Source organism: Desulfothermus okinawensis JCM 13304 (genome assembly GCF_054654515.1).
On the sequence record NZ_BAAIEW010000002.1, the window covers coordinates 1 to 57,671 of the forward strand.

General features: G+C 32.1%; 52 protein-coding genes (1 of these 52 running past the window's edge). 36 read left to right on the forward strand and 16 right to left on the reverse strand.

Annotated elements, in window-relative coordinates:
• The 3 genes from ACYQ0O_RS01030 to ACYQ0O_RS01040 form a co-directional block, all read right to left on the reverse strand.
• Nucleotides 1-1,579, reverse strand: a 1,579-nt coding sequence (locus ACYQ0O_RS01030) for an AAA family ATPase (protein ID WP_459889814.1), incomplete at its 3' end; no start/stop codon positions are given.
• Nucleotides 1,579-3,984, reverse strand: a complete 2,406-nt coding sequence (locus tag ACYQ0O_RS01035; protein WP_459889816.1) for a tetratricopeptide repeat protein — start codon at nucleotides 3,982-3,984, stop codon at nucleotides 1,579-1,581. The genes ACYQ0O_RS01035 and ACYQ0O_RS01030, both read right to left, overlap by 1 nt.
• A 26-nt stretch (nucleotides 3,985-4,010) precedes the next feature.
• Nucleotides 4,011-5,159: a PilZ domain-containing protein gene (locus ACYQ0O_RS01040; RefSeq protein ID WP_459889818.1), complete on the reverse strand. Its 1,149-nt coding sequence runs from the start codon at nucleotides 5,157-5,159 to the stop codon at nucleotides 4,011-4,013.
• 316 nt (nucleotides 5,160-5,475) lie between these two features.
• Between ACYQ0O_RS01040 and ACYQ0O_RS01045 the strand changes: the two genes are divergently transcribed.
• The 32 genes from ACYQ0O_RS01045 to ACYQ0O_RS01200 all read left to right on the forward strand — a co-directional run bounded on the left by ACYQ0O_RS01045 (nucleotide 5,476) and on the right by ACYQ0O_RS01200 (nucleotide 38,830).
• On the forward strand, nucleotides 5,476-6,927 hold the full coding sequence (locus ACYQ0O_RS01045) for a GumC family protein (protein ID WP_459889820.1): 1,452 nt from the start codon (nucleotides 5,476-5,478) through the stop codon (nucleotides 6,925-6,927).
• Between the two features lie 14 nt (nucleotides 6,928-6,941).
• Nucleotides 6,942-7,742, forward strand: a complete 801-nt coding sequence (locus ACYQ0O_RS01050; RefSeq protein WP_459889822.1) for a polysaccharide biosynthesis tyrosine autokinase — start codon at nucleotides 6,942-6,944, stop codon at nucleotides 7,740-7,742.
• Nucleotides 7,743-7,763: 21 nt separating this feature from the next.
• The gene (locus ACYQ0O_RS01055; RefSeq protein WP_459889824.1) at nucleotides 7,764-9,173 is read left to right on the forward strand and encodes a TIGR03013 family XrtA/PEP-CTERM system glycosyltransferase; all 1,410 of its coding nucleotides are present in this window, start codon (nucleotides 7,764-7,766) and stop codon (nucleotides 9,171-9,173) included.
• A 25-nt stretch (nucleotides 9,174-9,198) separates the two neighbouring features.
• Nucleotides 9,199-9,777, forward strand: a complete 579-nt coding sequence (locus ACYQ0O_RS01060; RefSeq protein ID WP_459889826.1) for a polysaccharide biosynthesis/export family protein — start codon at nucleotides 9,199-9,201, stop codon at nucleotides 9,775-9,777.
• Nucleotides 9,778-9,786: 9 nt separating this feature from the next.
• The gene (locus ACYQ0O_RS01065) at nucleotides 9,787-11,097 is read left to right on the forward strand and encodes an outer membrane beta-barrel protein (RefSeq protein ID WP_459889828.1); all 1,311 of its coding nucleotides are present in this window, start codon (nucleotides 9,787-9,789) and stop codon (nucleotides 11,095-11,097) included.
• Nucleotides 11,098-11,099: 2 nt separating this feature from the next.
• Entirely contained in the window at nucleotides 11,100-11,738 is a 639-nt protein-coding gene (locus ACYQ0O_RS01070; RefSeq protein WP_459889830.1) for an exosortase C-terminal domain/associated protein EpsI, read from the forward strand.
• 12 nt (nucleotides 11,739-11,750) lie between these two features.
• Complete coding sequence (gene xrtA, locus ACYQ0O_RS01075) at nucleotides 11,751-12,587, forward strand: exosortase A (RefSeq protein WP_459889832.1); 837 nt, start codon at nucleotides 11,751-11,753, stop codon at nucleotides 12,585-12,587.
• Between the two features lie 6 nt (nucleotides 12,588-12,593).
• Complete coding sequence (locus ACYQ0O_RS01080; RefSeq protein ID WP_459889834.1) at nucleotides 12,594-13,466, forward strand: XrtA system polysaccharide deacetylase; 873 nt, start codon at nucleotides 12,594-12,596, stop codon at nucleotides 13,464-13,466.
• Between the two features lie 10 nt (nucleotides 13,467-13,476).
• Complete coding sequence (locus tag ACYQ0O_RS01085; protein WP_459889836.1) at nucleotides 13,477-13,881, forward strand: PilZ domain-containing protein; 405 nt, start codon at nucleotides 13,477-13,479, stop codon at nucleotides 13,879-13,881.
• Nucleotides 13,882-15,108 carry a TIGR03087 family PEP-CTERM/XrtA system glycosyltransferase gene (locus tag ACYQ0O_RS01090; RefSeq protein WP_459889838.1) on the forward strand — a complete coding sequence of 409 codons (1,227 nt, stop codon included), beginning with the start codon at nucleotides 13,882-13,884 and terminating at the stop codon, nucleotides 15,106-15,108.
• Between the two features lie 88 nt (nucleotides 15,109-15,196).
• Nucleotides 15,197-15,319 carry a BrnT family toxin gene (locus tag ACYQ0O_RS01095; protein ID WP_459890082.1) on the forward strand — a complete coding sequence of 41 codons (123 nt, stop codon included), beginning with the start codon at nucleotides 15,197-15,199 and terminating at the stop codon, nucleotides 15,317-15,319.
• Nucleotides 15,319-15,615, forward strand: a complete 297-nt coding sequence (locus ACYQ0O_RS01100) for a BrnA antitoxin family protein (protein ID WP_459889840.1) — start codon at nucleotides 15,319-15,321, stop codon at nucleotides 15,613-15,615. Before ACYQ0O_RS01095 ends, ACYQ0O_RS01100 begins: the two co-directional genes overlap by 1 nt.
• Before the next feature lie 69 nt (nucleotides 15,616-15,684).
• A complete protein-coding gene (locus tag ACYQ0O_RS01105) occupies nucleotides 15,685-16,749 on the forward strand; it encodes a FemAB family XrtA/PEP-CTERM system-associated protein (RefSeq protein ID WP_459889842.1) in 1,065 nt (354 codons plus the stop codon).
• Between the two features lie 190 nt (nucleotides 16,750-16,939).
• Nucleotides 16,940-17,860 (forward strand): PEP-CTERM sorting domain-containing protein, encoded by a 921-nt coding sequence (locus ACYQ0O_RS01110; RefSeq protein ID WP_459889844.1) that lies wholly within the window; start codon nucleotides 16,940-16,942, stop codon nucleotides 17,858-17,860.
• Nucleotides 17,861-17,998: 138 nt separating this feature from the next.
• Nucleotides 17,999-18,955, forward strand: a complete 957-nt coding sequence (locus ACYQ0O_RS01115; RefSeq protein WP_459889846.1) for a glycosyltransferase family 2 protein — start codon at nucleotides 17,999-18,001, stop codon at nucleotides 18,953-18,955.
• A gap of 128 nt (nucleotides 18,956-19,083) precedes the next feature.
• The gene (locus tag ACYQ0O_RS01120; protein ID WP_459889848.1) at nucleotides 19,084-19,917 is read left to right on the forward strand and encodes an ABC transporter permease; all 834 of its coding nucleotides are present in this window, start codon (nucleotides 19,084-19,086) and stop codon (nucleotides 19,915-19,917) included.
• Between the two features lie 30 nt (nucleotides 19,918-19,947).
• Complete coding sequence (locus tag ACYQ0O_RS01125; protein ID WP_459889850.1) at nucleotides 19,948-21,207, forward strand: ABC transporter ATP-binding protein; 1,260 nt, start codon at nucleotides 19,948-19,950, stop codon at nucleotides 21,205-21,207.
• Between the two features lie 122 nt (nucleotides 21,208-21,329).
• Entirely contained in the window at nucleotides 21,330-22,316 is a 987-nt protein-coding gene (locus ACYQ0O_RS01130) for a sulfotransferase domain-containing protein (RefSeq protein WP_459889852.1), read from the forward strand.
• A 466-nt stretch (nucleotides 22,317-22,782) separates the two neighbouring features.
• A complete protein-coding gene (locus tag ACYQ0O_RS01135) occupies nucleotides 22,783-23,700 on the forward strand; it encodes a glycosyltransferase family 2 protein (RefSeq protein ID WP_459889854.1) in 918 nt (305 codons plus the stop codon).
• 241 nt (nucleotides 23,701-23,941) lie between these two features.
• Entirely contained in the window at nucleotides 23,942-24,205 is a 264-nt protein-coding gene (locus ACYQ0O_RS01140; protein ID WP_075069432.1) for a hypothetical protein, read from the forward strand.
• Nucleotides 24,202-25,140: a glycosyltransferase gene (locus ACYQ0O_RS01145; RefSeq protein ID WP_459889856.1), complete on the forward strand. Its 939-nt coding sequence runs from the start codon at nucleotides 24,202-24,204 to the stop codon at nucleotides 25,138-25,140. Before ACYQ0O_RS01140 ends, ACYQ0O_RS01145 begins: the two co-directional genes overlap by 4 nt.
• A 633-nt stretch (nucleotides 25,141-25,773) precedes the next feature.
• On the forward strand, nucleotides 25,774-26,817 hold the full coding sequence (locus ACYQ0O_RS01150; RefSeq protein ID WP_459889858.1) for a glycosyltransferase: 1,044 nt from the start codon (nucleotides 25,774-25,776) through the stop codon (nucleotides 26,815-26,817).
• A gap of 430 nt (nucleotides 26,818-27,247) precedes the next feature.
• Nucleotides 27,248-28,357, forward strand: a complete 1,110-nt coding sequence (locus ACYQ0O_RS01155; protein WP_459889860.1) for a glycosyltransferase family 4 protein — start codon at nucleotides 27,248-27,250, stop codon at nucleotides 28,355-28,357.
• A complete protein-coding gene (locus ACYQ0O_RS01160) occupies nucleotides 28,338-29,465 on the forward strand; it encodes a glycosyltransferase family 4 protein (protein ID WP_459889862.1) in 1,128 nt (375 codons plus the stop codon). The genes ACYQ0O_RS01155 and ACYQ0O_RS01160 overlap by 20 nt, the downstream gene beginning before the upstream one ends.
• Before the next feature lie 70 nt (nucleotides 29,466-29,535).
• A complete protein-coding gene (locus ACYQ0O_RS01165; protein ID WP_459889864.1) occupies nucleotides 29,536-30,732 on the forward strand; it encodes a hypothetical protein in 1,197 nt (398 codons plus the stop codon).
• 149 nt (nucleotides 30,733-30,881) lie between these two features.
• Nucleotides 30,882-32,069 carry an O-antigen ligase family protein gene (locus tag ACYQ0O_RS01170; RefSeq protein WP_459889866.1) on the forward strand — a complete coding sequence of 396 codons (1,188 nt, stop codon included), beginning with the start codon at nucleotides 30,882-30,884 and terminating at the stop codon, nucleotides 32,067-32,069.
• A gap of 75 nt (nucleotides 32,070-32,144) precedes the next feature.
• Nucleotides 32,145-33,314, forward strand: a complete 1,170-nt coding sequence (locus ACYQ0O_RS01175; protein ID WP_459889868.1) for a glycosyltransferase family 4 protein — start codon at nucleotides 32,145-32,147, stop codon at nucleotides 33,312-33,314.
• A gap of 88 nt (nucleotides 33,315-33,402) precedes the next feature.
• The gene (locus tag ACYQ0O_RS01180) at nucleotides 33,403-34,680 is read left to right on the forward strand and encodes a putative glycoside hydrolase (RefSeq protein WP_459889870.1); all 1,278 of its coding nucleotides are present in this window, start codon (nucleotides 33,403-33,405) and stop codon (nucleotides 34,678-34,680) included.
• A 22-nt stretch (nucleotides 34,681-34,702) separates the two neighbouring features.
• Nucleotides 34,703-36,202, forward strand: coding sequence for an SGNH/GDSL hydrolase family protein (locus ACYQ0O_RS01185; RefSeq protein ID WP_459889872.1), 1,500 nt, complete (start codon nucleotides 34,703-34,705; stop codon nucleotides 36,200-36,202).
• Between the two features lie 11 nt (nucleotides 36,203-36,213).
• On the forward strand, nucleotides 36,214-37,197 hold the full coding sequence (locus ACYQ0O_RS01190) for a lysylphosphatidylglycerol synthase transmembrane domain-containing protein (protein WP_459889874.1): 984 nt from the start codon (nucleotides 36,214-36,216) through the stop codon (nucleotides 37,195-37,197).
• A complete protein-coding gene (locus ACYQ0O_RS01195) occupies nucleotides 37,190-37,867 on the forward strand; it encodes an HAD family hydrolase (protein ID WP_459889876.1) in 678 nt (225 codons plus the stop codon). Before ACYQ0O_RS01190 ends, ACYQ0O_RS01195 begins: the two co-directional genes overlap by 8 nt.
• 12 nt (nucleotides 37,868-37,879) lie before the next feature.
• Nucleotides 37,880-38,830 (forward strand): UbiA prenyltransferase family protein, encoded by a 951-nt coding sequence (locus ACYQ0O_RS01200; RefSeq protein ID WP_459889878.1) that lies wholly within the window; start codon nucleotides 37,880-37,882, stop codon nucleotides 38,828-38,830.
• Between the two features lie 97 nt (nucleotides 38,831-38,927).
• Here the strand turns inward: ACYQ0O_RS01200 and ACYQ0O_RS01205 are convergent, their stop codons facing one another.
• Complete coding sequence (locus ACYQ0O_RS01205; RefSeq protein ID WP_459889880.1) at nucleotides 38,928-39,470, reverse strand: hypothetical protein; 543 nt, start codon at nucleotides 39,468-39,470, stop codon at nucleotides 38,928-38,930.
• 1,146 nt (nucleotides 39,471-40,616) lie between these two features.
• Here ACYQ0O_RS01205 and ACYQ0O_RS01210 point away from each other — a divergent pair.
• Complete coding sequence (locus ACYQ0O_RS01210; RefSeq protein ID WP_459889882.1) at nucleotides 40,617-41,834, forward strand: IS256 family transposase; 1,218 nt, start codon at nucleotides 40,617-40,619, stop codon at nucleotides 41,832-41,834.
• A gap of 79 nt (nucleotides 41,835-41,913) precedes the next feature.
• Here ACYQ0O_RS01210 and ACYQ0O_RS01215 read toward each other — a convergent pair whose 3' ends face one another.
• The 5 genes from ACYQ0O_RS01215 to ACYQ0O_RS01235 are packed head-to-tail and all read right to left on the reverse strand — an operon-like array spanning nucleotide 41,914 to nucleotide 49,930.
• On the reverse strand, nucleotides 41,914-43,200 hold the full coding sequence (locus tag ACYQ0O_RS01215; protein ID WP_459889884.1) for a VanZ family protein: 1,287 nt from the start codon (nucleotides 43,198-43,200) through the stop codon (nucleotides 41,914-41,916).
• A gap of 26 nt (nucleotides 43,201-43,226) precedes the next feature.
• Nucleotides 43,227-44,345: a glycosyltransferase gene (locus ACYQ0O_RS01220; protein WP_459889887.1), complete on the reverse strand. Its 1,119-nt coding sequence runs from the start codon at nucleotides 44,343-44,345 to the stop codon at nucleotides 43,227-43,229.
• Nucleotides 44,342-46,228, reverse strand: coding sequence for an asparagine synthase (glutamine-hydrolyzing) (asnB, locus tag ACYQ0O_RS01225; protein ID WP_459889889.1), 1,887 nt, complete (start codon nucleotides 46,226-46,228; stop codon nucleotides 44,342-44,344). The genes ACYQ0O_RS01220 and asnB overlap by 4 nt, the downstream gene beginning before the upstream one ends.
• Nucleotides 46,229-46,250: 22 nt before the next feature.
• A complete protein-coding gene (locus ACYQ0O_RS01230) occupies nucleotides 46,251-47,375 on the reverse strand; it encodes a glycosyltransferase (RefSeq protein ID WP_459889891.1) in 1,125 nt (374 codons plus the stop codon).
• Nucleotides 47,345-49,930, reverse strand: a complete 2,586-nt coding sequence (locus tag ACYQ0O_RS01235) for an exo-rhamnogalacturonan lyase family protein (protein ID WP_459889893.1) — start codon at nucleotides 49,928-49,930, stop codon at nucleotides 47,345-47,347. Before ACYQ0O_RS01235 ends, ACYQ0O_RS01230 begins: the two co-directional genes overlap by 31 nt.
• A gap of 294 nt (nucleotides 49,931-50,224) precedes the next feature.
• On the opposite strand from ACYQ0O_RS01235, the gene ACYQ0O_RS01240 reads away from it, so the two are divergent.
• From ACYQ0O_RS01240 to ACYQ0O_RS01250, 3 genes are all read left to right on the forward strand, one after another.
• Nucleotides 50,225-50,629: an acyltransferase gene (locus ACYQ0O_RS01240; RefSeq protein ID WP_459889895.1), complete on the forward strand. Its 405-nt coding sequence runs from the start codon at nucleotides 50,225-50,227 to the stop codon at nucleotides 50,627-50,629.
• 86 nt (nucleotides 50,630-50,715) lie between these two features.
• Complete coding sequence (locus ACYQ0O_RS01245) at nucleotides 50,716-51,093, forward strand: response regulator (protein ID WP_459889897.1); 378 nt, start codon at nucleotides 50,716-50,718, stop codon at nucleotides 51,091-51,093.
• Nucleotides 51,094-51,109: 16 nt separating this feature from the next.
• The gene (locus tag ACYQ0O_RS01250) at nucleotides 51,110-52,138 is read left to right on the forward strand and encodes a sigma-54 interaction domain-containing protein (protein ID WP_459889899.1); all 1,029 of its coding nucleotides are present in this window, start codon (nucleotides 51,110-51,112) and stop codon (nucleotides 52,136-52,138) included.
• A 6-nt stretch (nucleotides 52,139-52,144) separates the two neighbouring features.
• Here ACYQ0O_RS01250 and ACYQ0O_RS01255 read toward each other — a convergent pair whose 3' ends face one another.
• From ACYQ0O_RS01255 to ACYQ0O_RS01285, 7 genes are all read right to left on the reverse strand, one after another.
• The gene (locus tag ACYQ0O_RS01255) at nucleotides 52,145-53,392 is read right to left on the reverse strand and encodes a TIGR03790 family protein (RefSeq protein WP_459889901.1); all 1,248 of its coding nucleotides are present in this window, start codon (nucleotides 53,390-53,392) and stop codon (nucleotides 52,145-52,147) included.
• 39 nt (nucleotides 53,393-53,431) lie between these two features.
• The gene (locus ACYQ0O_RS01260) at nucleotides 53,432-54,100 is read right to left on the reverse strand and encodes a nucleotidyl transferase AbiEii/AbiGii toxin family protein (protein ID WP_459889903.1); all 669 of its coding nucleotides are present in this window, start codon (nucleotides 54,098-54,100) and stop codon (nucleotides 53,432-53,434) included.
• Nucleotides 54,085-54,414 (reverse strand): hypothetical protein, encoded by a 330-nt coding sequence (locus ACYQ0O_RS01265; protein WP_459889905.1) that lies wholly within the window; start codon nucleotides 54,412-54,414, stop codon nucleotides 54,085-54,087. The genes ACYQ0O_RS01260 and ACYQ0O_RS01265 overlap by 16 nt, the downstream gene beginning before the upstream one ends.
• 86 nt (nucleotides 54,415-54,500) lie before the next feature.
• On the reverse strand, nucleotides 54,501-55,580 hold the full coding sequence (locus tag ACYQ0O_RS01270) for an ATP-binding protein (protein WP_459889907.1): 1,080 nt from the start codon (nucleotides 55,578-55,580) through the stop codon (nucleotides 54,501-54,503).
• 123 nt (nucleotides 55,581-55,703) lie between these two features.
• Complete coding sequence (locus tag ACYQ0O_RS01275; RefSeq protein WP_459889909.1) at nucleotides 55,704-56,303, reverse strand: MarC family protein; 600 nt, start codon at nucleotides 56,301-56,303, stop codon at nucleotides 55,704-55,706.
• A gap of 11 nt (nucleotides 56,304-56,314) precedes the next feature.
• On the reverse strand, nucleotides 56,315-57,019 hold the full coding sequence (locus ACYQ0O_RS01280) for an ABC transporter ATP-binding protein (RefSeq protein WP_459889911.1): 705 nt from the start codon (nucleotides 57,017-57,019) through the stop codon (nucleotides 56,315-56,317).
• A 7-nt stretch (nucleotides 57,020-57,026) separates the two neighbouring features.
• Nucleotides 57,027-57,671, reverse strand: the 3' portion of a protein-coding gene (locus tag ACYQ0O_RS01285) for an ABC transporter ATP-binding protein (RefSeq protein ID WP_459889913.1). The gene runs 120 nt beyond the window's last position; the window shows 645 of its 765 coding nt (coding positions 121-765); the start codon falls outside the window, past its right edge; the stop codon is at nucleotides 57,027-57,029.

The window sequence follows — 57,671 nt, forward strand, 5'->3', positions numbered from 1 at the left end:
TATTATTATTTTTCATAATTTCAGAGAGCATAATTGCATTTTCCCCTACCCTTTTGTACCAATTTGAATATAACATATGTCTTGCAGCTAGATTATAATCCCCATTTTCCAAGGCTGATAACATGTTTTTAAAACTGAATAATCCTTTAATAGAGGTCTGTTTTGCCATTTCTACCAATACGATTTGTCTAACATTGCTCAATCTTTTGAAAAATGGCAGTTTTTCCTGAAGAATTAAGTAGACAATTTTGCCTGAAGTATCCAGTTTTTCTATTAATGTATTTTTTAAAAAATTTGTTTTTTTTGGCTCATTTCCATTATTATTTATCAAAGAAAGTTTTTCCTTTTTAGTTGCTAGGTCTTGTTGGACTTTTTCTGTTTTATTGGATATTAAGCTTTTTCTATTTGTTACGGTTTTATTATTTGGCGCTGATCCTTTATTGTTTTTAGTGGAGGGCATTATGTCGCTTTTCTCCTGTGGTGGAACTTTTAGACCTTGATTTGTGTTATTTAGCAAAGTATTTCCTATAATTACTTTTTGTTTAGTGTTTGATAAAGGAAATACCTTATCTTGTATTGGAAATTTTGATTTATTTGGTTTTTTATATGTATTTTTTACTAAAGGTAGATATGGTTTTATTTCATTTAAACGAGTACCAAAATAAAATGATACCAAGAATATAATACAAAATATAAGAGTGTAAGAAAGTTTACTAAATTTAGACTTCCTTTCATCACTATATAATTCCTTGCCAACTTCCTTGATAATTCTTGGTCCAATTTTCTTTTTGTCTTGTCCAAAAGCAGTGATTAACGCATTATCACATATTATATTTATTTTTCTTGGTATTCCATTTGAATATTTATATATTTTTCTTATTGCAGATTTAGTAAAAATATTTTTTCCAACATATCCAGCCTTTTTTAATCTAAAATCAATATATTTTCCAACTTCTTTTTTGTTTAATTCCTTTAATTTAACCCTTAGTTCTATCCTTTGCTTAAGTTGTCTTAAGGATTTAAGGGAAAGTTTTTTGTCCAATTCTGGTTGCCCAATTAAAAAAATTTGTATTAGTTTATTTTTTTCTGTTTCAAGATTGGATATTAATCTTAGTTTTTCAAGGGTAATTACTGGCAGATTTTGAGCTTCATCTAAAATAAGGACTACATTTATTCCCCTTCTATATTGTTCAATTAGATAATTGTATAATAGTTCCACTGATTCAACTTCAAAGCTCTCGTCATCTGGTGAATTTCGTTCAATTTCCAATAAATTCTGTTTGTTAAATCCAAGTTCTAAGAGAATGAGTTTTAGGAGATTTTTAAAACTCAGTTTGGTGTTGAATATCAATATGATCTTTAGTTTGTGTTGATCTTTAAAGTGGTTTAAAAAGGTCCTTACCACAGTGGTCTTTCCAAGCCCCACTTCCCCTGTGATAGCAACAAAACCCTTTCTATTTCTAATTGCATATATAAGTGCTGCGTAGGCCTCCTTGTGGGTTGGACCAAAATAGAAAAAATAGGGATCTGGAGAGATATGGAAGGGTTCTCTTTTTAACCCAAAAAATTCAAGATACATTATTTTTTACTAGACTTTAATGTCTTTTCTATTTCTTCCAAAAGCTTTTTGCACTGTTTTTTTTCTGGAAATTGAATATCTTGTTTAAGAACTAAACTAAGTAAATTTTTGGCCTTCTCCAATTCTCCATTTTTGAAGTAGGCATATGCCAAATGATATGTGACACTAGGTATTCTGGGTAATTTTTTGTGGGCATCTTCTAACTGGGCAATTGCACTGAGAACAGCGTGTTTTTTCACATATATCCATCCCAATGTGTCAGAAACATACGGATCATCTGGCATCTTTTCCTTGGCCACTTGTGCAAGTGACAAGGCCTTATCTAGATTTCCACCTTCTTCTGCCATAATCCATGCAAGATTGTTGGCAGCAGGAGCAAAATCTGGTTTGATTTCAAGACACTTTTTGTAGTATTTTTTAGAATTTGTTAAGTCACCTTTTCTATTATAAAGTACACCTAACATCATTAATACATTTATATTCTGTGGTTCCTTTCTTTCTATTTTGTGATAATAAGAAATAGCACTATCAATGTCCTTATCTATTAGAGCTATATTTGCCAATTGCACATAGGGCGACAAAACATTTGGATTTTCATTAATGGCCTTTTCAAAGGATTGTTTTGCATTTTGGTAATCCTTTTGGGCCATGTATATTTTCCCCAATGTATAAAAGATATATGATCTTAATCTTTTATTTTTTTGATTGTTTAGAAGATTTTTACAAAAATCTACAGCCTTTTTATTTTTTTTCTTTATTAAGTAGATAAGAGATATATTTGATATGGCTTCTGTTGCATATGGGTTTAGTTCCAACACCTTTCTATATTCAGATAAGGACTTATCTAATTTTTTTTCTCTAAGATAGGTATTGGCTAAATACAAGTATCCAATGTAATTTTTGGGACTCAACTCTTTTAAGTTTGTGAAATTTTTTTCAGCTTCTTTAAGGTTTTTTTCTAATAGGGCTATTCGACCCAAGTTTATATATATTCTTAAGTCTAAGGGGTTCATTTGTTTTGCCTTAGCTAAATAAACTTTGGCTTGGTCATAGTTTTTTTCTTGTATTAAAATCTCTGACATAAGTAGATTGGCCTTTAAGTGCCTTGGATTTATTTCCAAGGCCTTTGTAACATCATCCCTTGCCAAATTTATTTTGCCTTGTCCCAATTCTAAAAGGGCCTTTGTAAAAAAGGCTTCGTCAAAATTAGGATTATCTTTTGTAAGTTGTACTAAAATTTCTTGAGCTTCATTTGTCTTGCCTTTTAATAACAAGATTTTTGCTTTGATAAGTCTGGCAAGTGGATCATTTTTGTTTTTTTCTAGGAGCTTTTTATATAACTCCTCTGCATTCTTTATATCCTTAATTTCATAATAATATTGAGCCAATATTCTCATGGAAGTGGGGTCATTGGGAAACTTTTCAATTGTTTGTTTTAGTATTTGCTCTGCTTTTTTCCCTTTATTAACAGCTAAGTAAAATAGCGCTAGATTGATATAAGATTTTGGGTTGTCCCCACACTTTCTTACTGCCTCAGTTAAAATGTTCTCTCCTTTTTTTAGATCTTTGTAATTAAATATATATAAAAAAGATAACATCTTATAATAAGATGGCTTTTTGGGATCTTTTGCTATTGCCTTTTTAATTTGATTTTCAGCTTCTTTTACCTTGTTAAGTCTTAAATAGAAATTCGCCAAGACTATATTTATTTCCGGGTTTTTGGGGAATTTTTTTTCTGCCTGTAGCAATAATTGCTCAGCTTCTTGGAATTTTTTTGATTTCACATAAAAAGAAAACAATGGATAAAAATTTTTAAGGGTTGACTTTTTACTTTGCGTGGCTTTAAGAAGATATTTTTCTGCTTTACTGATATTTTTATCTTTTAATAGGTATAGATTTCCCAGAAGAATCAATACCCCAGGATCATCAGGGTAGCTTTTATATAGTGATTTTAGGATTTTTTCAGCACGATCATATTCTTTTAAATCCAAATAGCATAAGGCATATAGACGACCTGCCTTTAAATTGTTGGGCTCTTCTTTATATACTTTTTCTAAAAAAGATTTTGCATCAGAATATCTCTTGGCGCCTACGAGGAGTTCTCCCATTCTAAGGTTAGCATTAACATGATTTGGATCAATCCTTAATGCCTGCATGTAATTACTTGCAGCTGCCTTTATTTCCCCTTTTTTTAATGACACTTCACCTAAGTAGTAGTAAGCGTCACTATTTTTGGAATTGATTTTTATTGCATTTAGTAGTTGAATCCTGGCCTTATCCAATTCATTTTTCTCTAAAAACGTCTTTGCCTGTTTTAAGTAGTTTTGAAAATCTTTCTCTTTATTAGAACAAGCATAAAAAGCTAAAAAGGACAATATAAGCACTATTATTATTTTTTTCGTCATACACCATACCCCTCTATTGTTTATTTTTATGATTCTATAATGATAGGATCAACTGAAAAATTTAATTCAAATAGGTTATTACCTGGTTCACTTACTATCCTTATAGATGGATTGTATTCTTCTAGGATAAGAATTATAAAGGCAAGATAATTAAGAAAACTATTTTGAAAGTTTTTATTTATCAGTCTAGTTTTTTCAATATATATATCTTCATTAAACATCTTTGACCCATTACTGGTAAATTTTATAACTATATTTCTTTTATCTTCTTTATAATCTGTAGACACATTAATCTTATTAGCATTACAGAAAAATACATAATTGGTATGAAAAGTAAAAATCATACCTATGGATTTTTCTATTAGGTATTTATTTCCTATGAAGGCGGGAATATTTTTGGAGATGTTTGATGTACATTCTACCTCTTTTATGGAATATATGTTTCGGTAAAAATTATTTATGGATGACACAACAATTTTATTGATTTCTACCAAATTTATATTGTAATCTGGAATTTCCTTCACCTCTTTATCGAGTATTTTTATGAAAGTCCTAACCTTATTTAACTCACTGTTCAGGTTGTTAAAGTGTTGATAAAAAAATAGAGACGCCTCTTTTGGGATGCCATTTTTTGTATCATTACTAATTTTTAAAATCCTCTGTACCGCAAGATCCACCAAGTTGATTTCAGTATTTATGGTTTGAAATAAATTTACAATCTTCGTTTTCAGAAAACGGCACATATATCCCATATGAATTTGACCAATGGAATTTTTTATTAGGTCTAAATAGATATTGGAGAAGGGTTGCTTGACAGTATAGTCCAGTTTATAGGGCACCTTGCATACGTCTTTTAGTGAGGAAAAGATTTCTTTAAATTGAATGCTAAAGTTTAATTCTTCATTAAAATAAAGTCCTATTTTGTATGGTAGTGAGCCGTTTCGACACCACTTGACAACACCTGAAACTTCATGGCTAGTACCATTATTTTTTATTTGAACTAATACATTTTCTTGGTTTTTTAAAGGTTCATCGAAAAAAATTAAAGCCCCATGGAGACTTAAATTTTTTATTAGACATTTTTTTACGTTTCTTTCTTTAACCTTTTGAAGTAGACCTTCTAATTCCAAGGGGATTCTGGGTTCTCTTCTTTTTTCAGATTGATTTATCACCATATTTTCTCTTTTTGGGTGTACATTAACTTAAACTTAAATTTACCGTTATGAAAATTAAGTAACTTCTTAATCATTATGATAGAATAAAAAAAAACTTGCAAGATTTATGCTAACATTTTTTTTCTTTTTTTTTGTGGTAGTTGGTTGTTTTCCATTTTAAGGAATTAATCTAGTGAAAATTTATTCACATCTAGTGAAATTAATTTCAGTTGATAAATAGAAAAAAAATGGTTAACATTTCTGAACTATTAACTTGGCATTAAACTAGCATAAATGGCCACTTAGCTATAAGTTAATAAGGAGGACCTAGAACTAAATGATAAAGATTCAAAAAATTGATCTTCAACCTTATTTTGATATTGTAGTAAGGAGAAAATGGTGGATTGTTATTCCACTGCTCATTTCCATTCTTGGAGGTATTGTTTATATAGCAGTAACCCCAAAAACATACAAATCAACCACACTGATTTTGGTGGAGGCACAGAGGATTCCCAGTAGTTATGTAAAATCAACCATAACAGAAAGTTTGCAAAGTAGGCTCAATACCATATCTCAGCAGGTTTACAGTAGGACGAATTTAGAGAGGATAATTAAGCAGTTTAGGCTCAATGAGCCACGAGAAAAGGGGCGTTTTGAAAAAATTAAAGATAATATTCTTAAAAAATTGGGATTAGGGGCTGAAGAAAATAAAGGTATTGCTGCTGATAACTTGCAATTTATTAATTTTGTAAGAAAAAAAATACAAGTATCATTAAAAGGGGGTAGGAAGGCCTTTGAGATTTCATTTGAGTGGTATGATCCCAAAGTGGCTGCAGACGTTGCAAATGCCCTTGCTTCTCAGTTCATAGACGAAAATTTAAAGATAAGAGAACAAATGGCAATGGGTACAACCAAATTTTTAGAAACAGAGGTAAATCGTTTAAAAGGGCAACTAGAGAAAAAGGAAAAGGAGCTAGAAGAATTTAAAAAGGAACACCTTGGTATGTTACCAAGTGAATTAAATTCTAATATTTCCATATTAAACCAATTAAAGGATGAATATAACAATCTAATGGAGGCTATAAATTTAGCTAAGCAAAAAGAAATTGCCCTTAGGGAACAGATTGCTGAACAAGAGTCCACTAGAAGAGAGTCTATGTCTAAGGACGAAAAAATTTATTCCATAAATGAACTTGAACTTAAGTTAAAAGAATTAAAATCCATTTATACCGACAAACATCCAGATGTAGTTGCCTTAGAAAAAAGGATAGAGAGATTAAAAAAAATAAGGGATAAAGAAAAATATAGGGAAAAACAGGTCAAGGGACCAATTTACTATCAGCTAAAACAAATTAGAAATAACATAAGAAACTATGAAAAACGACTAGGAGAACTAAAAAAACAAATTGCTATTTATAAAAAACGGATTGAAATGACCACTAAAATAGGCCTTCAACTTGAAAAAATACAAAAAGAATATGGAGTTATTAGTAAGAGATATCAGAATCTTTTGTCAAAAAAATTGAGTGCAGAAATGGCCGAGGAATTGGAAAAACGTCAAAAAGGTGAACAATTTCGTATATTGGATTTAGCAGTTCCCTCTAGGGTTCCATATTCTCCAGATGTTAAAAGAGTGGCCATGTTTTCTATTTTATTTGGTCTATGCTTGGGTGGAGGCCTTGCTTTTTTGAGAGAGAGTTTAGACCCAGCGTTTTATACCCCTGAGGAAATAGAATCTTATTTAGGGGTAAAGGTAATAGTGTGTTTACCCACTCACGAATTTAAATAAAGAGAGACTAATATATGAGTAGACTGTTCGATGCCCTTGAAAAGGCGGAAAAGGAAAGGGTTGCTGGAAATAAGGTAAGGGAAGTTAAATTAAGTAAATCTAGTGGAGATATGCTTTCCTTTTCAAAAGAACTGGTAGTTCTTTCAGAGCCAACTTCTGTTATAACTGAAGAGTTCAGGTTTCTGAGGTCAAGGATTATTAGACCAGTTAAAGGGGATCCGCCCAAGACAATTTTAATAACAAGTTGTCTTCAAGGAGAAGGAAAGACTTTTGTTGTTGCTAATCTTGCTGCCACCATAGCAAAGGGTTTAGATGAGTATGTGTTGTTGGTGGATGCGGATTTGAGAAGACCTAGAGTTCATCAAATATTTGGATATGATAATGTACGCAAGGGACTATCTACCCATTTGTTGACAGGAGAGCCTTTGGAAAATTTGCTTATTAAGACTGAGATAAAAAAACTCACCATACTCCCTTCAGGGGAGGATTGTCAAAATCCCTCAGAACTTTTATCCTCAAAAAAGATGGAAGGTCTAATCAAAGAATTGAGAGATAGATACCCAGATAGATATGTTATTTTTGATTCATCTCCCATTGAACTCACACCTGAGACATTTGTGCTGGGGAATAACGTAGATGCAATTTACTTGATAGTAAAAAGGGCCAGTACTCCAAGAGATGTTGTAAAAAATACCATTGATAAGTTTGAAAAAGAGAAATTTAAAGGTATAATTTTAAATGGATATGAAAAGAGGAAAAGATATTACAAAGGATATTATAGGGGGTATGGTTCATATAGTAGTAATGGATATTAACCACAAAAGATATTAATAACTATGCTAAAATTTTTTAATAAATACTATCCAATAAGAAATTTAGTTTTTTTTATAATAGAAAGTTTATTAGTTTTCTTTAGTATATATATCGTCATATTATTATATTACAATTATAATTTACCTTTTGATCCAAACAGATTGAATATATGGATTAGGGTTTCTATAGTAACCTTTGTACTGCAGGTAGTTCTTTATTATTGTTCTCTTTATGAGTTTAAATATGGTTTAAAACTCCTTGATCTATTTTTGAGGATAGTTCAGGCTATAGGGATTACGTGTATTATTTTATCTGCAATATATTTTTTGTATCCACCTGTTATACTGGAACAAGGGATATTTTTTGGCGGCATTGTATTATTTTTGTTTTTTTTGGTTTCATGGAGGATTTTGTATATATATTTATGTCAAAAGGGAATATGGAATGAAGACATAATACTCTTAATGGATGGTGAACTAGGATTACATATTATAAGCGAAATAAGAAATAATTTAGATTCTGGATACAATATTAAATATATATTTTTACCCACTAATATCCAGTTTAATAAGGATATTTTATATGATATTTCTTTTTCAGAAGAACAAGTTTGTGAAGATATAGATATGTTATGTAGTTTATCGTTGGAAGATAACATAAAAAAAATAATTTTTGCTCTGGAAGAAAGGAGGGGTGTATCTCCTATAAATGTCCTTTTAGAGTGCAAAACTAAAGGAATTGCAATAATAGATGGTGTCACATTTTTTGAGAATCTTTGTGGAAAGGTTTTAGTGACAAAAGTGGTACCCAGTTGGTTAATATTTTCAGAAGGCTTCTCTAAATTCAAGCCCAGGTTAATGACCAAGAGACTACTCGATATAATTTGGTCAATGTCAGGCATTATTGTTTTATCTCCTCTCTTTATTCTCATAGGTCTTTTAGTCAAAATTACCTCAAAGGGGCCAATACTATTTACACAGATAAGGGTTGGTCAGTGGGAAAAACCCTATAAAATATATAAGTTTAGGACAATGAGACAGGATGCTGAAAAAGATGGGGCAAAATGGGCTCAACAAGACGATCCTAGGGTAACACCTATTGGAAAATTTTTGAGACGGTTTAGACTCGATGAGATTCCTCAATTTTGGAATGTCTTAAAAGGGGATATGAGTTTTGTTGGTCCAAGACCAGAGAGGCCTGAGTTTGTTAAGAAACTCAAAAAAAAGATACCATACTATGGAGAAAGACATTCGCTTAAGCCTGGTATAACAGGATGGGCACAGGTAAACTATCCTTATGGTGCATCAGAAGAGGATGCCCTAAAAAAGCTCGAGTATGATCTATTTTATGTTAAAAATATGACTATTTTGTTTGATATATATATAATTTTAAAAACAATAAAAACTGTTTTTACAGGCCAAGGTGCCAGATAAACAAAACAATGGAGGGGGTAATATGATGAGTACAAAGAGATTTTGTATTTACTTTTTTCTATTTATTTTTTTGTGTCCACTTATAGCGCATTCTGAAGATTCTACAAAATTCGCCTCTAAGGATTATTATTATAAAATTGGAAAAGGAGATGTCTTAGAGATCAATGTATGGAAGGAAAAAGACTTAACAAGGGTGGTGAAAGTTAGAACAGATGGAAGGATATCTTTGCCCTTGCTTGATGATATTAAGGCCGAAGGATTAACACCTATTGAACTTAAACACAAAATAGAAAAAAAATTGTCAAATTTCATTACAACTCCCTTTGTAACTGTTATAGTAAATGAGGAGAACAATAAATTTTATATGGTTGGAGAAGTAAGTAAGGTTGGAGAGTATGATTTAACAAAAGATTTAACTATATTGCAGGCTATAGCCATTGCAGGTGGGTTTACTGAATGGGCTAATAAAGACAATATAATCTTACTCAGGTATAAAAATGGAAAGGAACTAAGATATAAGATAAGTTATAAGGACATCATTTCAGGAAAACACCCAGAACAAAATTATTTTATTCAGAGAAATGATACAATAATAGTTAAATAGGAGTTAACTATGATCGTTAGACATAGAATATTTTGTCTTTGTTCTATTATATCATTGATTATATTTTTCTCTGGAATTGTGTCTGCTCAGGTAAATGTGGATCTTTTATACCAATTAAGCCTGAGGACAGAATATGACAGTAATTTAGACTTGACCCCAAATGATGAGGATTCAGATTGGGCATATATAATTAATCCTTCTGTATCCTTAGATGTATCTACAAAATTTACAAAAACAATGCTATCTTATTCTGCCTCTATTTTTAATTATGTTGAAAGAACGGAAGATAACTATATCTCTCATGATTTAAGCTTAAATTATTCAAATCATATCACTAAAAGACTAAAGTTTAATATGTATAATAAATTCAATGTAACTCAAGATTTGTATACAATAAATACTACAGGTGAAAGTAATGTATATAGTCCATCTGGCTATACATTGAGACGCGAGAGAAGATATCACTCAAATTACTCAGGGGGACTTAGGTTCAATTATCAATTTGGACGGCGAGATTTTTGTTATGTGGGGTATAATCATTATAGAAATTGGGAACAGGGTAAAGAGATTGAAGAAGCCACCCGATACAATCCTGTTGCAGGTATAGGTTTTGAAGTATGGGAGCATACAATTTTAAGTTTCGATGCCTCTTATATTAAAGGAGATTTTTATGGGGGCTCTGATGATTTTGATGAATTGATTGGAAGTGTAACACTCACCAAAGAGATAACTAAACATTTTTCTGTAAATGTAGCCTATTCCCACACATATATGGATTATTCTGGAGATACTGAAGACTATCAGGTGTATTCCCCTTCCATAGGTATATTTTATGCTATTTCCAAGGACTCGAGTTTAGGGCTTAGTGCAGGATATTATATGGAGGACAAGGAAAAGGGTGATGATGAAAAGGGTATCAATTTAGATGTTGATTTTAATAAAAAGTGGACAATAAAAAAGGGCAGTATTACCTTTTCCTATTCTAGCGGATATGAAGAGACCTATTTTGGGGGAGAAAACTTAGGTTTTACCATTTATCACGGTGGAAAATTATCTTTTTTATATGATTTTACAAGGCACCTGTCCAATTCCGCCTATGTAGATTATCGCTACAATAAGTACACAGATCAGGATCCAGAGAGAAAAGATAATGTGATATCCTTTAATGACAATTTGAATTATAAAGTGACAAAATGGATGGATGTTTCAGTCTCTTATACATATCGTCTCATGGATTCAAATATAGATGATAATGATTACAAAGACCACAGGGTAATGATTTCAATTGTTTTACACGATTCAAAAAAATTGATTAAGTAGAGATGGAAAAGAGTTTTTTGTATAGAATAGGGATACTGTGCCTGGCCTTTATATTTAGCTATGTAGTGATTAATTTTTTTAGCCATGTAAAGGCTGTTCCTTTAAAAATGCGCCTTAATAAATCTTTTCCCAGAAAGATCGATAATTGGGAAACTATTGAAGATGAGCCAATGGATCCCAAGGTTGCGAAGATACTTATGGTAGATGATTATGTATGGAGAAAGTATAGAGATAAGGAAGGCAATATCCTCGATGTTTATGTGAGTTATTTCTCTTATGTTGACAGGATAAAGACCTACCATTCTCCTTTAAATTGCATGCCTGGTTCTGGTTGGGATATATATAAAGTGGAGTCTGTACCCATAGCATTGTCCAAACATAAAAGGGTCCATGTAAATAGCCTTTTTTTAAAAAAAGGTTCAAGGGATATATATGCCCTATATTGGTATCAGTGTCGAGGAAGGATTATAGATTCTGAGGTGAAGGAGCGTATTTATAGGGTTATTGATTCAGTTTTTAAGAGAAAAACCAATGGTGCATTTGTCAGAATCATATCTTTGAGTAATGGGATAACTCAGGATAAATTAAACATATTTTGTGCAGACGTAATTAAAATCCTAGAAAAAATATTGCCTTCATAGTCAGGACACAATATGAAGTTAACATCCAGTAAAATTTTGTCACCAAAAACCATTGGACTCACCTTTTTTGTTTGCATATTTTTTTTATTGTTTTATCCCTTGATTTTTAAATTAATAGATAGTTGGGAGGTAGATCCCAATTATTCCCATGGGTTTTTTATTCCCTTTATATCTCTTTATTTTATTTACACAAAAAGGAAAGTCCTTAAATATCTGGACATAACACCTTCAAATACAGGTCTTTGGGTAGTTGTGTTTGGACTCCTTCTCTTTATATTGTCATGGTTATCTTCCCTGGATTTTGCCCAGGGTATTTCCATGTTGGTAGTTTTGTGGGGAAGTATTTTATTTTTATATGGAAAACAAGTAGCAAGATTGCTTACATTTCCCATTTGTTACCTAGTATTTATGATTCCCCTTCCAGCCATTGTGTGGAATAGGCTGTCTGTTCCATTGTCTTTGGTTGCATCTTCTATCTCTGCAAAATTAATGGAATTAATGGGTCTAGTTGTGTACAGGGAAGGTAATATTATTACCCTTCCAAATATAACCCTGCAAGTTGTAGAAGCGTGCTCAGGGCTTAGGTCCTTAGTTACTATGATGGCACTTGGCGCTGCATTGGCGTATCTGTCAAATTTCGATTTAAAGAGAAAGATTATTTTGTTTTTTTGTGCTATTCCCATTGCAATTATTGGCAATGTTATTAGACTAACTGCAACAGGAGTGCTTTCTGAGGATTTTGGCGCTCAAATGGCTAGGGGTTTTATACATGAATTTTCTGGTTGGGTAGTGTTTATAGCAGGTTTTTTACTCCTACTTTTAATACAACGCTTATTAGAAAAAAGATAGATTGAGATGGAAAATAAATTCATTGCAATTACCGTTGATGTTGAGGATTGGTTTCAGGTGGAGAATTTAAGGAGAGCATGTCCAATAAGTAGTTGGGATAATATGAAACTTAGGGTTGAGAAAAATGTAGATAAACTGTTGGGGTTGTTTGATGAACTTGGAATTAGGGCTACATTTTTTGTACTTGGGTGGGTTGCAGAGAGACTTCCTAATCTAATTAAGAAGATCTATGATAATGGACATGAAATAGCTAGCCATGGTTTTTGGCATAATCTTTGTTCAGAAGTAAGATTTTTCCAATTAAGGGAAGAATTATTAAGGTCAAAGGAATTATTGCAAGACATAACAGGGGTAAGGGTATTAGGGTTTAGGGCTCCAAACTTTAGTATATGCAAAGATCTTTTGGCTTTACTAAAGGAACTAGGATATGTATATGACTCAAGCTACAACTCCTTTAGATTAAATTCCAGATACGGGGAATTGGGAAAAGATTTAATTCAAAGGGAGGTAGATGGGATTTTTCAACTCCATACTGGAATATTTGAGATACCCATATCAAATTTTGATTTTAAAAATATAGTACTTCCTGCAGGAGGTGGGGCATATTTCAGGATTTATCCTTTGTTTGTATTTAAATTTTTAGTTAAAAATATATTAAAACAAAAAGGATGGTATGTGTTTTATATGCATCCATGGGAGATTGACCCTGGTCAACCAAGGTTAAGTCAACTTAGTTTAAATCATAAATTTAGGCATTATGTTAATTTAAATAGGACATTTAATGGTTTGAAAAAAATGTGTTCTTATTTTAAGTCCAAAAAGGATGTAAAATTTGTTTCATGTTCAAAATTATTAAATAAAAAGGTTTATAATCCATAGGAGCTTAAAAATGAATTCACTATCAAATAAAGAAGTTATCAAAAGAGCCAGAGAAAGACGGAAATATCCAAGATTGCAGCCTAAAAGGAAGGTTTTTTCATCTCTAAAATATAATGGTGAATATATTGTTGGAAACGTAATAGACATAAGCAGAGGTGGACTCAGTTTTAAATATTTATTTAACATGCACCAAATCTTTCTAAATGGCAATTCAGATACATATGAAGTAGAAATATTCAGCCCTGATAAAGATATTTTTATACAAGGGGTGAAGTGCAAGGTTGTTTATACAAGAATTTTACCCAATGGACCTGTTAGTTTTTTAAAGATAGTCAAATGTGGTCTTAAATTTAAGAGTTCTGATTATGAAATTGTCAAAAATATAGACGAGTTAATATCAAAGACCATAAATTAAATGAAGATTTTGTACCTTGCCCATAGAATCCCGTATCCTCCAAATAAAGGAGACAAGATCAGGACATTTAATCAAATAAAGTATCTATCTAAAGAGAATGAATTATATATTGCTACTCTATGCGACACCAAAAATGATTTAATATACAAAAATTCAATAACAAAGTATTGTAGATCCTGTTTTTTAGAATTTATTCCTCCTCAAAAAAAGGTAGTTTCATTGCTTAAATCAATAAAAAATAGAAAACCAATCTCAGTTAATTATTTTTATTCTAAAAAATTGCAACACCAAATCAACTCCCTTCTAAATAGAGAAAAATTTGACGTGGTTTTTTGTTTTTGTTCTGTAATGGCTGAATATATATTTAGGGTCAAAGATTATTTAAAGAATAATCCATTACTTGTTATGGACTACTGTGATTTGGATTCCCATAAGTGGTATCAATATTCAAAAAACTCTATTTTCCCAAAAAATTTAATATATAGATATGAAAGTAAGAGCTTGCTTGAGTATGAAAAAAGAATAAATAAAAAATTCCACATATCAATCTTTATTTCAAAGGTAGAAAAAGATTTATTTTTAGCAAGGTTTAATAAAGCAAAAAATATTCATGTAATTCCAAATGGGGTTGATTATAATTTTTTTGTTCCAAATAAAAATAGGATAGACTTACTGCCTCAGGATATAAAAGATTTTATAAAAAATAAAAAGATAATTATCTTTGTTGGAGCAATGGATTATAAGCCAAATATTGATGCAGTCTTATGGTTTATAAATTCTGTCTATAATGAAGTAAAAAAACAAAATAGAGATCTATGTTTTTTGGTAGTTGGTAGAAATCCCAGTGATGAGATAATAAAATTTCACAAAAAAAATGACATATTTGTAACCGGTTTTGTTGACGATGTGAGGCCATATTATGATATTGCCCATATTGTGGTTGTCCCAATAATGATAGCAAGGGGAATACAAAACAAGGTGCTTGAGGCCATGGCCATGGAGAAAAGTGTTGTTTTGACCAATGAGGCCAATGAGGGCATATGGGCAAAGGATAAGGTTCAGGTATTGGTTGCAAATAATAAAAGTGAATTTTTTAAGTCAATTTCTTACCTCTTATCTAATCCTAGTGATATATTGGGCAAAAGGGCCAGGTCTTATGTTATAGATAATTTTTCCTGGGATTCACATCTAAATAAATTAACTGAGCTATTTAAATTTCAAAAATGAAATATTTTTTTTAATTTATTCTATACTATCAGGTATCTAACAGTTAGTGTGATGTAAAACATTCAAGTAGCGAAAACAGATATTATGCATTAGGGGTCACAGCTTAGGGCGAAAACTTTTTGTGGTGTTTACAGTTAGGAACAAAAAAATAAGGATAATTTCAGCGAGAGATATGAGCAGAAAAGAAAGAAAAATTTTTGAGGAGTTATAATGAAAAAACAACTTCCTAAATTCAAGAACGAAGATGAAGAAAGGGAATTTTGGTCAATGAATGACTCTACTGACTATATAGACTGGGATAATGCAGAAGAATTGGTACTTCCGAATTTGAAACCTTCCTTAAAGACCATATCATTGCGTTTGCCCGAATACCTATTAGATGAACTGAAATTTTTAGCAAATAAGAAGGATGTCCCTTACCAATCTTTACTCAAGATGTTTTTATCAGAAAGGGTTCAATTTGAATTAAAAAAAATGAGCTATGTTAGAGAAAATATTGAGGACTAGAGAAATTGTTATAAAGTAAGTCAGTAGGTAGTATAGAATATTTTGTGTTTTAATCAAAAAGGCTTTTTCATGGAAATAAAAATAACTCAAGCAACAGATGAATATAGAGATAAGTGGGATAGGTTTGTCGTAAATCATCCCCATTCAAATGTGTATCAATTATACAACTGGAAAAAGGTGATAGAGGATACCTATTCCCATAAAGGATGTTATTTGATTGCAATATCTAATAATTTTGAAATATTGGGTATCTTGCCAATTGTGAAAATAAATGCATATGGTTTGATAAAAAAGTTCACATCAATTCCTTTTTTTGATTTAGGTGGGGTATTGGCAAAGGATAGAGAAATTGAAAAGGCATTAATTGAGCATGTGCTCAAGTTAGCTAATAAAGAAAAAATAAAGAGCGTAACCCTTCGCCAAGATGGTTTACTTGATTCATTTGAGTTAGTAGAAAGCAAAGCTTATCCTCATACCTTTGTAAAAAAGGACAAGGTAAGGCTCGTCCTTGAGCTTGGGAAGACCTCTGATGATTTATTTAAGTCATTTAAGTCAAAGCTGCGCAGTCAAATAAGAAGGCCTATAAAAGAAGGATTAAAGGCTAAAGTTGGGGGATTAGAGCTAGTTGATGATTTTTACAAGGTCTTTTCATGGAATATGAGGTATTTGGGTTCCCCAGTCCATTCAAAAGAGATTATAAAAAATAGTGTGAAATATTTTGCATCACAGTGTAAAATATTTGCAGTTTATAAAGATGAAATACCTGTTGCCAGCAGTTTGATCTTAGGTTTTAAGGATACAGTGTACAACCCCTGGGCTTCTTCCTTAAGGGAATATAGTCGCCTAAGCCCCAATATGCTCCTTTACTGGGAAATGTTAAGATATGCATGTGATAATGGGTTTAAATATTTTGACTTTGGAAGATCTACTGTTGGCGAAGGGACATATAGGTTTAAAAAACAGTGGGGGGCAGAAGATAAAGGGTTATTTTGGTATACTTGGTCAAAAAGGGTGGTGAAACAAGGAATCAGTGAGTCTGAGATGAGAAATCTGCTTATTAAAGTATGGAGAAATATACCATTAACTATAACTGAGATATTGGGGCCATACTTGAGAAGGCATATAGAATTATAGTTTATCAATTATCTTGTCTAGATATTTTGAAGATCTTAACTTTTTAGGTATATTATTTGCATTTATTTTTATCTAGATGATAAAAGGAGTTAGTAATAATGATAAAAAAGATTGATAATTTTAAAAGAGATCCACCTTTTTTATGACTAAGTTACAATTAAAAAAATATTAAATTAACAGGGAGGAATGTATGATAAAGAAGAAAATATTAAATGTTTTTTTATTAATGGCGGTAGGGTGGTTTTTTTTAGGAGGAAGTGCTCAAGCTCTCTATCTTGAGCCGATGGCCTACAATAGTCTTTTTTTTAGGGGAGTAGAAGTTTTTGATAAGGTGAATAGTACCACTCCCAATGACGAGGTTGCTCCAGGAGATCTTTTTTGGGGTGTTATGACAGTAAATGATATACTTTATTCAAAAACAGACCCAACAGCTCAAACAGGGAGTAGTTTACCTTATAGTGAAATAAGTGCCTACTTTGTGCTTGAAGTGGACCAAGTTAAAGAGAATGATCCAAATGATGCTACTGATGATGTGATCATTTTTGGAGCACCTACTTACGATCCAAATCAAATTCTTGATGTGAGTACAGGTGAAGTGATTAGAGTATATGAAGATCCAACCCCAGATTTCGACAATACAAATGTTTCTACAGGAGTGGCATCAGCTACCAATGGAACTGTTTTGTGGTCATTGGGATTTAATCCAAGTACGGATGGTGATAGTACAGGGGGATATTGGTATTCTTTAGCACCTATACAAATACCCAGCACCAACTCTAAAGTAGGCTCCACTTATGGTGGACTTAATTTTATAAAAAATGCAGCCCTTAATACTCCTGGTGGAGAAATGTTTAAAGCTATAGATGATCCTAATGAAACTAATCCTGATGGAACTCCACGAGATGTTCTTGTAGAGTTCTTCCTAAATAGTGAAATCTCTAAAATAAATTCTCTTGGAGCGGTAGACTCTTCTGGTACTAATAGGCTTTGGGAATTCGCTATTAACGACCCAGCTGTGCTCTATCCTCTACCAGAGCCAGCCACTATGTTGCTTTTAGGTTCAGGGTTAATAGGAATAGTTGGTGTTGGTAGGAGAAAAATGAGAAAGTAAAGTATAACTAACTTGAAGATTGAGTTTATTTGGTTTAAAAAGAGGGGCATAAAAACCCCTCTTTTTTATTGTGATTCTAGATTTATGTTTAATGGAAATTAACAGAGTATAAAAAGTTGTTATAAAAAAGACAGACATATGAGTAATTGCGAATGTAATAGTAATATTAAGGTGATAATCTCCTTCATCATCCCCCACAAAGGTCGAGAGGGGCTGCTTGAAAAAACTTTGGAAAGCATTCAATTTCAAGAGTTTGATTTGACAAAAATAGAAGTTATAATAGTGACGCAAAATAAAAAATTATATTCAAATATAAGCAAATACCCATTTAAAATTCATATTCTCTATGAGTCAGAGGATAAAACTATTTCATATCTGAGAAATAAGGGGGCGTCTGTTGCCAAGGGCATATATTTTGCTTTTTTAGATGCCGATGTTTTTTTGTCCTCCAATTGGATCAAGGTAATGTTGGAAGAGATTGAAGCAAAAAATTTGAAAATGGTCTGCGCCCCTCAGGTTGCAAGTGATAATCCTACAGATATTGAAAAAATTCGGGTTGCTTTAAATAGTGTAAAGGCGGATAGATTTATTGATTTTACAGGTGGCTGGAATTTATTTCTAAGAAGAGAAGATTTTTTTAGGTGTGGAGGCTTTCCTGAGGATATAATTACATGTGAAGATTATTATTTTTGTGATAGGGTAAATAAATTGGGAAAGATGTACTGTACATCAAAGGCTTTCTTTATTCATTTAGGTGAAGATAAAAATTATAAGGAACTTTTTAAAAAAGAAATATGGCGGGCAAAGGGGAATATAAGGTCAATTAAGGGAAGAAAAATAACATTGAAAGAGATTCCAAGTATAATAACTCCTATGTGGATATTAATTGGGTTTTTGTTGTGTATTATTGGATTGTTTATGAAAAAAGGCTTCTTAGCTATGGGTTGTTTTTCCCTTTCTATATTGCCTATAGCTATATATTCTATAAGATTGGCCAGAATATCAAAGGATATTGCATTTGTGACTATATTAAAATTTTACTTTGTGTATTTTTTGGCCAGGTCTTTGGGGACTGTGAAAGGGATATTAAGTTGACCCTTAGCTTAGAGTAAGATATAATAATTTTAGTTGGTTAAAAAAATAATAGAGTTCTGTAGTTCCGGGCGTCTTAGGTGTAGTTGTAACAAATTAACTTTACTGAATCTTTTGGGAGTCATCACTTTATGAAAAAGCAAATGAAAGATGAAATAATCATAGAACCAAAGCGTGGTCTCGGTCTAATAGATTTAAAGGAGATGTTGAGATATAGGGACCTTTTTTATTTTATGACATGGAGAAATATACGCACTAGATATGCTCAGTCAAGCATTGGAATTGGATGGGCTATTATTCAACCTTTTTTTTCAATGGTAGTTTATACGATAATTTTTGGTAGATTGGCTAAAATAGATTCAAATGGAGTACCTTATGCAATATTTAGCTTTACAGCTCTAGTTCCATGGACCTATTTTGCTAGTTCTTTAACTGAGGGCACCAATAGTTTAGTAGCTAATGCCAATATGTTAAAAAAGGTATACTTTCCTAGAATTATTTTGCCTATATCTTATATAGTTGCAAGGTTATTAGATTTTATAATAGCTTTTTTCTTTTTATTGCTTTTAATGTTTTGGTATAAAATATTTCCTACAACAAATATAATTTTTCTTCCAATATTGATGATTAACTTGATATTGACAGCAATGGGATTTAGTTTATGGTTTACTGCCCTTGCAATACAATACAGAGATGTAAACTACTCAATTTATTTTATTGTGCAATTATTTATGTATGCAACACCTGTGGTTTATCCTACCACTGCGATCCCTGACTCATTAAGAAATTATTACGCAATAAATCCCATGGTAGGGGTAATAGAAGGTTTTAGATCAGCACTTTTAGGTACAATACCAATGCCATGGACCTGGATTGCGATTGGAACGGTATCGGCTTTTACTTTAGCTTTTACTGGTATTTTATATTTTAGTTCAAGACAAAAAATATTTGCAGATGTAGCTTAACTACCAAAAAATAGTGGGAAGTGAATTTTTATGTCAGACACAGTAATTAAGGTTGAAAATGTAAGCAAAGCTTATCGCATTGGTTTGAAAGATGAGAGGCCAGACACTCTTGTACAAACCATATTTTCCTGGTTTAAAGCACCTATAAAAAATTTTATGTCGCTCAGGAAGCTAACTAAATTTCATAATAGTGACAAATCTAAAGATATAATTTGGGCACTTAAGGATGTATCATTTGAGGTCAAACAGGGTGAGGTGGTTGGTATAATAGGTAGAAATGGTGCTGGGAAAAGTACCCTTTTGAAAATACTTTCAAGGATTACTGAACCAACATCGGGTCGGGTAATAATAAGGGGAAGGGTAGGGAGCTTGTTAGAAGTTGGCACTGGTTTTCACCCTGAACTAACTGGTCGTGAAAATATCTATATGAATGGCACAATTCTTGGTATGACCAAAAAAGAAATAGATAAAAAATTTGACGAAATAGTAGAATTTTCTGGTGTGGAAAAATTTTTGGATACACCTGTAAAACGGTATTCCTCTGGAATGATGGTGCGCTTGGCATTTGCAGTTGCAGCCCATTTAGATCCTGAAATTTTGATAGTGGATGAGGTTCTTGCTGTTGGGGATGCTGAGTTTCAGAAAAAATGTTTGGGGAAGATGGAGTCAGTGGCAAAGGGTGGCAGAACGGTTTTGTTCGTGAGTCATAATATGGCTGCGGTAGCTAATTTATGCAATAAAGGAATAGTATTAAATAAAGGAAAGGTTGTATTTCTTGGAACTGTTCATAGAGCTTTAGACTTTTATTCTAATTCTCTTGCAAAAGAGACTCCATTGGGCGTTGCAAGAAGACCCGATTATTCTTTAAATTATTTTATTGAATCTGTTAAAATTGTTGATGATAAATTTCACATTAAATCGACTTTTAAATATTGCGAGCCATTAGGTATAATTGCTACCCTGAATGGGGTAGATTTTAAGTTCTGTTTTAGCTTTTTAATTAAAAATCAATTTGGACAATGCATTTACCATTTAAGATCACAAGATTATGGACATTTTTTTTTACCAACTAGTCAAAAAAGTACTATTTGTTTGTTTGTGCCTTACCTAGGCCTTACAGAAGGCACTTTTTTTATAACTGCATGGCTCGGCGATGCTAATGATCGCGAAATTGAGGCGTGGCGTAATTGTGTAACTTTTCATGTAGTAAAGGAAAGTCCTTATAGTGGGAACTTACGCTCCAATGTTATCCCTCAGGCCAATTGGATTTTAAAAAACTCTTTAATCTAGTAATCAAGAATCAAAGGCTGCTTTATTGGGAGCATGGATGAAGTAATCCCTAAGATTATAATCGATTGTTTTTACTATGAAGACAGTCCAAAAGTTTTAATGACTGGAGAGGGATTTTATTGATGATAATGCTAAGTCTTAAAAATATAAGAGATGATGTTGAAAATTTAAAAATTAGAACCGTAGTTAAACTAAATTATTATCTAAAAAATTATAATGATATTATATGGCTAATTGGTGATGGGAGAAGTGGCACTACATGGGTATGTAATCTGATTAACTTTAGCAAGAAATATAGAGTGATGTTTGAACCATTTCATCCCAAATTTGTTAGTAGAGCAAATTTTTTAATCCCTCATCAATATGTTTGTCCAGGCAAATTAGATGATAATTTAATACGATTTGCAAGAGATGTTTTTAGTGGAAATTTTTTTCATAGAAGAGTAGATTCTGAAAATACAAAAATATTATACGAAGGAATCCTTATAAAGGATATATTTGCAAATTTATTTAGCTATGCTTTAATGTGTCATTTCCCGGAGGTCAAACCAATTCTTCTGATTAGGAATCCTTTTGCTGTAGCGCTTTCTAAGTTTAAAAAAAAGAATTGGTTCTGGTTCAATGAACCACGCGATTTATTGAAACAAACAGATTTGTACATTGATCATCTTTCAAAATTTGAAGATCTCATTTTAGAAATTAGTGAAAAACGGAATTTTTTGTTAAATCAAATATTAATTTGGTGTATAATTAATTATATTCCTTTAAGACAATTTAAATTAGGCACTATTTATGTGTGTTTTTATGAAAATATTTATTCGGATCCCATAAAAGAAATAAAAAAAATATTCAAATTTATAAAAAAATCACATATCATTATAAATGAAATTAAATTAAATGAAGCTATTAACCGACCAAGTAGAGTTGCAGGTGAAGATAGCTGTTTTTTTACTGGTAAGTCACCTATTTCATCATGGAAAGATGAAATTCCAACTGAGATAATAGAGAAGGGTTTGTATATATTGCAGCATTTCGGATTTGAAAAATTATACAAAGAAAATTTTTATCCGGATGAAAATATGTTAATAAAAATTCAAGCTAGTGTGTAAGAAAATAAAAAAACAGTTATGAAAAGCATGGGAATCTAACCGGGCGAGTTTTGGCATTCAATAATTCGTATGGGGGAATGGGTTATTTTTTAGATGCATGGGGGCATTTCTAAGCAAATATCCATTTTTTTGATAAGGAAAAAGATGCCCTTGAGGCATCCCTCTCCTAAAAATAATTTTATATTTTAGAAAGGAACAGCTATGAACATTACCATTGCCATTTGCACCTGGAATAGGGCGAAGCTGCTGCACCAGACTCTTCAGCAAATGATTAAGCTCAAACAACCCCCAAGCATATCCTGGGAACTCCTGGTAGTTAAAATAATTATAACTCCACAGATAATACCGAGGAAGTAGTCAGGGAATTTGAAGGACGATTACCCGTTAGACACATTTTTGAACCCAAACAAGAACTCTCTCATGTACGCAATCGAACTATTAGGGAAGCTAAAGGGAACTTCATCTTATGGAAAACGAGGTGGTTACTAAAAAGGTTATGGGAAAAGGACCGTTAATAAGTCTAATAATTTGCACCCGAAATAGAGGCACGGCGTTAAACCATTGTCTAAATGCACTGTCAGAGATGGAGGTGCCGTGTGAGTGGGAACTTGTCTTAGTAAATAATGGTTCCACAGATAATACTGCTGATATTATAAAAAAATTTATCCACAGTTCTCCTCTTATAAATGTCAGATTTGTATATGAATCAATACCTGGATTGGCACGTGCACGAAATAGTGGAATACGTTATAGCAGCGGTGAAATAATTGTATTTACAGATGATGATTGCTATCCAGAACCTGATTATCTCTTGCACGTGGCACAAGTGTTTAACTCACCAGAAATATCATATTTCGGCGGCAGAGTAGTTCTATATGATCCCAAAGATTATATGATAACTGTACAATACAAAAATGAAGTACAATTAATAAGGCCAAATACATTTATACCTGCTGGTTTAATTCATGGAGCTAATATGGGCTTTAGAAAAAAAATTTTTAAAAGAATTGGTGGATTTAATGAACTTTTGGGAGCAGGAACGCTCCTTCCTTCAGAAGATGTTGAATTTATTGCACGCGCCTCAGCATCAGGTTTTACCGGGGGCTATTTCCCAGGTCCTGTAGTTAAACACCACCATGGTCGAAGGAGCAAAGAACAAATACAGTCTTTGGTGCGAAGTTATCATTTAGGGCGAGGAGCTTACTATGCTTCTATGCTTTTAAACAAGAAATCAAGGTATCTGTATTTAAAACATTGGTGGTGGTCAATATCTAAATTAGATTGGGAGCGCAATATTTATGAGTTAAAGGGAGCTCTTATTTATTTTAGATTATATACGATTAATCGTTTAAAGCATAAAGAAATCATACCTGCATTTAAATAAACCAAGCTAATGATGATTAAAAGGCTAAACAGTATCTATATGCCAGTTTCTAGTGAGTTGCAGCAGAATAATAAAGTGAAACTTCAATAAAATAAAGAGAATTAAATAAGGTAAGATTATTGATATGACTGGTTATATTATATATTAAATTAATATACATAATTATCTTCAAGTTTTTTTGGGGGAATGGATATAGACAATACTATCCCTCACTAGACCACTAATTGCTGTTACAAAGCATGTGATCTACAAGGTAATGACTGTCTTTGAAGAGACAACTGCACTGTATGAACAAAAGGGAGTCATAGTTAAATCAGGTGCTATTGTGAATAAAATCTTTATTGAATATGCTTCAATACCATGGAAAAGGAGAGAAGAGTCCAAAAAGAGGAATATTACATGGGATCACTTACCAAAGTTTTATTTTACTGACAAAGAAAAGGATACCCTTAATACAGCCTCTCTTAAAAACAACTTATTATATTTTAAGAAGGAACAGCTATGAACATCACCATCGCCATCTGCACATGGAATAGGGCAAAGCTGCTGCGCCAGACTCTTGAGCAAATGACTAAGCTCAGACACCCAGAGAGCATATCTTGGGAGCTCCTGGTAGTTAACAATAACTCCACAGATAATACCGAGGAAGTAGTCAATGAATTTGGAGGACGATTACCAGTCAGACATATTTTTGAACCCAAACAAGGGCTATCTCATGCACGCAATCGAGCTATTAGTGAAGCCAAAGGGGACTATATTATATGGACCGACGACGATGTGTTAGTAGATGAATACTGGCTTATTGAATATGTTAAAGGCTTTAATAAATATCCTGATGCTGCTTTTTTTGGAGGTCCAATTGGGCCTTGGTTTGAGACCCGACCCCCAAAATGGATTCAACAAAATTTTTCTATCTTTGAAACGGCTTATGCCTGTCGCAATATCAGCTTTAAGGAATTGGTCATCGATAATGCGAAAATAACCCCTTTTGGTGCTAATATGGCTGTCAAACAATTCATTTATCAGAAAATAAAATATGACCCTGAATTAGGGAGAAAGGGTCATAGCTTGATAGGAGGAGAAGAAACAACTTTTTTCCGTTTCCTATTAAAAGATGGGTGGTATGGAATTTGGATACCCACCGCTAGAGTTAAACATTTTATAACCAAGGAAAGGCTTTCAAGAAAATATATTCGCGAATACTACGAAGCTCAGGGTCGGTTTTTGGCAATTACCGAATGTTATTCAGAAAAAAATGTAGCCTTGTTCTTTGGAATGCCAAGATGGAGAATTAGGCGTCTCATTACTCTTTACTTAAAGACTATAAGTTGCATTTTCTTTTCAAGAAATGAATATATAAAAAAATGGCAATGCTATCAGACAGAAAAAGGGCTCTTAAAAGAATATTTTAGAAATTGGTTGAAGAAGCTAATCTTTTAATTATTTTTCACTATTCTAGCTGATGGTTAACACCTCCATTGCAAAATATGGAAAAGTGCATCAAAGAGTTTGCATTGACATACTAAAAGGAGAAGACACTTAATAATCCTAGTGCTAGAAAAATTTTTATATTTTTTTGTCCTACTCTATCAGATTTAATTATTGGTCTGTACAATTATATCAAAATCCCATGTGGGGATGGTACAGGCATTGAATGGGTCAAAACTGCTTTGCAGCGTTTGATGTATATTGAATCATGATTATTAGTATTAATATGGAAAAGTGAAAAAAGTGTTTAGTTTTTATAACATATTGGAATAATCAAATCGAGGTTATCAAGAAGTTTTTGTAGTAGAAGAAGTTGAAGAAATATTAAATGCTATTAACATAGAGAGAGCTATGTTAAATTTGACTCAATGTTTACTAGAAAAGTTTTGGGAGACTTTTTATAGGAGGAACACCATATGGTTTTTTGGTGAAAGGTGATGATATAAAACAGTTTTTATCAGTGATACGGAAGATTTTTGCAGAAGGGAAAGGGTATACTATTTAAGCAAATAGAGATTACGCAATTAAAAAATTTAGTGAAGAAGTAAATTGTAAAAAGTTTGAAGAGCTTTATTTGAATTTGATATGATTAATATAAAAAAAAAGTTGGTTTTTAAAACAATTCCTAGGGGATGGCATGCCTATTTAGAATGTTATTCTAATGCCCTTAAAAAATATGGTATAGAGGTCATGGAAAGCGAAGTCTTTAATGATGATATTCTTAATGAAGAGAGTTTAACAGGTATTCATTTCCACTGGTGTGAATATTTATGGGGAGATTCTTATTTTAAGGGCATTAGATTAATAATAGGTTTATACAAATTTTTAAAAAAGGCAAAACAAGAAAATAAATTTATAATATGGACTGTTCATAATCATAGGAGGCACGATAGAGATATATTTTTAGATGAATTAGGCTATAGAATTCTTATTAAGTTATGCGACCTGATAATAGTTCATAGCTGCTGGTCTAAGGAATATATAATAAAAAAATATAAACCTAAATCTAAGGTAGTAATTATGCCTCATGGTAATTTTGGGGAATATTTTAAGTGTAATGAAGACAGATTAACTATTAGAAAAAAATATTTAATAGAAAAAAATAAACCAGTTCTAGGAATTATAGGTGCTATTCGTCCTTATCGTGGACATCTACTGGCTATTGAAATGATTAAATATTTAGAAAACACTCATCTTATCATTGCTGGAACACCTTATTGTCCTAATTATCTTTCCAATATTAAAAAAGAAATCTGTGCTCTTAATAATGTAACATTAATTCCTAGGAAGTTGTCTGATAAAGAGTACTCCGAAATGATTAAATTATGCGATATTATTTTGTTACCTTATAACAACATTACTACAAGTGGGGCGTTGATGGCTAGTTTGGGATTAGGTCGAAGTGTAGTATGTTTTGACCATCCATATTTTAGAGAGTTTATCACTCCTGGTTCTGTGACTGGACGAATAGTGGGGCATAGTCCTAAAGAGATGGCTTTTGGAGTAAAAGAATTGTTGTCAATACCTCACGTAGAGCGCAAAAAGGGCTGTTTGGAAGAAGCAAAGAAATATAATTGGGACAAAGTGGTTGTTCCTGTTGTAGCAATTTTAACGAAAGAGTGTTGTTGATAGAGCATAGAGCAAATTTTTTTACTTAGTCTTTTGGTGCTACATTGGATAGTTGTTTGCTATATTAAAGCTACAATATATATGGTGGTGTCATTTTCAAGGGCTTAGGGCCTTTTATTTAAAATTTGTACCAATTGTAGTGGAATTTGTATTTAATTTAGTAAACGGTTATATTTTTGTTGGATATAATAAAAAATAAATTGGTTTTATTTATTCCATTGTATTTCTTTTTCCCAGACTTAAGGATAGGTTATGTGTAGGTATGAAGAGGAATAATTGCCATAAGGCAAACAAAGGAAGAATGTAATGAATTTAACATTCTTAGAAAGCAAAGGATAAGTTATATTCTATAATTCCATAAAGAATTAAGAAGGATCGAAATGAGCAATGCGACACTTGTACTGAAGGAAATAGAGGGAGGTCTAGTGAGATGAAAGTCTTATATATTTCAGCAACCAATACGGCTGAAGCTGGAAATCGAGTAATGTTGACTTGGATTAATTATTTTTTAGAAAAAGGATGGGAAATTGGAGCCTGTTGTCCTTTAAATGGGACTTTGAGTTATGCTTTACAAGAGACACTAAACACAAATTATTTTCCTCTTAATACAACAATTAGTAATAACTTAAACTTTTTCTTAAACTTAATAAAGTTATTCAAGATTGTTTTAAAATTTAAACCTGATATTATTCATTGTAATTCTGAATCATCTTACTATTTATCGCGTTATGTTTGTCGCGTATTGTCAGTACCGGCAGTAGTCCATATTCGTTTTCATTTCAACAAGGATTTTTATGCATGGCTTTTTAAAAAAAAATATAGGCCGAGTTTACTATTCTTTGTTTCAAATTCATTGTTACAGGAAGAAAAAAAGAAATTACTAGACACAATTGATGAAAAAAAACTTGCTGCTCTACATAATTGCCTAGACTCTTCTTTGTTTGACTCTTATACTGACGATATATCTTATAAAAAAAATTATATCAATTTCGGATGTTATGGATCAATACAGAAAATTAAGGCACAGGAGCATCTAATCAATCTTGCTATTCTGTTTAAAAATAAAAAAGTTAATTATCCTATTTACGTAGTAGGCAGAGCTAAAGAACCTAATTACTATAATTACTGTGTTGAGCTATGTAAAAAAAAGCAAGTTGATAATTTACTTAGATTTGTGGGACACTCTGATGATGTTTTTAAATTAATGCTTTCAAATACAGCGACAATTTCAGTTTCTAGATATGAAACATTTGGGATGTCTGTTCTCGAATCTATGGCATTGGGTGTACCAGTGATTGCGTTTGACGTACCTGCTATTAAGGAAGTAGTTGGTAATGCAGGAGTGATAATAAAACAAAATGATATACAATCTCTTGCAGAGGCATGTTGCATGCTTGCTAAAGATAATATATTAAGATCTAGATTGTCTGATATGGCTCGTGAAAGATTTTTAAAACATTTTACTTCTGAAAAAATTCTACCAAAATTGGAAAGTCACTATAAGGAGTTAGTCAAGGGTTATGAAAATATTATTAGTTAGTTTAGCACCTTTCATTGGTGGGGCAGAAGTAGCAATGGAACGTTTAGCTTTAGGACTTGAATCTTGTGGATGTAATGTTCTTTGTGTATTGGGATCAAATAATGAAGTTGGAGAGAGGTTTTCCAAAAATGGAGTAAAATGGGTGTATATGCCTCTACCCTTTACTTCTAAATGGAATCTTTTTTTCTATATTTATGCTGCTCTTAAGTTTTTTTTATTTTTAAAAAAGGAAAGATTTGATCTACTGCACGTCAATGATTTGCCTAGTTTTCAATTTGTTAGTTTTGCAGCTAAATATTTAAAAATTCCTCGCATATGCCATCATAGATATATATTCAATGGAGAGGCAATAAAGTGGTTTTTAAAATTTGGAGTTGAATATCATATATTTGTTTCAGATGCACTTCGTAGAGATTTAGAAGAAGCTTTTCCCCCTTTGAAATATCAAGTAGGAGATGTTGTTTATGACGGACTTCCCATCCCGGAACAAATAGATTATTATAAGAAATTACAGCTTAGGGAATTGCTGAATTTGCCCAAAGATAAGATTATTGTGTTATTTGCAGGTCAGATAATTTACAGAAAAGGTATACAGGATCTTATCCAGGCTTGGAAACTATTAAAAGGGGATTTAAAAAACAAGGCATATTTGGTTGTGATAGGAGAGGATCTCGAGCATAGTGGAAGTTATAGAAAGGAAATGGAACGACTTGCCGAAATTTTGGGAGTAAAGGTGGATTTCAGGGGATTTCAGAAAAATGTAGATTTTTGGTTAGATGCAGTAGATTTAGTTACTGTGCCAAGTCATATTGAGCCTTTGGGAAATGCCACATTAGAAGCGATGGCCCACGCCCGACCAGTAATTGGAACTAAGGTAGGAGGTATTCCTGAAATGATTGTTGATGGAAAAACAGGGCTGTTAGTTCCACCCAAAAGTCCTAAAGATCTTTCCAAGGCCCTAGCTACATTAATTGAAAATTCTTCTTTAAGGGATATGTTGGGAAGAGTTGCTTATCAACGTTGTAAAGAATTTTTTTCTATTGATCGCCATGTAACGAATGTATTAAGAGTTTATAATCACGTAATCTCAATATATCAAAAACAATAAAAGATTATGGCAGATGAAACAAATTTTTTTATTTAAAAGTTACTGTAAGTTGTTAGATGGGTGGTTCTACATGTTATTTCTTATTTTACTTTTAGCAGGCTTGAGATGTTTTCATTATTATGGAGATTTTGTCAGAGGATCGGATGGTCAAGTTTATTATGCCCAATTAAGATCGTTAGTTTTTGATAAGGACTTGGATATTTCTAATGAATTGTTAGAACTCACTACACATCCAGAATGTTTTCCTGAATTAAAAAAAACACAGAAAATCGACAAAATTCACAATAATTATACATTTGGGTGGACATTAACTAACTTAATACCTTACTTACTTTTATATTTAATTTTAAAATTCTTTTATGCCCACTTATCAGGTTATGAAGCAATCTTTCAGATATCTCCTTTTTTATGGCAAATATTTTTACTTTTTGTCTTTTGTCGTTTACACTACAAAAAATATTTATCATCGAACCGCGATAGGCTTTGGCTCTTATTTTTGTTCTATACATTTTTTTTAGGATCAAATTTTTTTTACTATATAACAATATATCCTAATATGAATCATATATGTTCTGTTATATGGGGATTTATTTATATATATTATTTGTTAAACTTACATGAGCATAATAATAAGAATTTGATTTCATTAATGGTTTTATGTTTGTCCTTATTTATGTTAACATTAGTCCGTCCTACAGATGCTATTTATATTGTTTTATTAATGCCTATTTTATATAGGTATATTTATTCTAGACAATTTTTTACTGCTATTAAAATAGTTGTGATGGCTAGCATTGCAATTTTACTAGCTTATTTACTACAGGTTTTTATTTGGTCCATTGATTATAATAAACTAGTTTTTAATGCGTATCAGACCCGTTATCATGACATAAAGCTTTTTTCATGGACTAATCCTCATTTATTTACTTATTTATTTGGTAAAAATGGAGCATTTATTACACATCCTATTTATTTAATTTCTTTTGTAATAACTACTTTTTTGCTATTTACAAAAGACAAAAATAAGATTTTGTACATTGCTATTTTTTTAGTTTTTTGTTCTCATATTTACCTGGCTTCTTGTTGGTTTGATTGGGGTGATACCTATGGTCAAAGAGCATTTCTCTCTTTGGTACCTGTTTGTTGCCTCTCCTGTTTTTTATTTTTTAGAAAATTAAGCAATTCAATATTATTAAGAGCTTGTTTCGGACTCTTTTTTTTGTGTACTGTATACAATTTATATAATTGGGTGGCTAGCTTAACTTAATTAAAAAATCAAAATAATGGAAGGTAAAAAATCGTTAAGAGTTTTCAATAATATTAATTTTGGTATGTTGTATGGCTAAAATTTTATGGTACTTAATAGTCTATGGATCCTCGATCATGTCTTTGGTGGTCCCTTGGATAGGGGTTGTTGTGGGTTATTTTATTGTAATTCTTGGACCACAATTTATTTGGTTTTGGGGTGTACCTAGTAGACCTTTTTTCACTGTGACAATTGCTGTGATAATTGGTTGCTTATATAATACTTTATCAGGACAACTTGAGTATTCAAGACTAAAAAGTCCAATAAATTTGAGTTTATTAGTATGGTATGTTTTTATAATTTTTTCTTACTTGTTAGGACCATATTCAGATGTGACAAAAAGTTTGCCCTTGGGTTCTCAAGAACTTTTTTCAACTTATCAAAAAATTTTTTTATTTTACACGGTAGCTGTGATTTTAATAGATAACCGAAAAAAGTTTTTTTTCCTTATAGTAGTTTTTATGCTTTCTGTTATATATTTAACTTATTGGGCTAATATGCGGTATTTGTCTGGAGTATTCTTTTTGAGATTGGCTGGACCTCGATCCCCAATTGGAAGTGCATATGGCGATGAAAACGTTTTTGCTCTGTTGTTCGTAGTAGGGGGTCCATTTTTTTATTATTTTGGTTGGTTAGTTAAAAATAAGTTATTAAGAATTATTTTTTGGAGTATAGTTCCTTTTACCTGGCATGCTGTGTTTTTGACTGCTTCAAGAGGGGGATTGTTAGGAATAGTATCTACAATATTTATTGCAGCAATGCGCTCTCCAAAAAAGTTTCTAGGCCTTCTTCTTATTCCGGTTTTCTTCTTTATTTACCAGTGGCAAGGTGGAAGCATTATGAAAAATAGGGCAGAAACAATTACAAAATACAATAAAGAATCTTCAGCTCAGACGCGAATCCAAGCATGGCAAGCAGCTGTCCGGATGATAAAGGATAATCCTTTTTGTGGAGTTGGATTAGGTTCATTCTTTACTGCATTTTCTGATTATTCGGATAAAACTCCTAGAGAGGCCCATAATACTTTTTTTCAAATATCAGCGGAATGTGGAATTTTAGCAGGAATAAATTGGGTTATATTACTTTATTTAATGTTTAAAACCTTAAATAAGGCTTCTAAATATTTTAAAAATAAAGATGATTTTATGTACTTAACTTCCGAGGCGTTATTTGTCTCTTTATTTGGTTTTACAGTGTGTGCCATGTTTTTAAGTTTACATATATATGAAATATTCTTTTATTTTTGTTTATTAGTCCATTATATTTACATAAATTTAAAACAACATCTACATCAATAAATCAATGAAAATAAATTAGTAAACAGAATAAGTTGACTTTACTATAATTTTAAGAAGATCTTAAGGAAATAATTAATGAAACACTATCTCATAGCAACTGATTTTTTCCCGAAAATCGGGGGCGCACATTTCTGGATTTATAATGTTTATAAAAATTGGCCGGAAAAGGTATTAGCCATTGTACAGGATTATTCTAAGGATACAACTCTTTCTAGTTTGCAGGCGGAGTTTGATATATCTCATTTAGATGCCTCTTTGGTTTTAAAAAGAGTGGATTTATCTTTATACCCACCAACTATTCTATCAATACAAAATTTTTTTAAGGTAACAAAACTCAATTGGTTAATAAAAAAGTCTGTTAATTGTGTGCACATATTGAGGAGTATTCCTGATGGTTATTTTGCTTTATTTGCAAAATGCTTAAATCCAAGAATTAAATTGGTTGTTTATGCTCATGGAGAGGAATTTTTGGTTGCTAATAGTAGCAGAGAATATAAGTTGTTTACTAAATTAATTTTAAAGAATGCAGATCTCATAATTGCTAATAGTTTTTTTACAGAAAAGAGGGTATTGGAATTTTTTCCAAAGGCCAAAGTAAAAGTATTTCATTTAGGAGTAAATTTTAGCGACTATCAAGTGCCTAAAGAAGAAGTATTAGATTATAGTAACAAGTTAGGAATAAGAAAAAATAGTGTAGTACTACTTACAGTTGCCCGTATGGAACCTCGAAAGAATCATAAATTGGTTTTAGAGGTTTTGTCAAATTTGATTAAGGAAGGACATTCTATTGAGTATATTGTTATAGGATCAGGAGAGGAAGAAAAACGTATTAGAGAATTAGCTTATACTTTAGGAATAGAAGACAGAGTTTATTTTTTGGGTTTTGTTTCTGAAAAAGAAAAGATTTTGGCCTTTAATCTTGCAGACATTTATATAATGCCCTCTATTAAACATGGTTCTATGATAGAAGGATTTGGCATTGTATTTTTAGAAGCAGCAGCTGCTGGTATCCCTTCTATTGCAGGAAATGTTGGGGGACAACCAGAGGCTGTTAGAGATGGAGAAACAGGAATAGTAGTTAATGGTAAGAGTAGAGAAGAAGTTAAAGATGCTTTGCGTTATTTAATACTTAATCCTGAAGTTAGAGAAAGGATGGGTAAGAAAGGAAAGAAATGGGCAAAGCAACATGAGTGGAAAAGAATATCTGAGAAAATATACTTGGAATTTTTAAAAATAATGTGTTGAGTTTTTGAATAATATTTGGTTAGCTAAAACATAAAAATCTCACTTAAAATATATTTAAGCTATAAAAAATCGACGGAGAGGAGTAAAAATGGATAGAAAATTGTTAGCTACTATTTGTATTGTCATTTCTTTTTGTATGTTATGGTCTATTAAAGCAAATGCTCAAGGTAAATTTGGATTCCCTAAAACAACATGTAAAATAATGGTTATAACGGATCAACTACCAAATAGAATGAGTGAGAGGCAGGTTCGTTTTGTTGCCAGTCATTATGTTGGGAGCCAAAAATTGACCTTAAAAACTTCCAGAAGAATACGTTTTTATACAAGGCTCTTGAAAAGGCCTTTTGTTGTTCTTCATTATCATCTTGGTATTTGGCAGCAAAACCCAAGACATAAATTTATCATAGATGGGGAACATTGGGGGAATGACTGGGATTTTGTGACTACTCATGAGGATTGGTTTTGGCACAATGAAAAAGGAGAAAGGGTGTATTCTAGATCAGATGGTAAATATCTTATGAATATTGGAAATAAAAATTTTAGGGAATACTGGCAAAAATCTATACTTAGGCAAATGCAAGATGGAGAATATAATGGTGTTTTTTTAGACTCATCAAGTATTGATTTGTTGCAGTATGAAGCATCTCATTTGGATCCAAGACTCTCTAAAACTTCAGCAAAAACGAGAGAATTTAAAGAACTAGGTCACAAGACCTGGAAAGAAGCCTATGAAGATTTTATGAGAGATATCACCAATTACTTAGAAAAACATGGCTATGCTGCTATTCCAAATACCAGCGCATTATTTACAACCTGGGATGATACAGACTACTATACAACAGCTTCAGGAGCCTTTCTAGAGTGGGCCTTTGATACCAAAAGTAGTGTTGATTGGAAAATGGCCATGGAGAGGACACTTAGGCTCATTAAAAATGACAAGATTGTAATATTTCAGTCATATCTAAAAAGTGATGAAGATGTTGGAAAAAGAATGTATTATTTGGCTTGTTACTTGCTTATAAAAGGGAATTACTCTTATGTTGTTTATTTTCATAGAGGTGCATTATCGTGGTATCCAGAATTTGATATAAGTATTGGTTGTCCTAAGAAAATTTTGATTTCTTCATTGAGAGATTTACAGGTTAGAGATGGCTTATATAAAAGGAAATATGAGAAGGGAGAGGTTTGGGTGAATGTGTCAAATAGACCCTATGAGGTAGAGTTTAAAAAGAGAGTAAAACAGGTGATACCAATTGGTGGGGGACCTGTAGACAGAGATGGGAATTTCCATGGTAAATTAATGTATGAGGATGTTAAAAAAATAAAGATAGAGCCCTGGATGGGCGTTGTTTTGTTGTATAATTAGAAAATAAAAAAGGAGCAAGATAGTGACAAAGTACATTAGTATGTTGAGTTTATTGGTATGTGTTTTTTTTATAATTTCATGTAACAACTCTGTTAGCTCACCTGTGGAAGAAGATGGAATTACAATCTATTACAAAAACGATTTTGATAAATCTAAAAAAGGATTTCATGGTTCAAGGAAAGTGATACAAAAAATGATAAATGATTCTATTTCAGGGAAGTCCCTTCTGACAATTTGCAAAGAAAAATGGTCTGGTCCAATGGTTGACTTAGACATAAAGGGATCCAAAGGTCTTAAGATTGCCTTTATGGCAAAGGGAAATGATTTTAAAAAAGCCACATTGAATATGTTTGATAAAAAGGCAAATGATAATACTACCCCATATGGATATAGGTTTTTGCCAGATAATAGATGGGTTCCTGTGCTATATTATGTGGATTTATTTAGATATAATTCAAAAAATCGTGGTTATATTAGGGGTGATACTCATTTTACCAATATAAGATTTTGGGGACCAGAACCTAAAGACGGAGAGGTGAGTATAATTCTTGATAATTTTGTTGTTTATAGAGGTGATGATCATGTGCCCCCATCTAAAGTTGAGGGATTAAAGGCATATGCAGAAAGAGATGGGGTTAAATTAGAATGGAAGGTAGCTCATGACAACGTATTTCCAATGGTGTATGTGATTTCTAGATCTGGTAAGGGAGGAAAGTTTAAAAAGATTGCTGAAAATTATCGTCCATATTACATTGATAAAACAGTAGGTAGAGGAATATATAAGTACAGGGTACTTGCTTGTGATTTTCAAAATAATATTGGAGAGTGGTCAGATGTTGTTGAAGTTAAAAGTATTGCAACTCCCATTAAAAGTGATATAGATCAGTTAATTGTAGATAGAGAGAACTATATAAAACATGTAAAAAAAATCCATGAGATGGGAAAGGGAAAAGTAGAAAAAGGACTTGTTGTTATGTATGGGGATTCTCTAACCGCTCCTACTTTATATCCTCAAGTTACTGTGGGCGCTCTAGGTATATATAGGGTGAAAGCTTTTGGTTATGAGGGCATGACTACTGGTTGGGGAAAGAAAAATTTGGAAAATAGAATACTTAACAGGGTAAAGCCTGAATTTATGCTGCTTATGTTTGGTACAAATAATGTTAGGGGTGTATTAAAAGATAATGATACCTATCTTAAATGGGTTTACGATTTAATTGACACAGCAAAAAAAGCAGAATCAAAGGGAGTAGTAGTAATAATAGGCACTATCCCACCAAGAGGGTTTAAGGATCCCAGGTCACTACCAGAGGCCATGTTTAATAAAATATTAATTGAAGAGGCCAGAAAAAATAAGATTCCCGTGGCCTATGTGTTTAATGAAATACAACAAAGTGGTGATAGGCACAAATTTATATGGAAGGATGGAGTACATTGGACAGCAAAGGGAATGGAGGTGGCAGCAATGGCCTGGGCTAAAACCTTTAGACAGGTTGAATTTGTTTTAAGGGATAGACCTTAGTTTTTAAAGTCATGTCTAGTAAACTAAAATTTTTGGGCCTTTTATTATCAGCGGTGTTTTTGGCCTTATCCTTACATTCTCTTGATATCCATAATATATTGAACGCTTTTAAGCTCGCAGATTACAGGTTTATTCCTATTGCTGTGTCTGTCTTCTTGTTTAGTCTATATATAAGGAGTATTTTGTGGTCGTATCTTTTACAAGATAATACTCTATCTGTATCCAGGCTTTTTTTACATTTAATGGTGGGGCTCATGGCAAATAACATATTGCCTGCAAGACTTGGAGAATTTGTTAGGGCATATACTGTTGGAAGTGAATGGCACATAAGTAGAACAAAGGTCTTTTCTTCAATTATAATAGAGAGGGCGTTAGATGTATTTTGGCTTTCTTGTTTTGTCCTTACTGCATTTATTTTGGACCTTGATTCAACATGGCCAATGTATTTGGGGAGATTTACTTTTTGTCTTCTTATCTTCCTGTTTCTTGTTTTATTGTTTTTGTATAAATTTCAGAATAACTGTATTGAATTACTAATTTTTTTTGTCCCAAACCGTTTTAAAAATAAATTTAAGATCAATTTAGAATTTTATATAAGTATGATCTTTTCTGGTATGGAAAGCATTAAAGGTATTAGGATCTTAGGTGCATTGTTTTTATCTTTTATGTGTTGGGCATTGTGGGTGCTGTTTTTGTGGTTTTCCCTGCTTATTTTTCATATCCATATAGGTTTTTGGGAATCACTTTTATTAACTGGAATTATAAATTTGGGAGTTATGATCCCTTCTGCTCCTGGATATATAGGTACATTTCAATTTGTCTGTGTAAAAGGGCTTTCTTTATTTAATATATCAAAAGATATTGGGTTTAGTTTCTCTATCCTATTTCATTCACTTTGGTATATACCAACAACTGTAATTGGTATTATATCCATGTATTTACTTGGACAAAACATATTAAAGAAAAATTTGAATGAAATAAAAAAGTATGAATAAATTTAGTTTAAATAGTTCTATCAAAGGAATAATCTTTGATGTAGATGGGACATTATATAATCAAAATTTACTGAGAAGATTTATCTTACGAAAAATAACTATAAATTTGTTAAAATATCCTGTTAAAACAATTTACGAGATAAGAATAATTTATCTTTTTCGTAAAATAAGGGAAAATTTGAGATATAACCCTTCACCAGGTCTACTAAAGGACCTTCAATATGATATTGTAGCTAAAAAATTGAAAGTTTCAAGGAAGGTGGTTGAAGATGCTGTAGGAAGGTGGATTTATACTAACCCCCTTGTATATTTACATAGATGTAAGTCCAAGGGATTGGATGAATTTTTGAGCTTATGTGCACAAAAAGGTATTAAACTTGGGATATTTTCAGATTATCCCTCAAAGGAAAAATTAAAAGCTATGGGAATTAATGGTTATTTTAAAGCTGAGATAAGTGCAATTGATTTAGAGGTTAATTCATTTAAACCAAGTCCAATTGGCTTAGAAGTTACTTTAAAAAAACTAGGGTTGTTACCAGAGCATTCTATATATGTTGGTGATAGGGATATTGATGAAATAGCAGCAAGAAAAGCTGGTATGGGGTTTTTAAAAATTGGGCAAAAAAGTGGTGATATAAGATCCTATGGTGAAATTTTCTTTTACTGTTAAAGGGGACAATGTATGGACTTTAGAGCATACATCCAAATAGCTAGGCCTGATCACTGGTTTAAAAATGGATTTATGGTTTTAGGAATAGTTTTGGCCTTTTTTATAGAACCTGATCTAGTAAAAGAAGGTTGGTATTTTGATATACTGCTTGGCCTATTTTCTGCGTGCATGGTGGCATCAAGTAATTATGTAATAAATGAAATACTGGACGGTCCAAAAGACGCAATGCATCCAATTAAGAAGAATAGGCCAGTACCTTCTGGAAGAGTCAGTATTTTAGTTGGTTATATGGAATGGTTGTTACTGGCGGTAGTAGGGCTTGGGGTGGCTTATTTTCAGGGGACTTTGTTTTTTCTCTCTGCTTTAAGTTTATGGATCATGGGTCTGTTTTATAATGTGCCACCAATTAGAACCAAAGAAATTCCTTACCTAGATGTGCTTACAGAATCAATAAACAATCCTTTACGACTATTTTTAGGCTGGTTTGTTTTGTTACCTCACAAGATACCTCCTTTGTCTTTAACTATTGCCTATTGGATGGCTGGTGCATTTTTTATGGGGACAAAGAGGTTTGCTGAATATAGAACCATTGGGGATAAAGAAACAGCAGTTAAGTATAGAAGTTCATTTGGCTATTATGATGAAAATCGTCTACTTATAAGTATTTTTTATTATGCAATAGCATGTGCCTTTTTCCTTGGTATATTTATAGTCAGGTACCATTTAGAACTTATATTTAGTGTACCTCTTTTAACTGGCTTTTTTGCCTATTACTTAAAGATAGGCTTTAGAGAAAATAGCCCTGTACAAAATCCTGAACATTTATATAAGGAATTTGGACTCATGCTTTACCTAACTGCATGTTCTTTAGTCTTTGTATTTTTATTGTTTGTAAAAATGCCGTGGTTATATAAACTTTTCAAGATCGTTCCGTATAATATAAAACCATTATGGGAGTTTTAGGAGATTACTATAGCAGAAATAGTTAAACTTTTACATTTAGCGAGGTATTAAATATAGGTTATTTTGGATTGAAAAATTTTATTTCGCACTGAAAAAATTAGGGATAACAGTTTTTGACCCTTATAAGGCTACGATTCTTGCAAGTTAGAATAATCTTATCAACAAACCCGCAAGTATTTATTTTTTTAGTTAACTTGGCAATTTCTTTTTGAGTAAGTAACAAGTATTTAACATTATATTTATGTAGAATATTTTCTTTTTCTATACAGCTGGTTTTACTTGAGAAAAATTTTTTTAGGTCTAGTTTTCGTACTTCATTGTCAACCCAATGAACAGGATGTCTAGAAGCAATTATTTTGCCAGAAAAAGCAGGTAGATGCCAAGAAATATTTAAATTAGAGAGAACAACATCATAATGATCAATATGGGACTGAACTTTTTTAAAAAAGGTGTATTTAATTTTTTTTCCTTCAAAAATATATATAGTTTTCTTCAAAGTTGGTAAAGTTAAATAGTAAGATGGTATCAAGAATATACAAAAAGTCAAAATTGCATAAAGGAAGGAAACTCGATAATAATAAAAAATGAAAGCTAAAAGTAAAAAAGAATAAAAACAGAGCAAGCTAATTATACGACCCATACCGTAAAGACCTATGAGATAAGCAATAAAGTAAAGAAAAAGCGAGAAAAAAATACTCAGAGAAATTATAAAGAATTTTTTATCTTTTTTTGAGAAAAGAATAGAAAGAAATAGGGAAAAAATGGACATAATCAAATTAAAAAGGTTTTTTTTACCAAAAGAATAAAAAATTATACTATCATAATGGAATTTCTTGTCTCCATGAAATATTAAATCTGTGATTGAATAATAAGGCCAGAATATGGAAATTAGTATTGAAGATATAATTATTAAAACAAACAAAAAAGTACACTTATAATTTTTATCTATTAAGTTAATCAAAGAAATTGAAAATAAAAAGCTTGTTATATAAATAAAAGTTGGAAGGTGGGTCGTAATGATTAGTATTAAAAGAATAAAGATATAAAAAAGATAGATGCTTTTTTTATATTCGAAATATTTGAAAGAAAGATAAAATAATAAAAGAAACATACAGAATGCAAACGTAGAGGGATAAGGCACTACGTAAAATAAAAATCCAATATAAAAAAAACCACTCCAATTATAAGAGCCAAGAGGCCACAAAAAGAGAAAAAGTAATAACAATAAGGTCAATTTGTTAATTTGCTTTGAATCATTACAAAAAGTAACAACAGGCAATCTCAATGCTATTAAGAATATAATAAGGTTTAGTAAACCAAAAATACGCAAAATATCCAACGCCGTTAAATGTAAGATTTTTGCAATCCCCGCCAGAAGGAGGGAGTAAGGACTAAAAAATGGGTGGGAGGTAGGAATACCAAATAACGGGTGTTTTGGTCTTAGATAATTATAAATTAATTCATTGATAACAGCGGCGTGTTCCCAGAAATCTCCTATCCAGTGATTGTAAATAGCATGGAAAAGATATAGTATACATAAAGTAAAACAAATAACAACATAAAGATATTTGTACAATAGATAGAAATGGTATATTTTTGGGGAACGTAGTCTAGGATTCATTTCTTTAATAAAAGCGTTTTATGGAGGTGTTTCAAAAACTGTGTAAATCCTTTTTAAGGCAAGATAGGGGAAAGGATTAAGTATTGCAGGAAGGAGAAAAAAGAGATAGGCAAGCTCCCCTAGGGGAGCTTGGGGAGAGAAGCCTTAAAAAGGAGGTTATTTTTTATGTTAGTAAACAAAGAAGAGATAATCAAATTGTACAAAGAGGGGAAAGTTAAAGATTCTGAAGGGTTGGATGGTATTCTCAAGAAGGTTATGAAAGATATTATTGAGACTTTATATCAAGCTGAACTTACTGAATTTTTAGGATATTCTCCATATGATAAATCAAATAAACATACGGACAATTCCAGGAATGGTTATACTTCAAAACAGGTTAGATCTATTTTAGGAGAAATAGATCTAAATGTGCCTAGAGATAGGAAAGGGGGATATGATCCTTTAGTTATAAAAAAAGGACAAAGAGATATTACAGGCATGGAAGATAAGATTCTCTCCATGTATGCCAAGGGCATGAGCTGTAGAGATATTCAGGATCATCTTAATTCAATTTATGGAGTAGAGGTATCATCTGAGAGTATAAGCAGGATAACAGATTCTGTATTAGAAAAGGCTAAGGAATGGCAAAATAGGCCCTTAGAATCTATTTATGCAATAGTATTTTTAGATGCTATATTTTTAAAAGCCAGGGTAGATGGGACAGTTAAAAATACAGCTGTATATACGATGTTAGGAATAACTTTAGAGGGAAAAAAAGAGTGCCTGGGGATATGGATTTTAGAGACAGAATCTTCTAAGTTTTGGTTGGGTGTTTTAAATGAATTGAAAAACCGGGGAGTAAAGGATGTATTAATATTTGCAACAGATGGTCTACCAGGCTTCAGTGATGCTATATCAGCTGTATTTCCAAAAGCAGAGCATCAAAGCTGTTTAGTTCATCAAATGAGGAATTCATTAAAGTACGTATCTTATAAGCACAGAAAAGAACTGGCAAAAGATTTAAAGAAGATATATACATCACCCACTGAGGAAATGGGTCTTTTAGAACTTGATAGGGTTGAAGAAAAATGGGGTAATAGATATCCTCATGTAATAAGGTCCTGGAGAACTAACTGGGATAATCTAAAGACATTTTATAAATATCCACCAGAGATAAGAAGACTTATATATACCACAAATCCAATAGAAAGCTTTAATTTTAAACTCAAAAAAGTATGTAAGACAAAAGGAGTATTCCCAACTGAAGATGCCATTTTGAAACTCTTATACCTGGCAATTTTGGATATAAACAAAAAATGGGGAGGCACCATAAGAAACTGGTCCAAGATTTATCCCCAACTATATATATTTTTTGAAGAGAGGATTAAAAATGCAGTTCAATAGTATTAAGGCTAAAAAATGGATTTACACAGATTATGTTACAGGCTCCGTTTTATAACAATTCCATATTTATGTGAGTAGATTAATAAAAAATTTTTTTTATTTTTGCAAGTTCATTGATATTGTTTGACGACTTAGGAGCAAGCCTATTTCTTCTCCTTTCTGGGCCTGTATAAACAACTTTCATTTTTATATCTTCCTGGGGTCTGTTTTTTTTTATCCAAATGGCCATTAAAAACATGATCAAAGGGTCAGTGGACTCAGGTGTATGGGACATAAACCATATTTGCGCAATCTCAATGGCTAGCGCCCAACTAACACATAGAAAAGTTGCCCTTCCCCACTTTACTTTACTGTGTTCCAATGTCCATAACAGGCTCCCATAAAAGAACATCTTTTCTAATATAGTGTATGCAGTAACATACAAGTTACCTGCCAAAAAACCATAAAATGGCAGTAGATGAAAGTGATTTCTTTGAGCAATAGAAAATTTAAACGGCCAAAGCCCTGATAAGGTTAAAAAAAATAAAAGAAGCGAAAATAAGAATCTTGGGGAAAGAGTTTTTTTTTGAAAGAATTTTATAAGTATTAGTGGTAACAGACTTCCCATGACTGTAGAGAGAGTCAATACCTGTTTTTCTATAAAGATTTTTGCAATTAGTGTTAACGCTATAATTATTGCAAATAGTTTAATGTTGAGAAACTTATCTGTATGTTCTTTATACATGTAGTAAAGGATGAGCCATCCACTTGTAAATTTGAGTAATGTTATTATGTGCAGTTCAGGGTGAAGTAGAAGGGGTTTTAAGCTGTTTTTTATTTCTCCAAAATCTAAAGTAGGGACAAAGGGAATCAAATTATAGGCAATCCAAATAACCATAATTAAAAAAGGTGCTGATTTCCAAAGTTCTTGTCCCCTTTTTCCCCCAACAAACCTAAATTTTGATACTGATCCAAATCCCCCTGCTAGAAAACAGCCAAAAACATTCCAAAAAGTGTCCATTAAACTGGGAACCCTTCCTTTAACAAAAAATTGTAATAATTGGAGGCCGTGGGCAATGGGGATGCAACATACAGTTATTAAAAATGTATAGTAAGGGGGATTGAATGGGCTTCTCATTGATCTTACCCCTAAAAATCCAAATGGGATAAACAACAGAAAGTTTGTCAAGATATCTCCCAATGATGTTTGAAAACTATAGTTGCATAAGATAAAGCTTACGATATTTCTGCTTTCTTGAGGAAAATTGTTAAAACTAAAGTGAAATGGATAAAGAGAGCCATATATTATGAATATGGTATATAAAATAAAAAACTTAAATTCTGTTTTTTGGGGTTCAAAGGGAAATAAATCTTTCAGTTTTTTCATGGGTAATGATAGGTTTAAATGGATTACTATTTATTTACTAACTTAAAATAGAGTTCTTCATATTCTTTGGCCATTCTTTTTGCACTGAATCTTTCTTCTACTAAATGTACTGCACTTGATCCAATCTTATCTCTTAGATCTTTGTTTTGAAATAATTCAATAATACACTTTTGAAGTGAAATAGGATCTTCTGGGCGAAATAACAGACCTGTTTTGTTGTGTTTAACAATCTCTCTACATCCAGGGATATCTGATGCTATGATTGCTTTTTCCATTGCTCCAGCTTCCATAAGACATCTTGGCGTTCCTTCAGTTCTAGATGGAAGTACAAATACATCAAATACTTTTAAATAAGATAGCCTGTCTTGTTTAAATCCAGTAAAATGAACTCTTTCTTCTATGTTAATCTCCTTTGCCATTTTTATCAAATTCTCTTTTTCTTCCCCTTCTCCAATAATGAAAAGATGCCAGTTTGGTATTTTTATGTCTTGCAGCGCCTTTAATAAAATATCTACCCCTTTTAAAGACACTAGTCTGCCAATATATCCAATTATAAAGGCTCCATCTTTTTTTAGTTTTAGAACTTCACTGGCAATTTTCTTTGTATTTTTAATCTCATCAATGTCAACTCCATTTTGTATTAGATAGAGTTTGTGTTTTAAAAATGGTATTTTTAAACAAGAGTTGTATAATTCCCTTGACAAAGGCACCACTGCATCAAAAAAAGGGAATATAATTCTATTTATTAGCTCATATATCATTAATTTAAGATCTGCTTTTTTGCTCCATCCATGGGGTGTGGATATGATTTTACATTTAGTGTTTATGCTTGACAAAAGTCCTATTATGTCTTGTTTATATGCATGGGTGTGTATTATATCTATTTTATTCTCTCGTATAAATTTTCTTAACTTTTTTATTGCTGAGAAATTAAATCTTCCGTATGCTTCAAAGACTTGTGTGTTGAGACCCATGGATTTTGCTTCATTACATAGGGGAACTTCCAGATTTGGGTCATCTTTTATAGCAGCAACAGTAACATTGATCTTAGTTTTATCCAAATACTTTACCAGAGCAAGTATCCATCTCTCAGCTCCAAATAGTCCTGTTGGGCTACCTAGTTGTAAGATATTTAATTTGTTCATAGATAAAATCTATCCTCCCATAGGGAAAAAATCATAAGTCCCCAAAAGAACACACTGTTATTTTCTTCATTTTTTATTTGTTTTTGCCACAATGATTTTAAGTAATTTACATCAAACAACTCTTGTATCAAGCTATTCTGTTTACAAATAGCCTTTTCTATTAATGGTCTTAAAGTGGTTACAAGCCATTTTGCCTCTGGGATGGAAAAACCTTGTTTTGGTCTATTAATAATCTCTTGGGGTATGTATCTTTTTAATACATGTCTTAAAACAAGCTTTCCTTTTTTTGAACTCACTTTTAGGTTTAATGGTAGCTTTGCCCCAAATTCAATTATTCTGTAATCCAAAAGGGGGGCCCTTACTTCTAAGGAAACTGCCATACTCATTCTATCCACTTTAACCAATACATCCTCTGGTAGATAAAAATTTAGATCACAATATTGTGCCCTACTAACTGGATCTAGGTGTTTTACCTTTTTATACAATGGATAAATACATTCAAAGGGAGTAAATCCGTGTAGATTCCTTTTAAAATTTTCAGAATATAAATTTTTTCTTATCTCCAATGGGAGCCAGATGAGGTCCTTAAAAAATGCCATTTCATCTGAAACACTTAAATTCTGGAAAATGGTTTTGAGCCTTAGGACATTAGGAAGCTTTGGAGATTTGGGATAGATATTTCCAAGAAGGGAAAAAATAGTTTTTCTGATTGTTGTTGGAATATATTTTTTTAACTTACACTCATACAAATGGGGAAGATATCTGAATGTGTAGCCTCCAAAGGATTCATCACCTCCATCTCCTGACAGGGACACTGTACAACTTTGTTTTGCTATTTTGCAAACATAATATGTTGGAATCACACTTGAGTCTGCTATGGGTTCATCTAGATGGTATAAGATTTTTTGCAAAACATTGTGTATCTCTGGTTTTACAACATACTCCTTGTGATTTGTATTTAAAATGGTAGCAATTTCTCTAGCGATTGGAAGCTCATTAAATTTATCAACGTCAAAACCAATGGAGTTAGTGAGCACCTTTTTTGATGATAACTCACTCATCATTGAAACAACCAGAGGTGAGTCAATTCCCCCTGATAAGAATGCACCAAGGGGAACATCACTGATCATCCTGATCTTTACTGCATCTTTAAATATATCTAGAAACTCATCTGCTGCATCTTCTATGCTCAATCTATCTTGGGGTTCAAATTCAACTGTCCAATATCTTTTTTTGGTAAGTCCATTTTTTGAAAAAATAAGATAGTGTCCAGGCTCTAGCTTTTTTATATCTTTAAATATAGTTTTTGGTGATGGTATATATCCATATGAAAAAAAACAATCTAGAGCTTCATAATCTAATTCTTTAGATGTTGTATTTGTAGTGGTTAGGGCCTTTATTTCAGAGCCAAATAATATTTTTCCATTGGAATTGGTATAATAAAGGGGTTTTTTGCCAATTCTATCCCTTGCTAAAAAGAGTATTTTTTTTTCAATATCCCATATTGCAAATGCAAACATGCCATTTAGCCTGTTTAAACATTCAACACCCCATTGGAGATAGGATTTTAAAATTACCTCTGTATCGCTGTTAGTTGAAAAACTATATCCCAAAGACTCTAACTCACACCTTACTTGTTTAAAGTTGTATATCTCTCCGTTAAATACAATTACAGCCTTATTTAGTTCAACCATTGGTTGATTTCCCGATTCAAGGTCAATAATACTAAGCCTTCTGTGTCCAAGGGCAACAAACTGGTCTAAATAGTATCCTTCCTCATCTGGCCCTCTGTGTATTAGGGTATTCACCATGGACTTTAATAGGCCTTTAGATTTGTCCTTATCAATTCCCCTAAAATCTAAAAATCCTGCAATACCACACATAATTTTTGTTCTTTAAGTTGTTTTATTGTCTAGTTAAAAGTTCAAGGTACGCATTTTTATATTTTTCTATCATTGCATCAAAGGAAAATTTATTTTTAACTTGTTTTTTTGCTTGTTCTCCTACTTGTTTTAAAAAAGATCTATTTTTATATGTATTAATTAATAAACTGGCAAGAGACTTAGAATCATTGGACTCAACTAGCCAACCAGATACATTGTTTTGTATTAATTCAACATTACCACCTACTTTTGTAGCAATGCATGGAACACCAAGGCTCATTGCCTCTAACATGGCCATGGATATTCCCTCACTAAAACTTGTTAAGGCAAATACATCGAATGCAGCAACTAATTTGGATGCATCTTTTCTATATCCAGTAAGGATCACACTATTTGTTAAGTTTTCTTCTTTAATCATGTTTTCCAAGGTATGAAATTGTGGTCCATCACCTATTATTACACATTTTATGTTGTCTGTATAATTTTTGGCTAGTTTTATTCCTCTAATTAACATGGGGAAATTTTTTATGGGATCTAGTCTCCCAACACTTCCAACCACAAAATCATTTTCATTAACATTTAGTTTTTTTCTTGATACTTTTTTTAGCTCATCACTATTTACGTTTTGTATTTTAATTCCATTATAGATAACTTGAATTTTGTTCTCAGGTATACCCTCATATTTTACTAATCTAGTTTTTATGTCTTGAGATACGGAAACTACCTTGTGAGTGAGTCTATTTATAATTGCCTTATTGACAATTATCATTTTTGTATTTTTTATTTCAGGATAAAATCTGCCATGTTCTTCAAATAACAGATAGGGCTTTGGATTAAATATCCTTGATAGGGCAGAATAAAACCACGGCGTTGTTTGATGGGCATGTATTATATGGGTGTTATTTTCTTTTGTGAATCTTGAAATAGAATATGGAATAGTTAAATCAATTCCCTCGTCTCTATATAGGGCTATAACCTCTATATTGTTTTTTCTTAAATCACTAGCCCAGGTTCCTGGCTCATCCAGACATATTACTGATATGTTAAAATCCTTTTTTAACTCAGTGGCCATTTGAACTGCTAATTTCTCTGCTCCCCCTGGATTTAGGCTGTGAACTACAAAGGTAATGTTTGCTTTAATCCCCATAGTTTTTCAATAACGATCCTTTTAATCTCTTTTAAAAATGTCTTTATATTTTTTTTGAGGGTATATTTCCATCTAAATTTTTGTGGGATAAATTTTTGTGGTGTGCCAAAATGGTAGTTGTGTGTTAAAGCTACATCCATATATTCTCTGTTAATGTTGTCAAAGTATGCTTGTTGAAATCCATATACACATAAGATTACTAGTGGTCTAGTTAGATATGCAGTTTCAAAAGAGAGTAAATCTTCAAGGCACCTATTGAAAAAAAATCGGGCCTTTTTTAAAAAAGCTTCTCTCTCTTGCTCAGATACATATTTTGACACACAATTTAGAACATAGGCCTTTCTTATATCTTGAGCAGGCCATGTCTCTGTTGGAATGTCTACCTTGTGCAGGACATCTTTATAAGGAACTTCATTTTTTAAGATCCATTTACCATAATGTATTAAGCTATCTCTAGCATAAAAATACATCCAATCTATCTCGTTTAATTCCGATTTTAAAGATATATATTTGTCTAAGACCTGTAAATATACCAGATAAGACCATCTATATTCAGGTTCATCAAGTTTTAATTTGTCAATGTCATCTAGGGGATGAATTGTACGTCTAATGATTTCTTCGGCCTTAAAAAGATAATTTCTATTATTTGTGAGAATATATGCGTCTAATAATGCAGTTACGGAGTTTCCAGCTCCACGTCCTGGTTTATGATACAATGGATCAACGGTTTGTGATGCAAGCCCAGTAGGTCCTTGATCGAATATCCCAAAAATTGATTTTGATCCATCATCCATGTCAATAACCCACTGGGCTAGCTCTAATACTGCCTCTTTGGCCTGGATGTTTCCTGTTAATAAATAGTAATAAAGAAGTCCAGTGGTGTAGTTGTGTTCATTTGATGGTCCTCCACCAGGTGTGTTATTTAATTTAGAATATGTTCTATGTGTGGCAGTTTTGGCCTCTATATAGTGGTCTGTATGCCAAAACATTCCATGATTGTATGCAGATTTATCTTTATCTGTGTGGTATATGTCTATATCAATGATGTGTTGAGCAAGGGGTTCAGCTAATTTAAACCATCTTATGTCAGCAGATCTTAGAAAATTTACTATTGCGCCATATAAAAAATCATATTGATTGTTGTAATGCGAAATAAATGGCCAATCCTCTTTATGATTTACTGCTTCATGATCAGCATAAATATCTCCGTAGTTTCTCCAACCATATTCATCAATTTTTTCATTTTTTTCAAAAAAAGAATTGGGACCTTGTATAATGTTATTTATATAATTTTTATATGTAATATTTTTGTCTTCTTCATCTGGTACAAAATAGTCAATAGCTTTTGAATCTTTTATCCACTTAGGGTTGATTTTTATTTGAGGTGGATTTAAAAAATGGATTAATCTGTCTCCATTTTTATCTGAATCAAGGTCAATATATATGGTGTGAGTCTTTTTCTCTCCTCCCTGTAATTCAAAATATTTTTGAGATTCTCTTGGAAACAGAGATAATCTAACATACTTTTTTGTTACTTCAATTGCCTTTGGAAAATCTTGCCAAAAATTTTTTATTGAAAAAGAGATATTCTTATCTTGTTTAATAATTATTATTGGATTAGTTCTAAGACCTGTTATTTTTTTTGTCTCTTTATTGTTTTTGATCTCTTTTAATTCAAAACCTCTAAACTTAACAGTTAGATTTCCATCTTTATCAATGTGATTTAGAGAATTCCATCTTTCTCCACCACTGGAATTTTGGTGGATGATGAATGTATCAAAATCATTAGAAACAAAATAATCTTTTTTATCAAAATTGAACAAACATCTAAGTTCTTGTATAGATTTATTTGATTTATATAGTATAGAGAAATCCGTGAAATATATGGATCCTCTGTCTCCAAGGTCCCATTTCCCACCAGGATGTATTGAAGGATTGGGGTTATGTATTTCCACATCTAATTTAACAACATGAGATAAATAAAAAAATGAAAATATAAATCGCAAATTTATGGCCTTATTGACTGAAATAAATAATTTACCTTTAATTTCAATATCAGCTCTTAGTCTCCCACCATGTAATATGGAAAGTTTTTTTTGTTTCAAATCTTTGAAAGAAAGTTGTTTGCCATGATTTGTAGTAAAGTTTAAATCCAGGTCTATATTGTTAAATAAATTTTTTAAATCTTTATTTAAAGCAAATTTAAATGAACCAGTATTTATTTGGATTTTATCTTCCTCATCTTTAATGTTAATACCACTTGGTTTAATATCTAGTTTATTGTCATTAATGGATTTTAAAAATAAAAAAAATTGGTCTTTGTGGGAGATGGGAATGAAAATATCCAAGATACACCATTTTATACTTTTATCTGGCCAATAGAGAATTGGATTTATATCAAAGAGATATGGATTTTTATCCTGGTCTAAAATTAATATTTCATTTTTTTTATAGATTAACCCTTTTTTTAATGGAATGCCAATTCTAAAAATATGGCTACTTCCCTGACCATTGGGGAATTTTTTGATTTTGAGTAAGTATTGAGTATTGCCCATTTGTTTTTATTTTGGTATAAGTTGAATGTTAACAGCGAATATATAATAAATAGGTAGTTTTATATCAAGTTTTTTTATTACAACTGTTTAAATTCCTTGAAAGCTAAGCATTAAGTAATGAAAAACAAGGTTAAGAAGGTAGTACACATTTTATTTAGAGCCTTTACTTTGCCCTTGTATACATATTATTTATTTGGGCTATTATTTTTTGAGGAAAGAAGAAACTTTTCAAATATGATGCAAGCTTGTTCTCTGTTTCCAGGGGCCTTCGGTGAATGGATTAGGAAGTCCATTTTGGAGTGGATTACCAAGGTAAATTTAATTGACTCTACCATAGGATTTTTAACTACTTTTTCTGATCCCCGTATAAAAATTGGTAACGGGGTATATATTGGCCCAAAATGTGACATTGGTTATGTGGAGATTGGCAAGTACACCTTGATAGGAACTGGCGTTCATATAATCAGTGGTACAAAACAACACTTTTTTTCCAGATTGGATATCCCAATAAAAGAGCAGGGTGGGGATTTAAAAAAAATAGTTATAGGAGAGGATGTTTGGATAGGCAATGGGGCAATAGTTGGAGCTAATATAGGAAAAGGGGCTGTTGTGGGGGCTGGGAGTGTGGTTATGTCTTCTGTTCCTGAGTATGCTATTGTTGGTGGAAATCCAGCAAAAATTTTAAAGTTTAGGAAGTAGTATCATAGTGAAATCTTTAAATGTTTGAGGTTGAATTGTTGAAGTTATTGGACTATTATAGTTCACAAAAAAAATAGGACTAATTTATGGGAAAGAAAAAGGATAAGCCAACAATACTTATAATAGAAGATGATGCAGTGCAAAGGGAGCTATTAAACGAATTTCTTTCAGATTTGGGTTTTTCTTTGTTATTTGCCAAAGATGGACTTGATGGCTTAGAGAAAATAAAGAAATCTAGATATGATTTAGTTATTGCTGACATACGATTGCCCTATGTAAGTGGCATAGGACTTATTAAGTGTTTGAGAAAAGAACATCCAAATATACCAGTAATTTGTGTAACTGCATATGGTGAATATCCTAAAGAAATAGCACTAGAGGAATCTCCAGATATTTTAATTGAAAAGCCTTATAACCTGGATATTTTGATCAAGAATATTAAAAAGCTGTTAGAATTGCAATAAAGTTTGGTGGATAATTATGAGTTTGGCTAAGCCTAAAATTGTTGGAAAGAGCAAGATTATTAAAGATATAATAAAGCTCACTAAACAGGTTGGCGACTACGATTTAAATGTTTTAATCACTGGTGAGAGCGGTGTTGGAAAGGAGTTAGTTGCAAGGGCCCTACACTTTTATTCCATAAGGGCAAAGGAGCCTTTTATTAAGATTAATTGTGCTGCTATACCTGGAGAACTTTTGGAATCAGAGTTGTTTGGGTATGAGAAGGGTGCCTTTACTGGGGCCAATTCTTCGAGGATAGGTAAATTTGAATTGGCCAGGTCTGGAACAATCTTTTTAGATGAAATTGGTGAGATTTCCATAGGATTGCAGGCAAAGTTGCTTCAGGTTTTACAAGACAGGTGCTATTTCAGGGTTGGAGGACATAGGGAAATAAAGACCACTGCGAGGGTTGTTGCAGCAACAAATAGGAATTTGGAGGCAGAAATTACAGCTGGAAGTTTTAGAGAAGACCTTTTTTATAGACTTAGCACCATATGTATTCACATCCCACCCCTTAGAGAAAGGAAGGAAGATATACTTCCCCTTATGGATTATTTTATCAAGGAAATGAAAAAACAATACCCCAATAAAGATGTTTCAATGCCTCCTGATATGGTAGAGATCTTTTTAAAATACCACTGGCCAGGTAATGTAAGAGAACTATATAATTACGTTCAGAGGCTTTTTGTGCTTGAGGATTTTGATGCTGTAAAGGCAGAAATAGGAGAAAAGACAAAGGGGAAAGACCCCCTTGTTCCAAATATTGATGGTTCTATGAATGAGATAGGAGAGTCCATAAATAATAGCATTGGAGATAGGGACATTCCATCCCTTAAAGAGATTAAAGATTCAATCACAAAGAAAGTAGAGAGGATGGTTATTTTAAAAATCTTAAATGAAACAAATTGGAATAGAAAAGAAACTGCCAAGCTCCTAAAAATAAGTTACAGGGCCTTGCTCTATAAGATGAAAGATATGAATTTAACACCTCCCCCAGGAGTGAGATAATAGATTTTATTTTTTCATAAATGGCCTATACATGGGATCTCCAATCAAGACCATTTTCCAGGATATGTAGGGTAGGGATAGGTAATAGCTTTCAGCCAAAGACCAATAACCATCTATTATAGCCCAGAAGAATATGTGCGGTACAGGAAATGCCTGGATATAAGGCTCTCCTACAGGACCTATGGTTGCAGCCACTCCCTTCTCAAGCATTTTTACGCACCATATGTTTGATTTTTTGTTCTTTAGGGTTGAACATTCTATACTTGCCATATGATATCCAATGGCACCCCTTTGCCACTCAAAGGAATCGATATAGTGACCAAGGCTATACCAACCACAATATAGAGCAGCATCTTTGCATTCACCTTTTTTAAAAAGCCTTTTTGTATCCTCCAAAACCACTTTGAGAATTTTAGACTTTTTCAGTTCCTTTGCTGCAAGGTGCAAAGAATAATCGTAATATCCATATCCACCCAATTTCTTTTTGTCCTTGGGCTCCTTCCACCTGGCATCAAAATATGCCACGCCCTTTAGTCTATTTTTTTCTGCATATATGGAATCACCTATTATCCTTTTAACTGTTTCTGGATCTGGACCATCTAACCTTGCAACCAGTAGTACGTCCCTTTTTGTATATTTGAGCCTTCTCTTTTGATTTAATATAAAATATGGATTTGGAATCCAAAAAGAGAGGGGATAATTGTTTACTTTTACAAGAGATAACTCGGAGTCCACAGATGCAGAGGTGTCTAGTTCTAATTTTATTTTCCTGAGTTTATTTTGTATTTTTCTTATTCTTTTCTTTATCTCCTTTTTTTTATTTAACTCCTTTTCTGACTTTAGTTGTTCTTGTAAAAGGGCTAGTTTTATGTCTAAATTTTTTAGTTCTGTTTTTTGTTTAAGGCTTGGTTCTATACCACTGACCTTCAAAGGAATCCCATAGAGCAGTACGATACATCTTATTGGTTTTTCTGGGTGTTCTTTTAAAAATTTTGCAATTGGAGATTTGATTTTTTTATTGTATTCATCCCTGGAAATTCTCTCTGAATCTGTACACCAGATCTTAATGAGATTTTCCTTTGGAATGTTTCTCTTTTTCATATAATATGTTGCAAGGGATACACTCCTTGCTACATTCATATTTGCAACAACTAAAACTTCCTCAGGAGCAATATAACAAAGGGAGTTTTTTGCAAAAAATAGGAGTAAAAATAAACAGACTATAGTGCTGGATTTATATTTACCAATATTCATCTTTTTTCCTAACTAAATTTTTTTATTGCATTGTTAAATCTAGGTTTGTTTTTGTACATATAAACTATTATCACTTAATTGTAAGATATCATTAGAGACCCTCTCAATCTCCTCTCTTGTAATAATTACTTCTTTAATAGTCTTTAGTCTCTTAAGCCAATTTAATGGAAATGTTTTTAACCTATATGCTAATGCCTCCTTTTCAATAAAAGATTTTTTATTTGTGATATCTAATATCTCTCTCCAATTAAATTTTTCATTATACACAAAACAAAAGAAGTCAAATACATCTTTTTCTTCATCTCTATCAATTATTGCAGAAATTTTATTTGTAAATATATTTATTTTATTATCCACTTTCAAATTGTCTATGATATTGCTTTTTCCATGTCTATAGACTCTACCATTGACAAAATCCACCTGCAGGACTTTGTTTATCCTTATTCTAAAAAAATCCCTTGTTTGAACCTCCTTTGTTATTTTTAAATCTTGCGAATCAAGTAATTCAATAAATTCTCTTACTTCCTGAGAAAAATCAGGATTATTTTGAGTAAAAAAATCTAAATCATAAGAATACCGAGCATTATAATAAAATCTGTGAAGAGCAGTTCCACCTGCTAGGTAAAAAGTTGTATAAATTTTAGAGAGTATATTAAAAACCCTATCCTGTAACTGATATAGGTGTTCAATATCTAATATTTTTTCCATGCAAGTCCTGGGATATGTTGGTCTTCTTCAAAAAGCAGATATCTTAATATGGCTATTTTTTTGCTCAAATATTTTCTATTATAGGAAATTTTCAGGTCATTGAAAAATTTTTTTAACAAGTCTTTGTCAAATAATTGCATTGCGTTATAGGTGTCCCTTGAATTGTAAATAATCTTCAGGAATAATTTTTTTAGCTCCCTTGTATTTTCTGACTCCAGGATTTCCATTAAGTCCTGTATAGAAATATTATAATCCCAGAAACAATCCTCAATAATTCTATTTAAAATGTCTATATTATATTTTTTGTCTTTCATTCTTTTTAATTTGAGAATTACATTAAAAATTTGTAGTAATCTAATGAATTATATGCTCTTGATTTAGCAAAGAATGGACAAAGTTTTTATAATTTATTTCCATATACCAACAATTCCATGCCCTTTTCATACAATCTGTTATTACCTTTAACTTCCCTAGTTAATGGGTCTAAAAAGAGTATTTCTTTATCCACATAGTGGTTTATAATATGTTTTTTCTCAGTAGATAAATCTTCTCTTATTTTAAAAGATCCATTAAGAATAATCTCTTTTGCTATTTCTTTAAACAATCTTCTTTTTTCAAAATTTTTTTCATCTGTTAGTAAATCTACAATCTCAGAATAAGCCAACTGTTGTTGATATTTTAAATAATCTTTCAAACTGGGAAATTCATCCTTCTCTCTTATCATTTTTTGAATATAAGCTATATCTCCACCTAAATACTCCCAGATTAATTCAATATCTTCTTCATTAAAACCCTCTTCTTTTAACCAATTTTTAGTGGTATCTTTGTCTAAGTAATCAATTTTATAGAATTTGCTGGTTTTTTTAAGCCTTGCATCATTATAAATTCTATCTATAAATATGGTATTTGAACTTAATATAGTTACATGTGATAAATGTAGTTCTTTTGTCAATCTAACACAAAAATTTAAAAATTCCTTTAATAAGTCTCTATTGGAATTTATATAGATATCCTCTAAGGTTTGAATTTCATCAATTATTATAATTGGTGTTTTCTTTTTTGCTATATCTTGTATTTCACTCAATATTGCATCAAATAAATCAATATTTTTTTCTTTTATTTTTCTTAATTTTTCACCTTTTATAGTAAATATCCCAATACTAATTCTCGATGACAATTTTTCAGTTGTATCTTCAATCTGTTCTTTAGATTTTAAAAAAGATTCTAGAAAGCTATTGTAACTTGTTATTAATTTGCCTCTTAGATTTATGTACCTCACCCAAAAATCACCTTTTGGTTTTAGTGTCCAAAAATCTTCAAATAATTCATGTTCCACAATATATTCAATGATAGTAGTTTTTCCACTGGATTTAGGTCCATATATCCACAATATTTCATCTGGTATCTCCTCAAACCAGGTCTTTATAAATTTAATTTCTTTTTCTCTGTCTATTAATCTTTTGCCTCTAAATGTTTTCATGATTTTATCCTTATAGTGGATTAGTCTTTAAAAAATCATTGCATATTCAAAGTTAAGGTTCATGGTCAAGGCGTTTAATCTATTAGAAAATTCTTATAGTTAGGTTCCACAAATTTTATGGGCTTAGTTTAGAGTTTCCAGAAAATATTTAATACCCTCTTCTAACATTTGAACTGCAAGTAAAACCAAGATGAGGCCCATGAGTCTCTCAATTGCCCTGGTGCCCCTGTCTTTTAATATGTTTTTTAATCTGGTAAAACAGAGCATGATTATAAGGCATCCAAACCATGCAATTAATATTGACAGAAAAAGTTTTAATTGTGAAGGGGCCTTTTTGGCATATAGCATTATTGCAGCGAGTAAGGAGGGACCAGCAATAAATGGGGTGGCAATAGGCACTATAAATGGATCTTTTTCATATTGGGATAGTGATCCCTGTTCCTCTGGAAATATGAGTTTTAGGGATATTATAAATAGGATTATGCCCCCAGCTATACGTAAAGTGGATTTATCTATAGATAAAAAATTTAACAAAAAAGATCCAAAGAATTGAAAAATTATCATTAAAAGGAGTGCAATTAACATCTCCCTTAAGATTATCTTTTGTTGTGTCCTTGGGGAATGGTCCTTTAGAATAGCAAGACATGCAGTTGAATTTGCAAAGGGATCCATAATGAGAAAAAGGGGAATGGAGATCTCGAAAATTTCCCTTAGCCCATTCATATAAAGTGAAATTATCCTCCCAGATATGCCCGTCTTACCTGGGGATTTGTAAGGAGATTAGATGCCTTATCCTCCAATACAATATTTCCCACTTCCATTACATATCCCCTCATGGCCAGTTTTAATGCAGCTTTTGCATTTTGCTCCACCAAGAGCACAGTGACCCCAGTTTCATTGATGGTCTTTATGGTTTCAAATATAGATTTAACTAAAATAGGTGCAAGTCCCAGGCTTGGTTCGTCCATTAAAAGGAGCCTTGGGTTGGACATAAGGCCCCTTGCTATAGCAAGCATCTGTTGTTCTCCACCACTAAGGGTACCAGCGAGCTGTTTTCTGCGCTCTTTTAGTCTTGGAAATAGGGAATAAGACCATTCCTTGTTTTTTTCTACTACCTTTTTGTCTTTTATGGTAAATGCCCCAAGCTCTAAATTTTCTTCCACAGTCAAGGTGCCAAATAACCGTCTCCCTTCAGGGACCTGGGATATACCCATTTCAACTATCTTGTCCCCAGGGGTAGTGGTTATATCAACGCCATCAAAGATTATAGTCCCCTCTGAGGGTTTTATTAGTCCGCTGATGGTCATGAGGGTAGTGGACTTTCCAGCACCATTTGCACCTAGGATGGTTACTATTTCGCCTTTTTCTACCTTTATGTCTATTCCGTGTATTGCTTCAATGTTTCCATATTTTACGTGTAGGTTTTTTATCTCTAACATATTGTATTTACTCCTCATCAATTCCTAGATATGCCTCAATTACCTTTGGGTCCTCTCTTACCTGATCTGGTAATCCCTCAGATATTTTTTTGCCATTGTCTAAAACAACAAGGTATTGGCATACATCCATAACTAAATTCATGTCGTGCTCAATCAAAAGGACTGTTATCTTTCTATCTCGAATATTACGTATAAGCTGAATAAGTTCCTGGGTCTCCTGGTCGTTCATACCGCCAGCAGGCTCATCTAAAATAATTAATTTTGGGGAAGTGGCCAGTGCCCTGGCAATCTCAAGTAGTCTTTGATTTCCATAGGATAGGTTTTTTGCCTTTTGTTCAAGGTCCACCTTAAGGCCTACAAATTCAAGCTCTTTTAATGCAATGTCAATAGCCCTTTTTTCCTCTTCCCTCTGCCATTTGGGCTTGAACATTCCAGCAAAAATACCTGATTTCATGCGGCAGTGGTATCCTGACATTGCATTTTCAAGTACAGAGAGCTCTTTAAATAATCTTATTGTCTGAAACGTTCTGGCAATGCCCAGGGATACAATCTCATGGGTGGGTTTTTTTACCAGACTTTGTCCATCAAATATTATTTCTCCCCTATCAGGGACATAATGTCCTGTGATTAAGTTAAATACAGTGGTTTTACC

Excerpts from the sequence above, each read along its gene's own strand:
- ACYQ0O_RS01060 (WP_459889826.1), top strand. The coding sequence starts at position 9,199 with ATGAGTACAAAGAGATTTTGTATTTACTTTTTTCTATTTATTTTTTTG.
- ACYQ0O_RS01220 (WP_459889887.1), bottom strand. The coding sequence starts at position 44,345 with ATGAACAAATTAAATATCTTACAACTAGGTAGCCCAACAGGACTATTT.
- ACYQ0O_RS01055 (WP_459889824.1), top strand. The coding sequence starts at position 7,764 with ATGCTAAAATTTTTTAATAAATACTATCCAATAAGAAATTTAGTTTTT.
- ACYQ0O_RS01235 (WP_459889893.1), bottom strand. The coding sequence starts at position 49,930 with ATGGGCAATACTCAATACTTACTCAAAATCAAAAAATTCCCCAATGGT.
- ACYQ0O_RS01165 (WP_459889864.1), top strand. The coding sequence starts at position 29,536 with ATGTTATTTCTTATTTTACTTTTAGCAGGCTTGAGATGTTTTCATTAT.
- ACYQ0O_RS01125 (WP_459889850.1), top strand. The coding sequence starts at position 19,948 with ATGTCAGACACAGTAATTAAGGTTGAAAATGTAAGCAAAGCTTATCGC.
- ACYQ0O_RS01205 (WP_459889880.1), bottom strand. The coding sequence starts at position 39,470 with ATGGGTCGTATAATTAGCTTGCTCTGTTTTTATTCTTTTTTACTTTTA.
- ACYQ0O_RS01135 (WP_459889854.1), top strand. The coding sequence starts at position 22,783 with ATGGAAAACGAGGTGGTTACTAAAAAGGTTATGGGAAAAGGACCGTTA.
- ACYQ0O_RS01065 (WP_459889828.1), top strand. The coding sequence starts at position 9,787 with ATGATCGTTAGACATAGAATATTTTGTCTTTGTTCTATTATATCATTG.
- asnB (WP_459889889.1), bottom strand. The coding sequence starts at position 46,228 with ATGTGTGGTATTGCAGGATTTTTAGATTTTAGGGGAATTGATAAGGAC.
- ACYQ0O_RS01130 (WP_459889852.1), top strand. The coding sequence starts at position 21,330 with ATGATAATGCTAAGTCTTAAAAATATAAGAGATGATGTTGAAAATTTA.
- ACYQ0O_RS01110 (WP_459889844.1), top strand. The coding sequence starts at position 16,940 with ATGATAAAGAAGAAAATATTAAATGTTTTTTTATTAATGGCGGTAGGG.
- ACYQ0O_RS01145 (WP_459889856.1), top strand. The coding sequence starts at position 24,202 with ATGAACATCACCATCGCCATCTGCACATGGAATAGGGCAAAGCTGCTG.
- xrtA (WP_459889832.1), top strand. The coding sequence starts at position 11,751 with ATGAAGTTAACATCCAGTAAAATTTTGTCACCAAAAACCATTGGACTC.
- ACYQ0O_RS01250 (WP_459889899.1), top strand. The coding sequence starts at position 51,110 with ATGAGTTTGGCTAAGCCTAAAATTGTTGGAAAGAGCAAGATTATTAAA.
- ACYQ0O_RS01085 (WP_459889836.1), top strand. The coding sequence starts at position 13,477 with ATGAATTCACTATCAAATAAAGAAGTTATCAAAAGAGCCAGAGAAAGA.
- ACYQ0O_RS01040 (WP_459889818.1), bottom strand. The coding sequence starts at position 5,159 with ATGGTGATAAATCAATCTGAAAAAAGAAGAGAACCCAGAATCCCCTTG.
- ACYQ0O_RS01245 (WP_459889897.1), top strand. The coding sequence starts at position 50,716 with ATGGGAAAGAAAAAGGATAAGCCAACAATACTTATAATAGAAGATGAT.
- ACYQ0O_RS01050 (WP_459889822.1), top strand. The coding sequence starts at position 6,942 with ATGAGTAGACTGTTCGATGCCCTTGAAAAGGCGGAAAAGGAAAGGGTT.
- ACYQ0O_RS01045 (WP_459889820.1), top strand. The coding sequence starts at position 5,476 with ATGATAAAGATTCAAAAAATTGATCTTCAACCTTATTTTGATATTGTA.
- ACYQ0O_RS01155 (WP_459889860.1), top strand. The coding sequence starts at position 27,248 with ATGAAAGTCTTATATATTTCAGCAACCAATACGGCTGAAGCTGGAAAT.
- ACYQ0O_RS01180 (WP_459889870.1), top strand. The coding sequence starts at position 33,403 with ATGGATAGAAAATTGTTAGCTACTATTTGTATTGTCATTTCTTTTTGT.
- ACYQ0O_RS01160 (WP_459889862.1), top strand. The coding sequence starts at position 28,338 with ATGAAAATATTATTAGTTAGTTTAGCACCTTTCATTGGTGGGGCAGAA.
- ACYQ0O_RS01270 (WP_459889907.1), bottom strand. The coding sequence starts at position 55,580 with ATGAAAACATTTAGAGGCAAAAGATTAATAGACAGAGAAAAAGAAATT.
- ACYQ0O_RS01280 (WP_459889911.1), bottom strand. The coding sequence starts at position 57,019 with ATGTTAGAGATAAAAAACCTACACGTAAAATATGGAAACATTGAAGCA.
- ACYQ0O_RS01115 (WP_459889846.1), top strand. The coding sequence starts at position 17,999 with ATGAGTAATTGCGAATGTAATAGTAATATTAAGGTGATAATCTCCTTC.
- ACYQ0O_RS01175 (WP_459889868.1), top strand. The coding sequence starts at position 32,145 with ATGAAACACTATCTCATAGCAACTGATTTTTTCCCGAAAATCGGGGGC.
- ACYQ0O_RS01275 (WP_459889909.1), bottom strand. The coding sequence starts at position 56,303 with ATGAATGGGCTAAGGGAAATTTTCGAGATCTCCATTCCCCTTTTTCTC.
- ACYQ0O_RS01210 (WP_459889882.1), top strand. The coding sequence starts at position 40,617 with ATGTTAGTAAACAAAGAAGAGATAATCAAATTGTACAAAGAGGGGAAA.
- ACYQ0O_RS01090 (WP_459889838.1), top strand. The coding sequence starts at position 13,882 with ATGAAGATTTTGTACCTTGCCCATAGAATCCCGTATCCTCCAAATAAA.
- ACYQ0O_RS01070 (WP_459889830.1), top strand. The coding sequence starts at position 11,100 with ATGGAAAAGAGTTTTTTGTATAGAATAGGGATACTGTGCCTGGCCTTT.
- ACYQ0O_RS01190 (WP_459889874.1), top strand. The coding sequence starts at position 36,214 with ATGTCTAGTAAACTAAAATTTTTGGGCCTTTTATTATCAGCGGTGTTT.
- ACYQ0O_RS01100 (WP_459889840.1), top strand. The coding sequence starts at position 15,319 with ATGAAAAAACAACTTCCTAAATTCAAGAACGAAGATGAAGAAAGGGAA.
- ACYQ0O_RS01265 (WP_459889905.1), bottom strand. The coding sequence starts at position 54,414 with ATGAAAGACAAAAAATATAATATAGACATTTTAAATAGAATTATTGAG.
- ACYQ0O_RS01260 (WP_459889903.1), bottom strand. The coding sequence starts at position 54,100 with ATGGAAAAAATATTAGATATTGAACACCTATATCAGTTACAGGATAGG.
- ACYQ0O_RS01105 (WP_459889842.1), top strand. The coding sequence starts at position 15,685 with ATGGAAATAAAAATAACTCAAGCAACAGATGAATATAGAGATAAGTGG.
- ACYQ0O_RS01080 (WP_459889834.1), top strand. The coding sequence starts at position 12,594 with ATGGAAAATAAATTCATTGCAATTACCGTTGATGTTGAGGATTGGTTT.
- ACYQ0O_RS01035 (WP_459889816.1), bottom strand. The coding sequence starts at position 3,984 with ATGACGAAAAAAATAATAATAGTGCTTATATTGTCCTTTTTAGCTTTT.
- ACYQ0O_RS01200 (WP_459889878.1), top strand. The coding sequence starts at position 37,880 with ATGGACTTTAGAGCATACATCCAAATAGCTAGGCCTGATCACTGGTTT.
- ACYQ0O_RS01255 (WP_459889901.1), bottom strand. The coding sequence starts at position 53,392 with ATGAATATTGGTAAATATAAATCCAGCACTATAGTCTGTTTATTTTTA.
- ACYQ0O_RS01150 (WP_459889858.1), top strand. The coding sequence starts at position 25,774 with ATGATTAATATAAAAAAAAAGTTGGTTTTTAAAACAATTCCTAGGGGA.
- ACYQ0O_RS01195 (WP_459889876.1), top strand. The coding sequence starts at position 37,190 with ATGAATAAATTTAGTTTAAATAGTTCTATCAAAGGAATAATCTTTGAT.
- ACYQ0O_RS01215 (WP_459889884.1), bottom strand. The coding sequence starts at position 43,200 with ATGAAAAAACTGAAAGATTTATTTCCCTTTGAACCCCAAAAAACAGAA.
- ACYQ0O_RS01230 (WP_459889891.1), bottom strand. The coding sequence starts at position 47,375 with ATGGGGATTAAAGCAAACATTACCTTTGTAGTTCACAGCCTAAATCCA.
- ACYQ0O_RS01120 (WP_459889848.1), top strand. The coding sequence starts at position 19,084 with ATGAAAAAGCAAATGAAAGATGAAATAATCATAGAACCAAAGCGTGGT.